At 40.1% G+C, this 57,671-nt stretch carries 55 protein-coding genes and 12 tRNA genes (1 of these 67 only partly in view); 28 read left to right on the top strand and 39 right to left on the bottom strand.

Going from position 1 to position 57,671, the window contains the following annotated elements; translation table 11 throughout:
• Positions 1-118: 118 nt before the first annotated feature.
• The 15 genes from nlpI to I6E78_RS02350 all read left to right on the top strand — a co-directional run bounded on the left by nlpI (position 119) and on the right by I6E78_RS02350 (position 13,181).
• Entirely contained in the window at positions 119-997 is an 879-nt protein-coding gene (nlpI, locus tag I6E78_RS02420; RefSeq protein ID WP_011327691.1) for a lipoprotein NlpI, read from the top strand.
• Positions 981-2,156: a hypothetical protein gene (locus I6E78_RS02415; RefSeq protein WP_086998332.1), complete on the top strand. Its 1,176-nt coding sequence runs from the start codon at positions 981-983 to the stop codon at positions 2,154-2,156. Before nlpI ends, I6E78_RS02415 begins: the two co-directional genes overlap by 17 nt.
• Positions 2,157-2,412: 256 nt before the next feature.
• A complete protein-coding gene (locus I6E78_RS02410; RefSeq protein ID WP_011327693.1) occupies positions 2,413-5,205 on the top strand; it encodes a monovalent cation/H+ antiporter subunit A in 2,793 nt (930 codons plus the stop codon).
• A complete protein-coding gene (locus I6E78_RS02405) occupies positions 5,205-5,552 on the top strand; it encodes a Na+/H+ antiporter subunit C (RefSeq protein ID WP_011327694.1) in 348 nt (115 codons plus the stop codon). The genes I6E78_RS02410 and I6E78_RS02405 overlap by 1 nt, the downstream gene beginning before the upstream one ends.
• The gene (locus tag I6E78_RS02400) at positions 5,549-7,066 is read left to right on the top strand and encodes a monovalent cation/H+ antiporter subunit D (protein ID WP_011327695.1); all 1,518 of its coding nucleotides are present in this window, start codon (positions 5,549-5,551) and stop codon (positions 7,064-7,066) included. Before I6E78_RS02405 ends, I6E78_RS02400 begins: the two co-directional genes overlap by 4 nt.
• Positions 7,066-7,602: a Na+/H+ antiporter subunit E gene (locus I6E78_RS02395; RefSeq protein WP_011327696.1), complete on the top strand. Its 537-nt coding sequence runs from the start codon at positions 7,066-7,068 to the stop codon at positions 7,600-7,602. Before I6E78_RS02400 ends, I6E78_RS02395 begins: the two co-directional genes overlap by 1 nt.
• Positions 7,596-7,865, top strand: coding sequence for a K+/H+ antiporter subunit F (locus I6E78_RS02390; RefSeq protein WP_011327697.1), 270 nt, complete (start codon positions 7,596-7,598; stop codon positions 7,863-7,865). The genes I6E78_RS02395 and I6E78_RS02390 overlap by 7 nt, the downstream gene beginning before the upstream one ends.
• Before the next feature lie 9 nt (positions 7,866-7,874).
• Positions 7,875-8,204: a Na+/H+ antiporter subunit G gene (locus tag I6E78_RS02385; RefSeq protein ID WP_011327698.1), complete on the top strand. Its 330-nt coding sequence runs from the start codon at positions 7,875-7,877 to the stop codon at positions 8,202-8,204.
• A gap of 184 nt (positions 8,205-8,388) precedes the next feature.
• Entirely contained in the window at positions 8,389-8,823 is a 435-nt protein-coding gene (locus I6E78_RS02380) for a MerR family transcriptional regulator (RefSeq protein ID WP_179808057.1), read from the top strand.
• On the top strand, positions 8,823-11,069 hold the full coding sequence (locus I6E78_RS02375) for a heavy metal translocating P-type ATPase (protein ID WP_086998339.1): 2,247 nt from the start codon (positions 8,823-8,825) through the stop codon (positions 11,067-11,069). Before I6E78_RS02380 ends, I6E78_RS02375 begins: the two co-directional genes overlap by 1 nt.
• A 30-nt stretch (positions 11,070-11,099) precedes the next feature.
• Entirely contained in the window at positions 11,100-11,453 is a 354-nt protein-coding gene (locus tag I6E78_RS02370) for a cupredoxin domain-containing protein (RefSeq protein ID WP_197181869.1), read from the top strand.
• Positions 11,454-11,525: 72 nt separating this feature from the next.
• Positions 11,526-11,741, top strand: a complete 216-nt coding sequence (locus tag I6E78_RS02365) for a TIGR02450 family Trp-rich protein (RefSeq protein ID WP_011327702.1) — start codon at positions 11,526-11,528, stop codon at positions 11,739-11,741.
• A gap of 554 nt (positions 11,742-12,295) precedes the next feature.
• Positions 12,296-12,508, top strand: coding sequence for an EF-hand domain-containing protein (locus tag I6E78_RS02360; protein ID WP_011327703.1), 213 nt, complete (start codon positions 12,296-12,298; stop codon positions 12,506-12,508).
• Between the two features lie 149 nt (positions 12,509-12,657).
• Positions 12,658-12,870 (top strand): calmodulin, encoded by a 213-nt coding sequence (locus tag I6E78_RS02355; RefSeq protein WP_011327704.1) that lies wholly within the window; start codon positions 12,658-12,660, stop codon positions 12,868-12,870.
• Between the two features lie 95 nt (positions 12,871-12,965).
• Complete coding sequence (locus I6E78_RS02350; RefSeq protein ID WP_011327705.1) at positions 12,966-13,181, top strand: EF-hand domain-containing protein; 216 nt, start codon at positions 12,966-12,968, stop codon at positions 13,179-13,181.
• Between the two features lie 87 nt (positions 13,182-13,268).
• Here I6E78_RS02350 and I6E78_RS02345 read toward each other — a convergent pair whose 3' ends face one another.
• Positions 13,269-14,882, bottom strand: a complete 1,614-nt coding sequence (locus I6E78_RS02345; RefSeq protein WP_197181868.1) for a M28 family metallopeptidase — start codon at positions 14,880-14,882, stop codon at positions 13,269-13,271.
• Positions 14,883-15,194: 312 nt separating this feature from the next.
• Complete coding sequence (locus tag I6E78_RS02340) at positions 15,195-15,434, bottom strand: RNA recognition motif domain-containing protein (RefSeq protein ID WP_011327707.1); 240 nt, start codon at positions 15,432-15,434, stop codon at positions 15,195-15,197.
• Positions 15,435-15,734: 300 nt separating this feature from the next.
• Here I6E78_RS02340 and I6E78_RS02335 point away from each other — a divergent pair, with 300 nt between their 5' ends.
• Together I6E78_RS02335 and I6E78_RS02330 are read left to right on the top strand one after the other, a co-directional pair.
• Positions 15,735-16,013, top strand: coding sequence for a YdcF family protein (locus I6E78_RS02335; protein ID WP_089367965.1), 279 nt, complete (start codon positions 15,735-15,737; stop codon positions 16,011-16,013).
• 134 nt (positions 16,014-16,147) lie between these two features.
• On the top strand, positions 16,148-16,867 hold the full coding sequence (locus tag I6E78_RS02330; RefSeq protein WP_086998357.1) for a hypothetical protein: 720 nt from the start codon (positions 16,148-16,150) through the stop codon (positions 16,865-16,867).
• A gap of 101 nt (positions 16,868-16,968) precedes the next feature.
• On the opposite strand, the gene lipA is transcribed toward I6E78_RS02330, so the two are convergent.
• From lipA to leuS, 13 genes are all read right to left on the bottom strand, one after another.
• A complete protein-coding gene (gene lipA / locus I6E78_RS02325) occupies positions 16,969-17,934 on the bottom strand; it encodes a lipoyl synthase (protein WP_011327708.1) in 966 nt (321 codons plus the stop codon).
• Positions 17,931-18,584 carry a lipoyl(octanoyl) transferase LipB gene (gene lipB / locus I6E78_RS02320; protein ID WP_011327709.1) on the bottom strand — a complete coding sequence of 218 codons (654 nt, stop codon included), beginning with the start codon at positions 18,582-18,584 and terminating at the stop codon, positions 17,931-17,933. The genes lipA and lipB overlap by 4 nt, the downstream gene beginning before the upstream one ends.
• 19 nt (positions 18,585-18,603) lie before the next feature.
• On the bottom strand, positions 18,604-18,882 hold the full coding sequence (ybeD, locus tag I6E78_RS02315; protein ID WP_011327710.1) for a DUF493 family protein YbeD: 279 nt from the start codon (positions 18,880-18,882) through the stop codon (positions 18,604-18,606).
• A gap of 218 nt (positions 18,883-19,100) precedes the next feature.
• Positions 19,101-20,264, bottom strand: a complete 1,164-nt coding sequence (locus I6E78_RS02310; RefSeq protein WP_011327711.1) for a serine hydrolase — start codon at positions 20,262-20,264, stop codon at positions 19,101-19,103.
• A 314-nt stretch (positions 20,265-20,578) separates the two neighbouring features.
• Positions 20,579-21,352: a septal ring lytic transglycosylase RlpA family protein gene (locus I6E78_RS02305; RefSeq protein ID WP_041454376.1), complete on the bottom strand. Its 774-nt coding sequence runs from the start codon at positions 21,350-21,352 to the stop codon at positions 20,579-20,581.
• Positions 21,352-22,458 (bottom strand): rod shape-determining protein RodA, encoded by a 1,107-nt coding sequence (gene rodA / locus I6E78_RS02300; RefSeq protein WP_089367968.1) that lies wholly within the window; start codon positions 22,456-22,458, stop codon positions 21,352-21,354. The genes I6E78_RS02305 and rodA overlap by 1 nt, the downstream gene beginning before the upstream one ends.
• Positions 22,455-24,323, bottom strand: coding sequence for a penicillin-binding protein 2 (gene mrdA, locus I6E78_RS02295; protein WP_011327714.1), 1,869 nt, complete (start codon positions 24,321-24,323; stop codon positions 22,455-22,457). The genes rodA and mrdA overlap by 4 nt, the downstream gene beginning before the upstream one ends.
• Positions 24,324-24,331: 8 nt before the next feature.
• On the bottom strand, positions 24,332-24,802 hold the full coding sequence (rlmH, locus tag I6E78_RS02290; RefSeq protein WP_058372938.1) for a 23S rRNA (pseudouridine(1915)-N(3))-methyltransferase RlmH: 471 nt from the start codon (positions 24,800-24,802) through the stop codon (positions 24,332-24,334).
• Positions 24,803-24,844: 42 nt separating this feature from the next.
• Positions 24,845-25,162, bottom strand: coding sequence for a ribosome silencing factor (gene rsfS, locus I6E78_RS02285; RefSeq protein ID WP_011327716.1), 318 nt, complete (start codon positions 25,160-25,162; stop codon positions 24,845-24,847).
• 92 nt (positions 25,163-25,254) lie between these two features.
• The gene (nadD, locus tag I6E78_RS02280; protein WP_041454377.1) at positions 25,255-25,899 is read right to left on the bottom strand and encodes a nicotinate-nucleotide adenylyltransferase; all 645 of its coding nucleotides are present in this window, start codon (positions 25,897-25,899) and stop codon (positions 25,255-25,257) included.
• Between the two features lie 15 nt (positions 25,900-25,914).
• Entirely contained in the window at positions 25,915-26,952 is a 1,038-nt protein-coding gene (gene holA, locus I6E78_RS02275; RefSeq protein WP_011327718.1) for a DNA polymerase III subunit delta, read from the bottom strand.
• Entirely contained in the window at positions 26,952-27,443 is a 492-nt protein-coding gene (locus tag I6E78_RS02270) for an LPS-assembly lipoprotein LptE (RefSeq protein WP_011327719.1), read from the bottom strand. Before I6E78_RS02270 ends, holA begins: the two co-directional genes overlap by 1 nt.
• Position 27,444: 1 nt before the next feature.
• On the bottom strand, positions 27,445-30,033 hold the full coding sequence (leuS, locus tag I6E78_RS02265) for a leucine--tRNA ligase (protein ID WP_011327720.1): 2,589 nt from the start codon (positions 30,031-30,033) through the stop codon (positions 27,445-27,447).
• A 232-nt stretch (positions 30,034-30,265) separates the two neighbouring features.
• Here leuS and I6E78_RS02260 point away from each other — a divergent pair, with 232 nt between their 5' ends.
• The 5 genes from I6E78_RS02260 (at position 30,266) to I6E78_RS02240 (ending at position 35,292) form a co-directional block, all read left to right on the top strand.
• A complete protein-coding gene (locus I6E78_RS02260; protein ID WP_197181867.1) occupies positions 30,266-30,724 on the top strand; it encodes a zinc ribbon-containing protein in 459 nt (152 codons plus the stop codon).
• Between the two features lie 76 nt (positions 30,725-30,800).
• On the top strand, positions 30,801-33,224 hold the full coding sequence (locus I6E78_RS02255; protein ID WP_011327722.1) for a Lon protease family protein: 2,424 nt from the start codon (positions 30,801-30,803) through the stop codon (positions 33,222-33,224).
• Between the two features lie 2 nt (positions 33,225-33,226).
• Positions 33,227-33,703 (top strand): FKBP-type peptidyl-prolyl cis-trans isomerase, encoded by a 477-nt coding sequence (locus tag I6E78_RS02250; RefSeq protein ID WP_011327723.1) that lies wholly within the window; start codon positions 33,227-33,229, stop codon positions 33,701-33,703.
• A 143-nt stretch (positions 33,704-33,846) separates the two neighbouring features.
• Positions 33,847-34,362, top strand: a complete 516-nt coding sequence (locus tag I6E78_RS02245; protein WP_197181866.1) for a hypothetical protein — start codon at positions 33,847-33,849, stop codon at positions 34,360-34,362.
• Positions 34,363-34,503: 141 nt separating this feature from the next.
• A complete protein-coding gene (locus I6E78_RS02240) occupies positions 34,504-35,292 on the top strand; it encodes a bestrophin-like domain (protein WP_011327725.1) in 789 nt (262 codons plus the stop codon).
• 113 nt (positions 35,293-35,405) lie between these two features.
• Here I6E78_RS02240 and I6E78_RS02235 read toward each other — a convergent pair whose 3' ends face one another.
• A complete protein-coding gene (locus tag I6E78_RS02235) occupies positions 35,406-36,002 on the bottom strand; it encodes a hypothetical protein (RefSeq protein WP_197181865.1) in 597 nt (198 codons plus the stop codon).
• Positions 36,003-36,400: 398 nt separating this feature from the next.
• Between I6E78_RS02235 and I6E78_RS02230 the strand changes: the two genes are divergently transcribed.
• The 3 genes from I6E78_RS02230 to I6E78_RS02220 all read left to right on the top strand — a co-directional run bounded on the left by I6E78_RS02230 (position 36,401) and on the right by I6E78_RS02220 (position 42,156).
• Complete coding sequence (locus tag I6E78_RS02230) at positions 36,401-39,583, top strand: S41 family peptidase (protein WP_427569106.1); 3,183 nt, start codon at positions 36,401-36,403, stop codon at positions 39,581-39,583.
• Between the two features lie 126 nt (positions 39,584-39,709).
• The gene (locus I6E78_RS02225) at positions 39,710-40,021 is read left to right on the top strand and encodes a monooxygenase (RefSeq protein WP_011327728.1); all 312 of its coding nucleotides are present in this window, start codon (positions 39,710-39,712) and stop codon (positions 40,019-40,021) included.
• Between the two features lie 269 nt (positions 40,022-40,290).
• Complete coding sequence (locus I6E78_RS02220) at positions 40,291-42,156, top strand: NACHT domain-containing protein (protein WP_197181863.1); 1,866 nt, start codon at positions 40,291-40,293, stop codon at positions 42,154-42,156.
• Positions 42,157-42,237: 81 nt separating this feature from the next.
• Here I6E78_RS02220 and lnt read toward each other — a convergent pair whose 3' ends face one another.
• The 5 genes from lnt to miaB are packed head-to-tail and all read right to left on the bottom strand — an operon-like array spanning position 42,238 to position 47,705.
• Positions 42,238-43,797, bottom strand: coding sequence for an apolipoprotein N-acyltransferase (gene lnt, locus I6E78_RS02215; RefSeq protein WP_197181862.1), 1,560 nt, complete (start codon positions 43,795-43,797; stop codon positions 42,238-42,240).
• A complete protein-coding gene (gene corC / locus I6E78_RS02210; RefSeq protein ID WP_011327732.1) occupies positions 43,778-44,662 on the bottom strand; it encodes a CNNM family magnesium/cobalt transport protein CorC in 885 nt (294 codons plus the stop codon). Before corC ends, lnt begins: the two co-directional genes overlap by 20 nt.
• A 22-nt stretch (positions 44,663-44,684) precedes the next feature.
• A complete protein-coding gene (gene ybeY / locus I6E78_RS02205; protein ID WP_011327733.1) occupies positions 44,685-45,143 on the bottom strand; it encodes an rRNA maturation RNase YbeY in 459 nt (152 codons plus the stop codon).
• Between the two features lie 4 nt (positions 45,144-45,147).
• Positions 45,148-46,206, bottom strand: a complete 1,059-nt coding sequence (locus tag I6E78_RS02200) for a PhoH family protein (protein WP_011327734.1) — start codon at positions 46,204-46,206, stop codon at positions 45,148-45,150.
• A 50-nt stretch (positions 46,207-46,256) separates the two neighbouring features.
• Positions 46,257-47,705 carry a tRNA (N6-isopentenyl adenosine(37)-C2)-methylthiotransferase MiaB gene (gene miaB, locus I6E78_RS02195; RefSeq protein WP_086994706.1) on the bottom strand — a complete coding sequence of 483 codons (1,449 nt, stop codon included), beginning with the start codon at positions 47,703-47,705 and terminating at the stop codon, positions 46,257-46,259.
• A gap of 264 nt (positions 47,706-47,969) precedes the next feature.
• On the opposite strand from miaB, the gene I6E78_RS02190 reads away from it, so the two are divergent.
• The gene (locus I6E78_RS02190) at positions 47,970-49,139 is read left to right on the top strand and encodes an FAD-dependent monooxygenase (RefSeq protein WP_197181861.1); all 1,170 of its coding nucleotides are present in this window, start codon (positions 47,970-47,972) and stop codon (positions 49,137-49,139) included.
• Between the two features lie 261 nt (positions 49,140-49,400).
• On the opposite strand, the gene I6E78_RS02185 is transcribed toward I6E78_RS02190, so the two are convergent.
• The 18 genes from I6E78_RS02185 to lolB all read right to left on the bottom strand — a co-directional run bounded on the left by I6E78_RS02185 (position 49,401) and on the right by lolB (position 56,280).
• Positions 49,401-49,475, bottom strand: a tRNA-Gln gene (locus tag I6E78_RS02185).
• A 39-nt stretch (positions 49,476-49,514) separates the two neighbouring features.
• A tRNA-Leu gene (locus tag I6E78_RS02180) sits at positions 49,515-49,599 on the bottom strand.
• Between the two features lie 70 nt (positions 49,600-49,669).
• Positions 49,670-49,744, bottom strand: a tRNA-Gln gene (locus I6E78_RS02175).
• Between the two features lie 38 nt (positions 49,745-49,782).
• Positions 49,783-49,867, bottom strand: a tRNA-Leu gene (locus I6E78_RS02170).
• 84 nt (positions 49,868-49,951) lie between these two features.
• A tRNA-Gln gene (locus I6E78_RS02165) sits at positions 49,952-50,026 on the bottom strand.
• Positions 50,027-50,064: 38 nt separating this feature from the next.
• Positions 50,065-50,149 (bottom strand) — tRNA-Leu (locus I6E78_RS02160).
• Positions 50,150-50,233: 84 nt separating this feature from the next.
• A tRNA-Gln gene (locus I6E78_RS02155) sits at positions 50,234-50,308 on the bottom strand.
• A gap of 38 nt (positions 50,309-50,346) precedes the next feature.
• Positions 50,347-50,431 (bottom strand) — tRNA-Leu (locus I6E78_RS02150).
• A gap of 92 nt (positions 50,432-50,523) precedes the next feature.
• Positions 50,524-50,600, bottom strand: a tRNA-Met gene (locus I6E78_RS02145).
• 5 nt (positions 50,601-50,605) lie between these two features.
• Positions 50,606-50,680: transfer RNA gene (locus I6E78_RS02140), tRNA-Gln, on the bottom strand.
• 36 nt (positions 50,681-50,716) lie between these two features.
• Positions 50,717-50,801: transfer RNA gene (locus I6E78_RS02135), tRNA-Leu, on the bottom strand.
• Between the two features lie 65 nt (positions 50,802-50,866).
• Positions 50,867-50,943 (bottom strand) — tRNA-Met (locus I6E78_RS02130).
• 319 nt (positions 50,944-51,262) lie between these two features.
• Positions 51,263-52,354, bottom strand: a complete 1,092-nt coding sequence (gene ychF / locus I6E78_RS02125; RefSeq protein WP_011327737.1) for a redox-regulated ATPase YchF — start codon at positions 52,352-52,354, stop codon at positions 51,263-51,265.
• A 52-nt stretch (positions 52,355-52,406) separates the two neighbouring features.
• Complete coding sequence (gene pth / locus I6E78_RS02120; protein ID WP_011327738.1) at positions 52,407-52,991, bottom strand: aminoacyl-tRNA hydrolase; 585 nt, start codon at positions 52,989-52,991, stop codon at positions 52,407-52,409.
• An 18-nt stretch (positions 52,992-53,009) separates the two neighbouring features.
• Entirely contained in the window at positions 53,010-53,624 is a 615-nt protein-coding gene (locus I6E78_RS02115; protein WP_011327739.1) for a 50S ribosomal protein L25/general stress protein Ctc, read from the bottom strand.
• Positions 53,625-53,794: 170 nt separating this feature from the next.
• The gene (locus I6E78_RS02110) at positions 53,795-54,742 is read right to left on the bottom strand and encodes a ribose-phosphate pyrophosphokinase (RefSeq protein ID WP_011327740.1); all 948 of its coding nucleotides are present in this window, start codon (positions 54,740-54,742) and stop codon (positions 53,795-53,797) included.
• Between the two features lie 87 nt (positions 54,743-54,829).
• Positions 54,830-55,684, bottom strand: coding sequence for a 4-(cytidine 5'-diphospho)-2-C-methyl-D-erythritol kinase (gene ispE / locus I6E78_RS02105; protein ID WP_011327741.1), 855 nt, complete (start codon positions 55,682-55,684; stop codon positions 54,830-54,832).
• A 2-nt stretch (positions 55,685-55,686) separates the two neighbouring features.
• A complete protein-coding gene (lolB, locus tag I6E78_RS02100; RefSeq protein WP_197181860.1) occupies positions 55,687-56,280 on the bottom strand; it encodes a lipoprotein insertase outer membrane protein LolB in 594 nt (197 codons plus the stop codon).
• A gap of 83 nt (positions 56,281-56,363) precedes the next feature.
• On the opposite strand from lolB, the gene hemA reads away from it, so the two are divergent.
• Together hemA and prfA are read left to right on the top strand one after the other, a co-directional pair.
• A complete protein-coding gene (hemA, locus tag I6E78_RS02095; protein ID WP_041454381.1) occupies positions 56,364-57,620 on the top strand; it encodes a glutamyl-tRNA reductase in 1,257 nt (418 codons plus the stop codon).
• Positions 57,621-57,626: 6 nt separating this feature from the next.
• Positions 57,627-57,671, top strand: partial view of a peptide chain release factor 1 gene (prfA, locus tag I6E78_RS02090; protein ID WP_011327744.1) — the start only. The gene runs 1,041 nt beyond the window's last position; the window shows 45 of its 1,086 coding nt (coding positions 1-45); its start codon is at positions 57,627-57,629; the stop codon falls past the right edge of the window.

The following is a 57,671-nucleotide window of genomic DNA, read 5'->3' as shown; positions in this document are numbered from 1 at the left end:
ATGGATATCATTATTTTAAAGCGTTAAATAATTTATTAGCTAAACGCAGTTAATATGAACCTTACTAGACATCGCATGTCTTATTTATTTGCTACTTACCTTGGTATTAAGGATTTTAATGACACTCAAACATTTAGCCTTGGCATCTTTTACTATTTTGTCTTTAAGCGCGTGCCAAAGCACTTCAAAAGCTGAGTCAATGCCGATTGTTAATGTGCCTTTTACTGCGCCTCTCGCCTCTGATTTTAGAAGTGAAATTGCAATTGCACGTTATTCAGAGCTACTAAATAGAGTAGATCTAAGCCCTGAGCAACAAGCAAAACTTTATTATGATCGGGGTGTATTATTTGACAGTTTAGGCATGACCACGTTGTCGCGAATTGACTTTAATCGTGCTGTTAAATTAAAACCAGATTTAGCCGAGGTGTATAATTTTTTAGGTATTCAACATACCTTAATGCAGCAGTATGAAAAAGCCTATGAACTTTTTGATTCAGCCCTTGAGCTTAACGAAGAACATGAATATGCGTATTTAAATCGTGGTATTGCACTGTACTATGGCGACAGAGCTGAGCTTGCACAAAACGATTTTAATGAGTTTTTAGCGCGCTCTCCAAACGATCCTTACCGTGTGTTATGGCTTTTTTTAGCGCAAGCACAGGATGATAAAGTTAAAGCACTTAGTGTGCTTAAAACCAATGCTAAAGCACTTGATGAATCGCAATGGGCGTATCAGTTAATTGCGCTTTACCTGGGCGATATTAGCGAACATGATTTTTTATCTGTTATTAGTGATGGGGTTAAATCAGAGCAAGAATACGCACAGCGATTATGCGAGGCTTACTTTTATTTGGCAAAATCGCATCAAGCAGCAGGTAATATTAATTTAGCCGCTGATTATTTTAAGCTGGCACTGGCTACTAACGTGCATGAGTTTATTGAATATAAATATGCGCGATTAGAACTTGAGCTGATGACAGGTGTTGACGAAAGCTAAGCGTTATAAACTAGCGGTAGTATTACTGTGTAGCCTATTAATTAGTGGCTCGAGTAATCATGCTAACAGTATTGGCTTTTGGCAAGTTTTAAATGCCAAGGCCAATATAATACAAAGTTATTGGCTATTTCCTGATTATTTTTCTCTGCATTTACAGCAACTCCCTGATATTGCGCTCGCTTCATTAGCGCGAAATAAAATACCTGCCGCGCAATATAGATATTCACTTAAATTATTAAAAAATAACCATACCGATACTGCAAAGTTATTTTGGCAAAAAAACACCCATACTATGAGTGAGTCAAAACGCCAAGCATTAGCGATGGAGTTATTAGCTCAATCTCAATGGGGCGATCTTAAATTATTGGCAAAGCAGGGGTTATTGCCTGAGGGAGATGCATTAAATCATCTTAAACTGCAAACAACTCAGCCTTATAGCAGCCTGCCCACAGCGTTTATGCAGCGCCTTGGTTTTTTATCATTGAGTTCAGAGGTTAAAGCGGATGAACAATGTTTGTTTAACGTGTTAATGATGAGCGATCACCGTAGCGGGTTATATAAGCTCGCTAAACTTATAAAGCAATACAATAAGCGCCCTGAGCCCAGTGCTGGGGTTTTTTGTTTATCGCAACCGATTTATGTTGGCGGTGCTATTAATTGTAGTAGTGCAGCAAATAAAATGGCGCAGTGCGATTGGCAAACCGCTAGGCTAAAAAAACAGCTTCCTACTGATTTTGACTTTATAGTAATGATGCCCAAGCAGGGAAGTGCAAATGTGCGCAGTGGCATTATGCAATTAAATTCAAAAGCAGGTTACCAAGTGTTTTTACATGAGTTAATGCACTTTAATGGTTTTGAGGATGAATACGCGCTACCAAAAACGAAGCAAGCTTGGCTGTGTGCACAAAGTGGTTTTGTGGCACCTAATTTGTTTTTAGCAAATAGCGAAGCTACCCCACCAGTAGGTTGGTATAAAAGCCAGAGCTGCCAGCAAGGGGCCGTGGCTTATAAGCCCAGTGAAGCTTGGTCTATTATGCAATATCAGCAGTTAGCTCTCTCAGCGCAATACAGAGCGTTGTGGCAAGCACACATAAATACCCATTTTACAGTGTTTCCTCGTTTTAACTCCTTCATGGAACGCTCAATAACGCCACGCTAAATTTTAAAGTCTTTACTCTAAGGCGTATGAAAAGCGAACATAGTTGATATTGTTGCATTAATTTATATATAAATTTGCTTGATAATTATGCAGCTAGAGGCGCTTTCTATAGACAAAAACGGCGTTTATCAGTATAACTATACGTATTAATGCTGTTAAAAAAGCAGACCACAAAAGCTAATGCCCAAGTCACTTTGGTAATTAACTATAACGAATAGCGTATTGATAAATTTATGATTTTAAAAGGTCCTTTACTATGACTTTGCTCTGGATACCCCTGCTATCCTTAATTGGCAGTGTTATTTCTGCATTTACAGGCAAACTAACGCGAAACCAAGCGACAAGCTTAACTATGCTTGCACCATTAATCGCACTTTGCATAACTCTATATCATGCGCCTGCGGTACTTGCCGGTGAAACTATTCGTTTTAGTGCTGCTTGGATCCCAAGTTTAGGGCTCGATTTCTCCCTGCGCTTAGACGGTCTAAGTTTACTGTTTATATTTATGATTTTGGGCATAGGCTTATTGGTTATTTTATATTCTCGTTATTATTTAAGTAATAACGACTCAATGGCAAAGCTATATAGCTACTTAATGTTATTTATGACCGCAATGCTTGGCATTGTTATGTCTAATAATGTTATTCAGCTATGGGTGTTTTGGGAATTAACCAGTATAAGTTCGTTTTTATTAATTAGTTATTGGTGGCATAAGTCAGAGGCGCGCAAGGGCGCACGTATGGCGCTTACAGTTACCGGAGCCGGTGGTTTAGCGCTGCTTGGTGGGTTACTGATAATTGGCGACATTGTTGGCAGTTATAACCTAGATATAATTTTAGCCAGCAGAGCAATTATTCAATCGCACGATCTATATGAGCTTGCACTGGTTTTAGTGTTATTAGGTGCATTTACTAAATCGGCCCAATTTCCGTTTCATTTTTGGCTACCTCATGCCATGGCAGCGCCAACACCTGTGAGCGCCTATTTACATTCGGCGACCATGGTTAAAGCGGGTATCTTTTTGTTAGCGCGTTTTTATCCGGCCTTAGCGGGCACCGAAATGTGGTTTATATTAGTTGCCTTAACAGGTTTAATTACTTTGTTATTTGGCGCATACGTGGCTTTATTTAAGCATGATTTAAAAGGTTTATTAGCGTATTCAACGATAAGTCATTTAGGTTTAATTACGCTATTGCTAGGCCTAGATACCGAACTTGCGACTGTTGCCGCTATTTTTCATATTATTAATCACGCCACCTTTAAAGCGTCACTGTTTATGGCCACTGGTATTATTGACCATGAAACAGGTACGCGCGATATGCGTAAACTCAATGGTATGTGGCGCTTTATGCCCTACACAGCAACGCTTGCTATGGTTGCCGCTGCAGCAATGGCGGGTGTCCCTTTGCTTAATGGCTTTATTTCAAAAGAAATGTTTTTTGCCGAAACACTGCATCAGCAAGTACTTGGCTCTATGTCGTGGTTAATCCCGGTTTTAGCAACCATTGCGGGGGCATTTGCCGTGGCTTATTCGGCGCGCTTTATCCACGATGTATTTTTTAATGGCGACCCAATAGATTTACCGCGTACGCCACACGAGCCGCCTCGTTATATGCGCGTACCCATCGAAATATTAGTGGTGTTGTGTTTACTTGTTGGCATGTTTCCGCACTTTGTAGTTGATGGTATTTTATCGGCAGCCTCATTAGCAGTACTGGGCAAAGCAATGCCAGAGTATCAGCTGAGCATTTGGCATGGCTTTAATTTACCGTTATTAATGAGTGCCATGGCAGTTGCTGGCGGCTTATTTATTTATGTTAACCGTAAACACCTGTTTCAATTTCAAGCGTCTTTACCGCCGCTAAACGCTAAAAAAATGTTTGATCATTTAGTACAATGCGTTATTGATTGGAGCCAAGATAAAATAAACAAAACAGAAAATGGCTCACTGCAACGCTATGTATTTATTATGTTGGGCGTTATTTTATTAGCTGCTGGTTGGCCGTTATTCGAAATGCAAAAATTAGCGGGAAGTGTGCCAAATACACCGGTTGATTTACACAACGGCATAGGTGCTAGCTTGTTAATTGTAGGCGCCATTGCCACAGTGATAAGCCATAGATCGCGTATGGTCGCTTTGTTAATGGTATCTATTGTGGGATTAATGGTAGCTGTGGTGTTTACCCGCTTTTCGGCACCAGACTTAGCCTTAACGCAATTAACGGTAGAAGTGGCAACAATAATACTACTTATGTTGGCATTGTTTTTCTTACCGCAAAGCACCCCAAGAGAATCAAGCTCATTGCGTATATTACGTGATTTAAGTATTGCCTCGACAGTGGGCGTGGTTATAGCCAGTATTTGTTACGCTTTGCTTACTCGTCCGCTTGATTCTATTTCTGACTTTTTTATTGCCAATGCCAAAACCGGTGGTGGCGGTACCAATGTAGTTAACGTTATTTTAGTTGATTTTAGGGGCTTTGATACGCTTGGCGAAATTACTGTATTAGGTATTGCAGCACTAGGGATTTTTAAGCTTTTATCGCGAATTCCATTGTTTATGCCTGCAACCGACAGTGATGGCCGTTCATGGGCACGCGAGCGCCACCCTATTTTATTAGCCAGTATTTCGCAAAGCTTACTCCCGCTTGCACTGTTAGTGTCGGCTTATATTTTCTTACGTGGTCATAATTTACCGGGCGGCGGCTTCATTGCCGGGCTTGTTACTTCTATTGCCTTTATTTTGCAGTATATGGCACATGGCTCTACTTGGATCAGTGAGCGCTTTGATGTTAATTACCGAAAAATTATTGCCTCGGGTATCGCTATTGCTATGTTCACGGGTGTGGGTAGCTGGTTTTTTGATAAGCCATTTTTAACCACGTGGTTTGACTATTTTGACATTCCATTTATTGGTAAAACAGAGTTAGCAAGTGCCATTGTATTTGACCTTGGTGTGTACTTAACCGTAGTGGGTGCCACATTGATGATATTAGCAAGCTTAGGTGATATGACCACAAGTGCAGAGCAAAAAGAAGGTGATGTTTAATGGAGTTATTATACGCGTCGTGCGTGGGTGTGTTAATTAGTTGCGGTGTATTTTTACTGCTAAGAGCACGTACTTTTCCAGTTGTGCTTGGTCTAACTATGATTTCTTACGCAGTTAACTTGTTTTTATTTTCATCGGGTCGACTAACCACAAATAAAGCTGTTGTATTAGGTACAGGTGCAGATTACGCCGATCCACTGCCGCAAGCTTTAGTGTTAACAGCCATTGTAATTGGTTTTGCAATGACCGCCTTTGTGGTTATATTAGCAATACGTGGCCGTGCAGATTTAGGTAATGACCATGTTGATGGTCACCTTGTTAAAAGTAAGTACAAGGTGAAAAAATGATTCAGCATTTAACATCGCTTCCTGTATTGCTGCCTATGCTAGCAGCTATTATTTTACTATTACCACCGTGTGGTAAAAACTTATTTGCCCGTCGTTTGGCTTCAGGCGTAATGGCAATTATTACATTTGTAGTGAGTGTTTTATTACTGATAACCGTACACAACGAAGGTATTAACGTATACGCAATAGGTAACTGGTCAGCACCATTTGGTATTGTACTTGTTGCAGATATGCTCTCTAGCTTGTTGGTAACACTTACTTCATTTTTAGGCGTAATGGTTGTGCTGTACGGATGTGCAGGCGATGATGAACACGGCAGTTTTTTTCATCCACTAATTCACTTTTTAATTTTAGGTGTAAATGGTGCATTTTTAACTGGCGATTTATTTAACGTATTTGTATTTTTTGAAGTGCTGCTTATTGCCTCTTATGCCTTGCTTATGCACGGTGGTGGCAAGCAAAAAACTAAAGCTGCATTGCACTATGTTATTTTAAACTTAGTAGGTTCGAGTGCGTTTTTAATTGGTTTAGGTATTTTATACGGTGTACTAGGCACGCTAAATATTGCCGATATGGCGCAAAAAATATCTTTACTTACTGGCGACGATGTTTATTTAGCTAAAGCCGGTGGACTATTGTTATTAGTAGTATTTGCTTTAAAAAGTGCATTATTGCCACTGCATTTATGGTTACCAAATACCTATTCAAGTGCGGCCCCAGTTGTTGCTGCGCTATTTGCGATTATGACTAAAGTAGGTGTGTACGCCATGCTACGCGTTTATACCGTTATGTTTGGTGAGCAAGCTGGCGAACTTGAACACATGGCGCAAACTTGGTTATGGGGCTTAGCAATTGCAACGATAGTTGTAGGGGCCATAGGGGTATTAGCCGCTCAGGATTTACGTAAGATCACTGCCAATTTAGTACTGGTGTCGGTGGGTACTTTGGTGGCTTTAGTGTCGTTACAAAACATAAACGCTACGGCGGCCTTGCTATATTATTTAGTACACTCAACTTTGGTATGTGCTGCTTTATTTTTACTCGCCGATATAATTTCTATTCAACGCGGTAAAGTTGGCGACAGATTGGTAGCAGGTAGAGTGGTAAAACAGCCGTTTTTATTAGGTACGTTATTTATTATTGCAGCATTAACTGTAATAGGCATGCCGCCATTTTCAGGCTTTGTAGGCAAAATTTGGATTTTAAAAACAACACTCAATAGTGAAAATGCACTTGTATTTTGGCCTGCTTACTTAATTACCAGTTTAGTGTTAATTATTGCACTAGCACGCGCCGGAACTAGTTTGTTTTGGGAAGGTAAGTACACAGGTAGTGAGCCAAATGACGCACCAAACGCGCATCCATTGCAAGTAATTGCTATTGTGGGGTTACTTATTTGCTCAGTAATGCTAGTTGTTTTTGGTGGTGCTATTAGTGAGTACACCATAAAGGCCGCAACCCAATTACACGACATAAGTGGTGGTATTAATGCCGTGCTTAAAGGAGGTGTTTAATGCGACTAAAAGCACGTTTTAGATTGTTACCTACGCCATTTCGTAGTGTATTTTTGTTTATAGTATGGCTGTTATTAAATAATAGTGTGTCTGCAGGGCACTTGGTATTAGCGGCTATATTTGCGATTGTTATTCCGTTATTTACTATATCGTTTCGCGATCCTCAGCCATTAATTTTAAGGCCCGGATTAGCCTTTAAACAGGTTTTTATTGTACTGTACGATATAATAGTGGCTAACTTACAAGTGGCTGTATTAATACTTGGGCCAAGTAAAAACATGCGCCCAGCATTTGTTAAAGTACCCGTAGATTTAACCCATGAAATGCCGATTACTATTTTGGCAAGCTGCGTGTCACTCACACCTGGCACTGTGAGCGCTGAGGTATATCCTATTTTAGAATCACTTAATAAAGGTGAGCAACCAAAACAGCGTTATTTGCTTATTCATGTACTTGATCTTAAAGACGAGCAAGCACTTATTAAACAAATAAAAGAGCGTTATGAGGCTCCCTTAAAGGAGATATTTCAATGTTAGAAACCGTATTATTAATTGTATTTAGCATGATTGGATTAGCGCTACTATTAAATTTATGGCGTTTGGTAATTGGTCCATCGGTTCCCGATCGTATTTTAGCGCTCGATACTATGTATATAAACGTGATTGCGCTGATTATTTTATACAGTATAAGTATGAGCACGGGGTTGTACTTTGAAGCGGCTTTATTAATTGCAATGCTTGGCTTTATAAGCACAGTAGCATTATGTAAGTATTTACTTCGCGGCGATATAATCGAATAAGGTATAGCAATGATCAGTGAATGGATAGTATCAATATTATTATTACTAGGTGGCGTGTTTATTTTAATTGGCTCAATAGGCTTAGTTAAACTGCCTGATTTTTTTATGCGCTTACATGGCCCAACTAAAGCAACTACCCTAGGTATGGCGAACATTTTAACTGCCGCTATGGTGTACTTTGCAAATACCGAACATGGCGTGAGTGTTAAAGAAGTACTTATTACTATATTTTTATTAATTACCGCACCGATTAGTGGGTATATGTTAATTAAAGCAGCCATTCATCATAAGCTCAAACCAAAAGATGGCACCAAAGGGCTTGATAATATTGAAGATTAATATTATTTATAAATGCATTTAGCGTGTAACTACCCTAGATATATTTAACTACAATAAAGCCGGATAAAGTTAATTTATTCGGCTTTGTTGTTTTTAAAGTATTTAAGTTGACCTATGTGTGACACATAGGTTTACACTACAGGTATGAATTTAGCTTTAAACTATGAATTATCACGGAGGAGCTATGTACGTTAAACAACTTGCCAATAAAATGAGCGTTACACCCGACACTATTCGCCATTACACGCGAATGCAGTTGCTCAAACCAGTCCGTAGTGTAAGTAACGGTTATCAAGAATATACAAAAACTGATCAACAGCGTTTAAAGTTTATAATCAATGCTCGTCAGTTGGGCTTTTCTGTTAAAGATATTCAGCACATTATTACTGAGTCGGAGCAAGGAAACTGCCCATGCCCATTAACACGAAAACTAATAGTTAAACGCTTAGCCGAAACCGAAGCTCTTTTTCAAGAAACACTTAAGCTGCGCACACGAATGCAAGCGGCAGTTAAGCAGTGGCAAAGTTCTCCCGATGGCGCAACTAGCGCTGATATATGTAGTTTAATAGAGTCATTTGTTGACCCCATTAGCACTGAAGAAAATAACCCGGAGGCGTAATGAGTAATAATATTAACAGCAGCTCACAAAACTTTATTATTGAAGGGGCTAATTGTGGCAGCTGCGTAGCAAAAATAGAAAAAGCGCTAAAAACAGTATCGGGTGCACAGCGAGTAGAAATGAACTTTGCACAACGCACCGTACAAGTGGAAGGGCAAGCGGATGAAGCGGCGCTTATTGCAGCGGTAGAAAACATTGGCTATAAAGCAAAGCCCATGAGTAATGACTCAGAGCAAGATGCGCTCGATGAAAAAGCCAAAGCCGATGACGCGCATTATAAAAAATTAATGCGCAATATGATATTAGCGTTAGGCGTAGGTGCACCATTAATGCTTTATGGGCTTATTTTCGATATGAACGTAATAACCACGACTCAACGTATAGCTTGGTTTATTGTGGGTTTAGCCACGTTGGCAGTGATGGCCGTAGCCGGTAAGCAATTTTACAATGGCGCATGGCAAGCATTTAAAAACCATGCCGCCAATATGGATACGCTTATAGCGCTGGGAACCGGTACTGCTTGGTTATATTCTATGGTAGTCGTTATTACCCCTAACCTACTACCAGAGGTGGCAAGGCATGTGTACTTTGAAGCCTCAGCAATGATCATTGGTTTAATAAGCTTAGGCCTAGCATTAGAAGTAAAAGCACGCGGGCGCACCTCTGAGGCTATAAAGCGTTTAATAGGGCTGCAACCAAAAACAGCACGTGTTATTCGCGACGGGCAAGAGCGCGATATTGATATTAGCGACGTAGTAAAAAGTGATCAGGTACGAGTGCGCCCGGGCGAAAAAATATCAGTAGATGGCGAAGTGCTTGAAGGCAGTAGTAGTGTTGACGAATCAATGCTAACGGGTGAACCTATGCCGGTTACTAAACAAATAGGCGATACGGTAGTCGCTGGTAGTATTAATAAAACCGGAACATTATTATTCAAAGCGACCCATATAGGCAGCGAAACAACACTCGCCAATATTATTAATATGGTAAAGCGGGCACAAAACTCAAAGCCGTCAATTGGTCGTTTAGCGGATGTTATTTCGGGTATTTTTGTTCCCACGGTAATGATAATAGCAATACTTGCTGGGCTTGCCTGGTTAAACTTTGGCCCTGAGCCCGCAATTGCTTATGCGGTAGTTGCTGTCACTACAGTGCTTATTATTGCTTGTCCGTGTGCGCTTGGTTTAGCAACGCCAATGTCGGTAATGGTGGGCATAGGTAAAGCTGCTGAGTCGGGAATACTGATCCGCAACGGTGAGGCACTACAAGTAACTTCTAAAATTACCACCATGATTTTAGATAAAACTGGCACCATTACCCAAGGATCGCCAACGGTAACCGATGTTATTACCTTTAATAACAGCGATGAAAACACAGTAATGCAGCACGTTGCTAGCCTAGAGAGTAGTTCAGAGCATCCATTAGCCGAGGCCATAATAAGTTATGCTAAAGCGCTAAACTTAACGCTGAGTAAAGTAACTGACTTTGATGCACTTACGGGTAAAGGAGTAATAGGGACACTTGATGGACAAACGCTGTTGTTTGGTAATAAGGCCTTAATGGATAAATACCATGTTGCAATTGACGATGCGTACGAGCAGGCACAAACATTGGCAAGTGAAGCAAAAACCCCAATGTATTTTGCAGTTAATCAACAGCTACAGGCTATTATTGCTGTAGCAGATCCTATTAAAGCAGACTCAGCTGCAGCAATTAAGCGGTTGCAAAATAAAGGCATTCACTTAGTCATGCTCACAGGTGATAACCAAGCAACAGCGCAAGCAGTTGCTAAAAAAGTAGGAATAAAGGACTTTATTGCAGAAGTACTCCCTGACGACAAAGTAAATGAAGTTATAAAACGCCAAGCAAAGGGCGAAATAGTGGGTATGACGGGCGATGGCATTAACGATGCACCGGCACTAGCACAAGCCGATGTTGGCTTTGCGATTGGCACAGGCACTGATATAGCCATAGAAAGTGGCGACATAACCCTAATGCGCGGATCGTTACACGGCCTTGCAGATGCAATTGCAGTAAGTAGCGCGACCATTTTAAATATTAAGCAAAATCTATTTGGTGCCTTTATTTATAATGTGGCGGGTATTCCAATTGCTGCTGGGTTGTTATATCCATTTTTTGGATTATTGCTTAACCCAGTAGTAGCAGGGGCTGCTATGGCACTATCATCGCTAACGGTTGTTAGTAACGCCAATAGATTACGCTTTTTTAAACCAGCAAAATCATAAGCCAAAGCCTTTAATTTAGGAGTAATAATTATGTTGATGATTAATATATTAGGCGCATTACTCATAATTGCGATTGTGTACTGGTTTTGGCTTTTTAAGCCAAAGCAAGTGCAAAGTAACGACAATAAGGTAGTTATAGTGGTTGATAACGGTATATACCAGCCGGCGCAAATTAAAGTTGTTGCAGGTAAAGAGTTAACACTTAACTTCGATCGCCAAGATAGTGCACCATGTAGCGAAACAGTCATATTTCCACAGCTTGATATAAGTAAAACCCTCGTAATGGGCGATGCTAATACCTTAAAAATACCCCAGCTTAAAGTAGGTGAGTACGACTTTCACTGCCAAATGCAAATGTATAAAGGTAAGCTAATAGTGCAGTAATAGTTGAGCTAAACGTATTGTTAGCGCGTATTGGCTTATCATATTTACAGCTTGGTTGGACTTTGCAATTTTATGAATAAACTAAACCCTAAAAAGCTACTTAATAGTAAGTGGACTGCAGTACCTGCAATCAATAAAGAAAAACACTTTATTATTATAGAGGTTGAGTACGATGAGGATAGCAACGTGATTGCGTGCGTTACTGAGGCAATAATTTCAAAAAGCCAATACCCAATTAGTTGGCGAGATTTAAAAAACGCACAAAATTGGTTACAAGGCTGGAAATAACAACTAATTCCACTTCTCGTAAAAATAATAAAGCCGCTGCATTAAGATTATGTAGCGGTTTTTTGTTTCAATTCACTGTTAATCACATCCTAATGTGCACTGCATTCGCCAAATGGCGACAAAAAGTATCATTTACTTTAAAACACTTCATAAATGCTGAATTAATAAAATCAATTATAAAAAGCTATTAAATTTCAATGCCTTATTGTTTGTTTTTTATTTAATAATTTATAAAAAGTAAATTGTTCATGGTGGGTTTATTACAAAATCAACTTAAAGCAGCCAGTAGTGGCTTATTTGCGCTGTGTTGTGTCTTTTTTATTAAAGTTAACCTTATGATTTTTAAGCTTTAATTATTTAACATCAAACAGCTGTTGCTAAAAAGCAACAAAAAATCATTATAAAACACCCTCAAACGGCTTAAATAAGTATAAGTAACTGTTTTTATTGTGATTTAAAAACATGGCACCGAAGTTGTAATACCTAAGCTGTATTGAGCAAAACAAGATTAAAGTTAAACAGCTTAAATCATAACCCAATGAAGGAATTACATTATGAAAACATTTAAATCAACACTGGTACTAATGGCTTTAGCTTCTTCATCAGCGGCTTTTGCAGCAACAGATTTTGACACACTCGATGTAGATGGTAATGGTGCAATTAGCCAAGCAGAAGCGTCGGTAGATGCAGAGCTTATGAGTAAATTTACTGAGCTTGATACTGACCAAAATGGTGAGTTATCTAAAGAAGAATTTTCTAAGGCATAAGCCTCAAGCCCTACAACACAATTAATATTCTGAGTTGCCAAAGACAACCTAAATAGGCAAGGGAGCCTTTGATAAAGAATAATAAGGAAATTCAAGTGTTCACGGGAAAGTTAATACATTTATATTACATAGACTTGAAGGATTAAATTATGAAAAAGTTACAATCAACACTGGTTTTAATGGCATTAGCGTCTTCATCTGCAGTATTTGCAGGCACCGACTTTGAAACACTTGATGTAGATAGCAGTGGCACAATTAGCCAAGCCGAAGCGTCGGTTGCTGCTGAGTTAATGGAGCAATTTGCAGAGCTTGACGTTGATGGCAACGGTGAGCTTTCTAAAGAAGAATTTGCTGAGTATTAATTTTCAGCACATTAATTTACAGAATATGGATTTTTGAAAAGGATTTTCACTTTATTATTTTTTATTAAACAGGCTTTAAGCTTAAGGATAACACATTGAAAACATTACATAAGACATTAGCACTAATCGCACTAGCATCATCTTCAGCGGCATTTGCAGCAGTAGACTTCGACTCATTTGATACAGATGGCGACGGCGTTATTAGCCAAACAGAAGCGCAGGCAAACCCGCAGCTTGCACAAATATTTGATGAATTAGATGCAGATGGTAATGGTGAACTTTCTAAAGAAGAGTTTGCAGCAGTTCAATAATGCTACCCATTTCTAACTAAATAATGATAATACGTACTAAAAAGCAGCCAATTGGCTGCTTTTTTATGTGTGTTTAAAACGCAATTGCTAGCGCTTATCTTGCTCACGTTTTGTTTTAAAGTCAGACTCTGCTTTCCACTTTGGCCAATCGTTGCTGTTAGCCAGCTGTGTGGCTATATTAATGATCAGTTGGCTATCTTGCTCTACACCACCAAGCGACCAGTCGGTAGAGTAATCATCGGCTTCTTTGTGGTACTTATGAGTAATGTAATCAGGGTCGGTATCACCAAGGCTCATAAATAATAAACTGGGCACACCTTGCTTAGAAAGCGAAAAGTGATCAGAGCGAAAAAATAAACCATTTTGCGGGCGAGGATCCATTTTTACCGTTCGACCTTGTGCCTTAGCGGCCTTGGCTAAGTAATCTTCCATTTCAGAAAGCCCTTTACCATACTGTAAAACATAGTCAGTAGCGTCAAGTACGTTCATGCCATCAATATTTAATAAGCCAACCATTTGTTTAGTTGGGATCACCGCACCAGATGCAAATTCTTCTGAGCCAATTAGGCCAGTTTCTTCTGCGGTAAAATTGGCAAAAATGATCGAGCGTTTAAATGGCGTTTGTTGATGCATTTTACTCATTACTCTGGCAATTTCGAGCGTGGCGGCTGTACCTGATGCGTTATCTACCGCACCATTATAAATTTTAGGCCCGCTATCTGTTTGTTTAGTGCCAAAGTGATCCCAATGCGCACTAATTACAACGTATTCGTCTGGCAGTTCGCTACCGGTAAGTTGTGCTACTACGTTATGCGATTTTGCATGCGATACTTCATTTTTAAAAGCCAGGTTGGCTTTTACATTAAGCGGCAGCGCTTTAAAGTCAGCATTTAAAGCCTGTTGTTTTAATTGCTGATAGTTAAGGTTTGCAGCATTAAATAAGCGCTCGGTAGCCTCAAGGTGTAACCATCCCATAACGGGAAGTTTTGAGGTGTTGTTGGTGTCATCAATTAGCGTATATTTAGTACCCGTATTTGAGCTCTCTACCACGCTCCACGGGTAAGCTGCTGGTGCAGTTTCGTGCACTATAAGAACGGCAGCAGCACCTTGACGAGCCGCTTCTTCGTACTTGTAAGTCCAACGACCGTAGTAGGTCATAGCATTACCGGTAAACAGGCTGTCGTCTTGAGTTGCAAAGCCAGGATCGTTAACTAACACCACCACGGTTTTGCCTGTTACATCAAGATTTTTATAATCGTTCCAGTTATATTCTGGTGCATTAATACCATAGCCTACATATACCACGTCAGAATTACGCACATCAATAACGCTTTGTAGCTGCTCGGTACGGGCAGTAAAGTCTTTACCTGCACTAAAAGTGAGCTCACCAATAGTTAATTGCATATTTTGATCAGCAGTTACTTTTGCCATTTTCACCGGTTGTAAGTACTTATCGTTATAAGCACCGCTTAAACCAAACGCTTGGTATTGCTTAGTTAAATAACCAATCGTTTTTACTTCACCGGCTGTAAGGGGGCCACGACCTTCAAATTCGTCTGAGGCGAGTGTTTTAATGTGCTGCTTAATATTATTAATACTAAGTGCTTGGGAATTCTCAAGTTTAGTTGTGTCTGCAGCTTGCTCTGAGCAACCTATGAGCGTTAGAAATAAAAAAAGGCTGGTTGTTTTTATAATTGTCATAATAACTGAGGGTAGGTAATACATAGCTCGACTATATACAGCGAACTTTAAAGTGTCTATACAGGATATAATTTTATAGACTTAAGTTTTAGCTGTTGCACAATATTGAACTTAGAACTTAGAACTTAGAACTTAGAACTTAGAACTTAGAACTTAGAACTTAGAACTTAGAACTTAGAACTTAGGAGGGGGAGCAAGGAGCAAAAATTAGTTGTGGCAGTGTTATAAATGTAGGCTAAATTAATACTGCCCTAATAATAAAACACATCTGTGTTTATAATATTAAGGGCAATAATAGCCGCGGCTAACTAATTAAGCATCTGCCAATTTAACGCGGATTTTGCTTTTATCAACAGTTGCTTGGTTAAGGGCTTTAATTGCACCTTTAACTTCTATGTCGTTTGGCATTTCAACAAAGGCAAAACCTTTAGATTGGCCAGTTTCTTTATCAAGTACTAAGTTACAGGTAGTCACTTTACCGTGCTCTGCAAATAAAGTACGAAGGTCGTGCTCAGAAGTAGCACGAGATAAGTTGCGAACTAATAGTTTCATAATGAACCATGTTTTAAAAATAACTACCGCGATTGTCTCAAGTAAAAGCCGATTGACCTAACGATAAATTGCGATCAGTAAAAATAGTTTAAACTTAATAGCTTCGTTTTGTGGTGAAGGACGACTAAATGAATGCGGTAATTATAGTTTTAGGTGCGCCCAACAGTAGTGACAGCCGTTTATCAGTAATAGCGAAAATCCGATGCGCTCAGTCATATCAAGCATATTTGCATAATCCCAAGGCTAAAATATTATGCACAGGAGGTTTTGGCGTGCATTTTAATACCACTGATTGCGCGCATGAACGATACACTAAATAATTATTTTATTGAGCTTGGAATACCTACAGTTGTATTTTTAGATATTCCATTAAGCCGCTTTACCTTTGAGAATGCTCTACTGGCTAAACCTATTTTAGCGAGTGCTAATATCAGCCATGCAATTTTGTTCAGCTCGGAGTTTCATATGCAGCGTGCGCATTATATATTTAACCATGTTCTACCAACATTAAATCTAACTTTAGTCAGTACTAAGGCACCATTACCAGGTATTAAATTATCGCAGTTGTATGGCCATTAATATGTAGTAATGATTAGAGAGGAGGAAAATATTCGGCAGTTTATTTTACCTAAGTTACCAACACTGGCCATACAAGCAACTAAAGTAAGATAGTAACCTGCCGATAGCTAGTAATAACGAACAAGGAAAATGATATGAAAGTTAATTCAAATGATACTAATTTAGCATCGCAGTTTATATCGAACGGTTCAGAAGTAAAAGTTAATAAACCTGCAAATGGTAAAGAGCAATTAAATAGTGAAATGGAGCGACTAGCTAAGGATATATATCATAAAGATCAGCCTAAAGAGCCAGAGCCGACTTATAATAAGTCAATGAAAATAATAACAAATAATGTTGTATCAACAAGGGAAGCAGAAGAAAAAGCGTTAAATAATATTCGAATAGCTACTGTTAATCTTTATATGCCGGGTGGTGAAGTTTCTAACTCGGTTGAAAAAATGTTTACTCAGTATGACAATATTATGACTGAAATAGCGGCTGGACAACCATCATTAGCGAATAAAGATTGGGGTATATCAATCAGTCAATTAGGTGAGCTAGAAGTTACAGGTTCAATTAGTGATAAAGAGAAAAGTCTTATATCTGAAAAATTAAATGGCAACGGGGATTTTGTGGCCGCAGCTAACGAGTTTAAATCGAGCTTTCTAGGGCATATTGACTTGGGAGTTAGGGGGTGGTCAAGTTACGACGTAAACGAAGATAATTTCTCCAAAATATTTGACTTAAAAGAAATCCTGGATAATTCGCAAGGCGGAGAAAGCTTTAAGCAGGCTTGGAATAAGGACTTTAGTTGGCTCGAGTTAAACGATAATATTTCATTTCAGCTTAGAAGAAAAGCAATTAAAAATTAAAATAATTCAATTATCCTTATTACTTATGGGTAATAAACTGCAACAAAAAAGCCGTTAATGACTATTGATCACTAACGGCTTGCTTAATTTATAAAAACGACTTATTTTACTTCTTTACCTGCCGCTTGTTGGTCAGCATGGTAGCTAGAGCGCACAAATGGGCCAGAGGCTGCATGAGTAAAGCCAATTTCATCAGCGTAGGCTTTTAGTGCATCAAACTCAGCAGGTGGCACGTAACGTTTTACTGGTAAGTGGTGCTTAGAAGGCTGTAAGTATTGGCCTACTGTAAGCATATCAACGTTATGGGCACGTAAGTCGCGAAGTACTTCTTCTATTTCGCTAATTTCTTCACCTAAACCAACCATTAAACCAGACTTAGTTTTAATCTCTGGGTGCGCTTCTTTAAAGCGACGCAGTAGCTCAAGTGACCATTTGTAATCAGCCCCTGGACGCGCAAGCTTATATAAACGCGGCGCAGTTTCTAGGTTATGGTTAAACACATCTGGTGGGGTTTCGATTAGTATTTCGAGTGCGCGGTCCATACGGCCACGAAAATCGGGTACTAAAATCTCAATAGTAATATTTGGGCTGTGCTTGCGAATTTCGCGAATACAATCGGCAAAATGCTGCGCGCCGCCATCACGTAAATCATCACGATCTACCGAGGTAATAACCACATAGCTTAGCTTCATGTCTTTAATTGTAAGCGCTAGTTTTTCAGGCTCAGTTGCATCAGGTGTTAATGGACGACCATGGGCAACATCACAAAATGGGCAACGACGAGTACAAATTGCACCTAAAATCATAAAGGTAGCTGTACCGTGGTTAAAGCATTCAGATAGGTTAGGGCACGAAGCCTCTTCGCATACCGAGTGCAGCCCATGCTTACGCATCGCCTGTTTAATGCCCTCAATACGCTCTGTTGATTTAGGTAAGCGAATTTTTAGCCACTCTGGCTTGCGTAACATTTCGTTTTTTTCTGTTGGTAAAACTTTTACGGGGATCAACGCCATTTTTGCTGCGTCGCGTAGTTTTACACCTGGTTCCATCTTGACTGGTTTATTCATTCGTTTTCAAACCCTTCAGTATGCTTAACCTGTGTTGCATTAAGCTTTTTAATCATGTGTTTTACCAGTCCTGCACCTGCTGTTTCTAGGTTTTGAGGACCCTTTAATTCTTTAGTTTGCACCATATTCATGCCTGCATAACCACATGGGTTAATGCGTAAAAATGGACTTAGGTCCATGTTAACATTTAATGCTAAGCCATGAAACGAGCAACCACGACGAACGCGTAAACCCAAAGAGGCTATTTTACTGTCGTTAACGTAAACACCGGGCGCATCGGCTTTGGCGTATGCTTGAATGTCGTACTCGGCGAGGGATTCAATAATACACTCCTCTAGCCAAGTAACTAATTCGCGTACACCAATTTTTAAACGACGTAAGTTAAATAGTACATACATCATTTGCTGGCCGGGGCCGTGGTAGGTTACTTGCCCACCGCGATCAACTTTAATCACTTCTATATCGCCGGGTGCGAGTAAGTGCTCGTCTTTACCTGCTTGGCCTTGAGTAAATACACTTTCGTGCTCTACTAACCAAATTTCATCCGCGCTATCGTCGTCGCGGGTATCGGTGAAGTCTTGCATTTTCTGCCAAATTGGCAAGTAACGCTGGCGGCCAAGTTGGCGCACGATTAAGGTGTTTTCTTTCACAACAAATCTCAATTATGGCTTAAAGCATGTGGCGTACGTCATCTAGATTACTGATCACGTTATAAATTTCTTCAATATGAGCGCCACTAGTAACGGTTGCAACAAGCGAAACTGATTCGTAATTACCTTTGCTACTTGGTTTTACTTTTGGGGCATAGTCGCCAGGTGCAATAACTTGTAACTTAGCTAAAATTTGATCCGTTAAGTTTACATTGGCTAAACCCATTATTTTAAATGTAAACGGGCAAGGGAACTCTAAATACTCATCAAATTTAGTATCTTTAACTGGTTGAACCACGACAGTGACTCCTCATACAAAAAAGTGTTGGCTTAATTTTGCTAAGTGGCAAACCCTAAGCTTAATACTATTGGGCTAATGGCAATCTGAGTTAAGCTTGTTTGGCTGTGCCAAAAAAGTTACAACTCAACATAATTGACTTATATGGGGCGCATTCTAGCATTTTTCAAGCAAAAAAAAACGCCTCATAGCAGAGGCGTTAATATTGTTTTATGCGGCTATTGCATAATCTGTAAACGTAAGTAGTCATAAATTTTACTAAAGAAGCTACCTTCTTCCACTTCTTCAAGTGTAACTAGCGGATATTGTGCAATATCTTCGCCTTCTAGTTGTAAAAATAAAGTACCTACTTTAGTGCCTTTAGCTAATGGCGCTTCAAGCGTGTTATCTAATTTAAAGTTCGCTTTTAAATTTTTATGCTGACCACGTGGAATAGTAATAGGGGTATCTTCTAAAATACCTAAAGAAACATTTTCTTTATTACCCATCCAAATACGTTGCTCTGCAAAGCTATCGCCTGCTTTGTACGGTGTAATTGTTTCATAAAAGCGAAAGCCATAGTTAAGTAACTTTTTGCTTTCTTCTTTACGTGCGCGCTCGCTTGAAGTACCCATAACAACGGCAATTAAACGCATATCGTTTTTAGTTGCAGAGGTTACTAAGCTGTAGCCTGCATCTGATGTATGGCCGGTTTTAATACCGTCTACGTCTAGGCTTTCATCCCATAATAATGAGTTGCGGTTGTATTGTTTAATGCCGTTATAAGTAAATGACTTTTTCTTATAAAGTGCGTACTCATCGGGTACATCGCGAATAAGTGCGCCGCCAAGTGTTGCCATATCACGCGGTGTTGTATAGTGCGCGTCGGTATCAAGGCCGTGGCTATTAATAAAGTGAGTGTTGCTCATGCCTAATTTTGCAGCGTGGGCGTTCATTAAATCAGCAAAAGCGCTTTCGCTACCGGCAATGTGCTCTGCCATAGCAACGCAGGCATCGTTACCTGATTGAATAATTATTCCGTGGTTTAGGTCATCAACGCTAATTTGTTTACCTACTTCAATAAACATTTTAGATGATTCTGGAAAGTTTTTAGCCCATGCTTTTTCGCTAACCGTAACCATGTCGGTAGGTGCAATATTACCGGCTTTAACTTCTGTGCCTATAACATAACTGGTCATCATTTTAGTTAAACTAGCAGGTGCTAACTTTGTATCAGCTTCACCTTGGGCAATAACTTTACCAGTTGTAAAGTCTACTAAAAAATAACCTTTAGCATTAACTTGAGGAGGTGCTGGAATAATTTGTGCGGTGGCTGAAAATACGGCGGCAGAACAAACTAGGCCGCATACCCCGTTGAGAATTTTATGTTTAATAGATTTCATCATACTCATTAATGGTTAAAGTTAAAGATTTGCGTTAGCCCATTCACATACCCAAACTACCCCTAGATGCGGGCGTCGTTGGAATTAAAAACGATTTAGGCAAGGCATTGATTACAAATAATAGTCACTCTATTGTTCAAATCAATAACGCAGTATAAATCGTTTTTAAACCAACCTCCAGGGCGTTTCACTGGAGCTTACTCTCTGTGTTGTTACTTTTTAAAAGGGATTACCATTTCAGCAAAGTAACGCCTAGATATTAAGTCCCAGTACAACGCTGAATTCTGCATCTTAGGGTAGTTTGGGTATTAGTCTTACTGAGTGTAAAGCAAGAACGCGTTTTTAAATTGGTTTTGTTTTAATTGTGTTAATACTTGCTGTGCATGCTGGGCGTCTTTAATTGGCCCTAAATGCAACCTGAAAATATCGTCTTTTTGCACGATATTAGTGGGTAATTTATAATCGAGGCGTAAACGACTAGCCAGTGCTTCAATATTTGCTAGTGTACTACCTGCTGCTACCTGAATATAGGTTAAATGCGCAGTCGAATTGTCAAGCGTAACTGCTTCAAGCTTAACCTTGGCTGTACCATGGGTGTAATAACCTAGTTTGTATGCGGCTGCGTAGGATAAATCAATCACTCTATCTTCATGAAATGGGCCACGGTCATTTACGCGCACAATGACAGATTTATTATTACTGGTATTTGTTACTTTTACAAAGCTAGGTAAGGGCAGTGTTTTATGAGCGGCGGTCATGGCAAACATATCGTATATTTCGCCATTTGAAGTATGATAACCATGAAATTTACGGCCGTACCACGATGCAATGCCTTCCTCTGCATAACCAGTCTCGTCAAGCATAGGCGTATAACTTTTACCTAATACGGTATAAGGCCGGCTTGCGCTGGCACTTTTAGTAACTTTAACCACTACAGCGTCTTGCATTTCTAATGTGGTAGGCGCACGTAATGGTGCAGCATCATGGCGCATGCTGTAGCGACTGCTTGGGGTGTTATTTGAGCTACTACAAGCACTTAAAAGTATTAGGACAAAGCTGATAGTAAAAAATCGAGTATAAAATTGCATTATTTTAAAAGCATCCTTTTATCAGTTGCAATAGACATAATAATGCCAAAACTGGCCATCAGCGTCACCATAGACGTACCACCATAACTTATTAGTGGAAGCGGTACACCTACAACGGGTAATAAACCCGATACCATGCCTATATTTACAAACACATAAACAAAAAATGTCAGTGTAAGTGAGCCAGCTAATAACTTGCCAAAGGCATCTTGTGCATTAACGGCAATGTATAAACCGCGGCCAATAATAAATAAATATAAACTGAGTAAAATACACACCCCAAATAAGCCAAATTCCTCACTTAACACCGAAAATATAAAGTCAGTATGGCGCTCTGGTAAAAACTCAAGTTGCGATTGCGTACCCTGTAACCAACCTTTACCTTCAATGCCACCAGAGCCAATCGCAATTTTAGACTGAATAATATGATAGCCAGAGCCAAGCGGGTCGCTTTCAGGATCTAAAAAAGTAAGTACTCGTTGCTTTTGATAATCGTGCATACCATAGTGCCAAAAAGGCCATGCAGCGAGTGCTACTATAGAGCTTAAAAAACCAATTAAACGCCAGCTCAAACCCGATAAAAACAATACAAAAACACCTGAGCTGGCAATTAATATAGAAGTGCCTAAGTCGGGCTGCTCTTTAATTAGTAGCGTCGGTAGCATCATAATTACAAAACCAATAATTAAATGCAGTGGGCGAGGGGGTAAGTGATTACGTCCTATATACCAAGCAACCATCATGGGGACTGCAAGCTTCATTAATTCAGATGGTTGAAAGCGAGTGATACCTAAGTCTAGCCAGCGCTGAGCACCTTTAGAACTCACTCCAAATAATAACACTCCAACCAGCATTAATAGCCCTAAGCAATAAAGCGGTATAACTAAGCGCTTTAAAGTAGCAGGAGATAGCTGCGCTAATACGAACATAGCTACAATTGCACCGGCCATACGCGTAATATGGCGGATCATCATGGCGTTATCTTGGCCACTGGCGCTGTACACAATAGTGATACTACCGACCATCATTATTAGCAGCGCAATAAATAAGGGTAAGTCTATATGTAGGCGCATCCAAATTGAGCGTTTATCGTGCAAAGCGGTCATGGGATGTTATTCCTTGCAAGATTAACGGGGTTGGCTGCAAAGTAGTAATCCATAAGTTGCCGAGCAATTTGCACACCACCATGGTTATTTTCTAATATTACAGACACTACAATTTTGGGATCGTTATACGGTGCAAAACCAATATAAATAGTGTTGTCGCGTTGTCGCTCTTTTAACGCATCAGCATCGTAGCGTTCGCCTTGAGCAATACTTACTATTTGTGCTGTGCCCGTTTTACCAGCAGAGTCATAATTAGTCCCTTTAAATGCTTTATGCGCAGTACCCGATACTTTTTTTACTGTGTTGTGCATTGCATCTAAAGCAATTTGCCAATGATGAGGGTTTTTTAATATTACAGGGGGCTTTTCTTCATTATTGATTTGTATAATGTCGTTATCTTTTTTAACGACTTGCACTAAATGTGGCGGATGGTTAATACCACGGTTTACTAAAATGTTTGTCGCATTTGCAATCTGAATTGGAGTGGCGGTCCAATAGCCTTGGCCTATGCCTACAGAAATAGTGTCACCACGCCACCACGACTCTTTAAAGCGATTTTCTTTCCACTCTTTTGAGGGCAGTATTGCCGTAGTTTCTTCATGAATATCAATACCAGAGAGTTCACCAAAGCCAAAACGCGACATAAAGTTACTTATTTTAGTAATACCTAAGCGATAAGCTGCATCGTAAAAATAGGTATCGCACGACTCTTCAATTGCTTTGTATACATCAACATGACCATGACCCCAACGTTTCCAGTCGCGCCATTTATGCTCTACATTTGGAATTTGAAAAAAACCAGGGTCCCACATAGAAGTACTTTCGCTGACTATATTCTCTTCTAGGGCTAAAATAGCCATATGTGGTTTTACAGTAGAGGCAGGTGCATAACGACCTTGAGTTGCACGATTAATTAACGGGCGGTCTGGGTTTAGTAAGGCTTTATAGTTTTTGCTGCTTATGCCGTGCACAAATAAATTAGGGTCGTAACTAGGGTTAGAATAAAGCGCAAGTACACCGCCATCTTTAGCGTCCATAACGACAATAGCACCACGCATATCTTTAAGCGCATGTTGGGCAATTTGCTGTAAACCAATATCGAGTGTGAGTACTAAGTCGCTCCCTGGTTGCGGGGGGAGCATGCTTAAAGTGCGAATTATTCTACCGCGATTATTAACTTCAACATGCTGCGAGCCCACTTGGCCATGCAAGAGTTCTTCGTAATACTTTTCGATGCCGAGTTTGCCAATGTCGTGAGTGGCGCGATAATTTGTAGCTTGATCTTCTTGAGTTAATTTATTTAGCTCTTTTCTGTTTAATTTAGCCACATAGCCCAGTGCATGGGTAAGGGTATCGCCAAACGGATAATAGCGGGCGAGGCGAGCTTCAATACTAAAGCCCGGAAATTTATGTTGGTTTACTGAAAATTTAGCAACTTCTGTTTCATCTAAACGTGCTTTTAGTACTTGGCTTTTAAAACGCCGCGTATGTTTTATATCGTCTAAAAAGTCGGTTTTTTCTTGCTCGCTTATGGTTATTATTTTACTTACTTGTTCAAGCGATAGCGGCAGGTCTGCAACATCTTCAGGAATAACCTCAAGATTATAAACGGGTTTGTTTTCGGCAAGTAATACGCCATTGCGGTCGTAAATTAAACCTCGGTTAGGCGCAATTGGAATAACTTTAATACGGTTGTCGTTGGAGCGAGTTTGGTAGTTTTGATGATCATCTACCTGAATTTTATATAAATTCGAGAGTAAAATAGCAATTAGAGCTAATATAAAAATAAAACCCACAAACGCACGCCGTGCAAATAAGTTTGCCTCTGCTGAATGGTCGCGAATAGTGGGTCTTTGTTTTAACATGGCAAGGATTACTCGCGATGATAAGGATGGTTGTTATTTAAGCTCCAGCCTCTGTATAGGCTTTCAGCAACAATAATACGCACCAAAGGGTGCGGTAAAGTTAAGTTAGATAACGACCATTTTTGCTCAGAGGCAGCAATACACTCTGGTGCAAGTCCTTCAGGACCGCCAATAAGTAAACTTACATCGCGGCCATCGAGTTGCCATTTTTCCATGTTTTTAGCAAGTTCGTGGGTATCAAGTGGTTTACCTGTTACTTCTAGAGTAACAATACGGTTGCCTTTAGGAATAGCTGCTAAGGTTTTTTCACCTTCAATATGTAAAATGCGTTTTATATCTGCATTTTTACCACGTTTTCCGGCTGGGATTTCAATCAGTTCAAGTGCCATATCTTTAGCAAAACGACGTTGATACTCTGTAAATCCGGTTTCTACCCAAGCTGGCATTTTTGTACCAACGGCAATCATTTGTATTTTCACGTGTTACTTCCAAGCCTGTCTAAAATAAGTGGGTGTTTATTACTAGCCCCACAGTTTTTCTAGATCGTAATAGCTACGTGCTTCGTTTTGCATCACGTGTACAACCACATCACCTAAATCAACCAATGCCCATTCACCGTCGCTTTGACCTTCATAACCTAAAGGTTCTTCACCTGCGTGGCGAGCCTCTTTTGCTAAATTATCAGCAATTGACAGAACATGACGTTTAGATGTGCCAGAGCATACAACCATGTAGTCTGTAATGTCTGATGTTGCTGTTACGTCAATATGAATCACATCGCGTGCTTTCATATCTTCAATTTTATCTATTGCAAAAGCGAGTAGTTGTTTCGAATCCAAGGTTTTGTCTCAATTTTAAATTTAATAGCGTGCATTTTAACATGCTAGGGGTTTTATACCAATGACTCTTGCAGAGTATTCACTTGTCAAGGTTAATTAGTATTATCATCATTTTGGTAAAGCGCATGGCGCTCTATATACAGACTCACTGCATCGGGTAATAGTTCATTCTTTTTATTAGTATTTTTAAGTTGTTGGCGAATATTACTCGATGCTGCATCGAGCATTTCACCGGGTAAAAAATAAAGTTTACCGGCAACCGTATGTGAAAGGGTTTTTGCATTATTAACTTGCGCTTGTTGCATATAATGCTGTAAATGGCCACTAACAGCACATTGCTGCCCAGGGCGTTGATACACCACAATATGGCAAAGTTGCGTGATTGCTTGCCACTGATACCATTTATCGAGGTTATTAAACGAGTCCATGCCAATTAAAAACACAATTGGCGTGTTTGGATGCTGTGCTCTTAATTCTTGTAAACTCAATAAAGAATAAGAAGGCCCAGTGCGGTGCAACTCTCTTAAATCGAGTTGAAAAAAAGGGTAAGGCGCAATTGCTGCATTGAGCATAGCTACTCGGTGCTCGGTGCTAATGCCAGGAGCCATTTTGTGGGCGGGCAGTGCGCAAGGCATAAAGTACAACGTATTTAAGTTAAGTGCATTTACGCATTGCTTTGCCATATTAATGTGCCCCAAATGAACGGGGTCGAAAGTGCCACCAAAAATTGCGATCATGTTAAATTCTGCATTTTAATTAACAGGATGACATGGCAGCGAAATATTCAGCGGTTGGCAAAACTTAATACAAATATGCGCGAGTGCTTGATAGGGCGCAATTAAGTTACCTTGTTTGTAGCTGGCGTCAAATATTGCAAGCTCAGAGCTAATTTGCTCAAGGGTATGAATACTTAACCTGTTTATAGCACTTTGTACTGGCGCTTGTTGGTTTTTCCATATTGCTTTTTGCTTAAATAAATTAGCAATGGGCTCGCCATTAAGTAAACCAATTTGCACATCAATTAAGGTGTTAAGCTCCTTGGTTATTGCCCATAAAATACTCACCACTTCGGTGTTATCGCTGGCCAGTTTATTCAGCACTTTTATTGCTTGTTTAGCTTGGCCGTTTAATAGTGCGTCGCTTAAATCAAAAATATCAAACTTGGCTTGATTTAATAGCCCTTGCATTACTAATTGTTGTGTAATGAGCGCATTGGCGTGTAGTAATGAGAGTTTTTCGAGTTCTTGAAAACACGCCAGTAAATTACCTTCAGTGGCGCTAATTAAACTCAGCTTTGCCTCATTTTGCATATTAAGAGATAAACGCTGGCATTGCTCATCTAACCAACGCTTTACATGCGTACCGGTAAGCGGATAGCAAGGTACAAATAAACCGTGTTTATCAAGCGCTTTAAACCAAGCACTGCGTTGTACGTCTTGGCTGGCTTTAGCGCCTTTAATAATTAAAATGGTATCGGGGTTTATTAGCTCAATAATTTTTTTAAACGTGTTGCTGCCAATAATTCCTGGCTTTTGCTGGTTTAAATCAAGCTCAATAATAGTGCGGGCGCTAAACAGCGACATACTTTGATATTGAGCTATAATTTCTTGCCAATCAAAACCTTGCATTAAAGTAAATTTAATTACTTCATCAAAGCCTTGCTCTTTAGCAATTGCGCGAATTTGTTGTACACATTGCGCTTCTTGAAAAGGCTCTTCACCAAACACTAAGTAAAAGGGTTTTAAGCCTTTTTTTAGTTCACTCGGTAATTGATTAGCGTAACAGCGCATTATAGTTGCGACAACTCTCTAAGAATACGACGACTAGCTTGTTGGCGTATTTCGCTAATAAGGAGTGCAAGCTCTTTTGCTTTGGCTAATGCATTGTCAGGATCGTCTTGATAATTACGATATAATTCAAAGCGCTTTTCTATTGGCTCAGCATTAGGACGATTGATCACAAACGCAACACTGTAAGTAAGTTCGTATTCTGCTACTTGGCCATTTTGAAACAACGACAAGGTTTGACGTTCAAGCTGATCTTTAAATAAATAAAGCTGTGCCGACTTTTTACTAGCCGCAACTAGTTTAACGTCACTGGCAATAAGCTCACTTTTTAAGGCGCTAAATAACGCTGACTTTTCATCGTCGCCAATGAGGGTTATTTGTTTTAGATCGTCTGGCAAGCTAGAGGCTTTTTTTAAATGAAAGCCACAGCTAGTTAATAAAAAACAGACTAGCACTAAGGCTAGTCCGTTTTTAATGGCGTTAAAAGCGGCCATATTAATTAGCTACCACATTAAGCAGTTTACCCGGTACGTAAATAACTTTACGAACGGTAACGCCGTCAGTGTATTTAGTTACGCTTGCTTGTTCAAAAGCGAGTGCTTCTACTTGCTCTTTTGTGGCATCGGCTGCAACGGTTAGTTTAGCGCGTAGTTTTCCGTTAACTTGAATAATAATTAACTTTTCATCTTCAACCAAAGCCGACTGATCAACCTCTGGCCATGAAGCGTTAACTATATCGCCTTCTTTACCTAGCTCTTGCCATAATTGGTGCGACAAATGCGGCGTAATAGGTGCAAGCATAATAAGCATTGCTTCAAGCGCTTCGTTAGCTATCGCTACATCTTGCTTACTATTTAACGGTGCTTTTAATAGTTTATTAGACAGCTCCATAATTGCCGCAATAGCAGTATTAAAGGTTTGACGACGTTCAACATCATCACTCACTTTAGCAATTGCTTTGTGTAAATCGCGACGCAGTACTTTTTGCTCGTTATTTAATGCTGTTTTATTGAGTGGTTGAAAACCAACTGTTTTAACATCAACCGCGTATTTCCACACACGTTTTAAGAAGCGATGTGCACCTTCAACACCCGCGTCAGACCATTCTAGCGTTTGCTCTGGTGGTGCTGTAAACATCATAAATAAACGTACAGTGTCGGCGCCGTATTGTGCAATAACATGCTGTGGGTCAATACCGTTATTTTTCGATTTTGACATTTTGCTCATGCCAGATGAAAACACCGGGTTACCATCAACTTTATGCCATGCTTTAGTTACGCGGCCTTTGTCGTCTGTTTCGGTATTTACGTCGCTTGGCGAAATCCAAATATCAGCCCCTTTTTCATCTTTACGATAAAACGTTTCGGCTAATACCATACCTTGACAAAGTAAGCGGTCAAATGGCTCGTCTGAATCAACTAAACCAAAGTCGCGTAATAGTTTATGGAAAAAACGCGAATACAATAAATGTAAAATAGCGTGCTCAATACCGCCTATGTATTGGTTTACTGGTAACCAATAGTTAGCCGCTGCTGGGTCTAGCATGCCTTCGTCATGACGTGGGCTACAGTAACGAGCGTAATACCAAGACGATTCCATAAAGGTGTCAAAGGTATCGGTTTCATGAAACGCTGGTGCGCCATTCATGGTGGTTTTTGCCCAGTTAGGATCAGCTTTGATTGGCGATGTAACGCCATTCATTACTACGTCCTCTGGTAAGCGTACTGGCAGCATATCGTCGGTTGCTGCAAGTTCGTTACCGTCTTCGTCGCTAAGCATTGGAATTGGTGAACCCCAATAACGTTGGCGGCTTACGCCCCAATCACGCAGGCGGAAGTTTACTTTACGCTCGCCCACACCCAAGGCTTCTAACTTATCGGCAATGGCATTAAATGCCGCGTCAAAATCAAGGCCGTCAAATTCACCCGAGTTAACCAATACACCTTTATCGGTAAACGCTTCTTTGTTTAGGTTTACTTCAAGGTCAGAGCCCGTAACTGGCGCAATCACTTGTTTAATATCAAGGCCGTAGGCTGTTGCAAATTCAAAGTCACGTTGGTCGTGTGCAGGCACTGCCATTACCGCGCCTGAGCCGTAATGCATTAATACAAAGTTAGCGATCCAAATTGGTACTTGCTCACCAGTAAGTGGGTGAGTAGCAAAAAAGCCAGTTGCTATGCCTTTTTTCTCCATGGTTGCCATGTCGGCTTCACTTACTTTGTTGTTTTTACATTCTTCAACAAACAGTGCCACAGAATCGCTATTTTTAGCCGCTTCTTTAGCAATTGGGTGGCCTGCAGCAACCGCTACATAAGTCACACCCATAAAGGTATCTGGACGCGTGGTATAAACGCTAAATGTTTCGTTGTTATCAGTGCGTTTAAATTCAATATCACACCCTTCAGAGCGACCAATCCAGTTGCGCTGCATGGTTTTAACTTGTTCAGGCCAATCTTCTAACTTGTCTAAATCGTCAAGTAGTTCTTGTGCGTAGTCGGTAATTTTAATAAACCACTGTGGAATTTCTTTTTGCTCAACCACAGCGCCCGAACGCCAACCGCGACCGTCAATAACTTGCTCGTTAGCTAATACAGTTTGATCTACCGGATCCCAGTTAACCGTCGACATTTTTTTGTACACTAAGCCTTTTTCGTACAACTTAGTGAAAAACCATTGTTCCCATTTATAGTATTCTGGATGACAGGTGGCAATTTCGCGATCCCAGTCATAACCAAAACCTAACTGCTTAAGTTGGGTACGCATGTAGTCAATATTCTCGTAGGTCCATTTTGCAGGGGCTGTTTTGTTTTTAATAGCCGCGTTTTCTGCAGGTAAACCAAACGCATCCCAACCCATAGGTTGCATTACGTTTTTGCCTTTTAAGCGCTGAAAGCGAGATACAACGTCACCAATAGTGTAGTTACGCACGTGACCCATATGGAGTCGACCGCTCGGGTAGGGGAACATAGAAAGGCAGTAATACTTTTCTTTGCTCTCATCTTCCGTAACTTTAAATACTTTGTTTTCTTCCCAGTAACGTTGGATTTTTGACTCTATTTTTTGAGGGTTATATTGCTCTTGCATCTACGGTTCCAGACTTCTTACGACTAATAAAAAATTAGCTCTAGGATAACCCAAATAAACCGCTATTTATAGCGCCATAAACACGCTTTTATTAAATTATAACTTTCAGTGCAGGTTAACCTATACTTTTGTAAGCTAGTTGCTGAAAAGCATAGGTTAAAGGTTGATTTAACAGCCCTAATAGGTTCAACCTACAAATCTAAATATGCCCTAAATTTGCAGGAGTAAGAAAATGGCTGACTACAAAACATGGCTAAGCGATTTAACGCTTTGGTTAAAAGATGTAAAAGATCATGAATTAAAAGAGGCGGTAAAACGATTTGTTGAATCTGAGCAGGCACTTAAAAATTTAGGAGAAGAAAAATATCAACTTTATCGTAACTACTTAATGCGCGATTTAGAACACTTGCAAGAGCACGAAACCCACTATAATTCGCTTGCATGGCAAGAGCTTAAAGAATCATTATGGTATGAGCTTTCGCACATAGAAGACAAAACACAGCTAGAGTGGCACTCACTTAGCCAAGATTTTAAGCACAATGGCATATATCACGTAGGCGAATGGATAGCCATGGGCACATTAGTATGTAAGAATTGTAACCATAGTTACGATGTTTATCATGCTACGCAAATAACACCTTGTTTAGAGTGTGATGGAATCTATTTTAGCCGTAAGGCTTTGCAACCCTAAATATAAGTATTAAGTGGCTGCAGGCCACTTAATACGCCAAAAGCCAGTGAATACGCTGGTAAACAAAGAAGTTAGAATGACGAAAAAATTACTGCCACTACCTGTATCAAAGCTTGCGCCGAGCATTTCTACTAGCCACGTGCATACTTGCATGAGCAACCCATACCCAGAGCATTTTACTTTTATAGGCCAACAACGGGCGCAAAGTGCATTAGACTTTTCACTCGGTATGGATTTACCTGGCTATAACGTATACGTAATGGGCGAAGCTGCACATGGACGTTTTACCCTAGTAAAAGACAAACTAAAAGAGCATGCCAAAGGCAGAGTAACGCCTAATGAGTGGTTGTATGTAAATAATTACGACGACCACCGCGAGCCTATCGCACTGTTTATGCAAGCTGGGCAAAGTAAAAAGCTTGCCGATGACATTGATGCTTTTATTGACGAAGTGCTCGACACCTTTCCTGCCGCATTTGACAACCCTGCGTACCAGCGCAAAAAGAAATCCATAGACCGTGAATTTAACGACGCCTATGACGGTGCTATTACCGCGGTAGAAATTGCGGCGCTTGAACAAAGTGTGGCGCTTATTGAAGAAAAAGGCGTAGTAGGTTTTGCTCCATTAATAGGTGGCAAGCAGCTAAGCGATAATGAATTTTCGCACCTTGAAGATGAGCTACGTGAAACCTTTTTTGAAAGAATTGAAAAACTCGAAGACACATTAATAGAAGCACTTATTGAGCTGCCGCGCTGGAAACGTGAATCTACCGAAAAGCTACGTAACCTTAAAAAGTCGACTGCCGAGCAAGCAACTAAGCCCTTATTAAAAGACTTAGAGCATAAATATGCCAGCCATATTGGCGTGCTGCGTTATTTAAAAGACATTCGCGTAGAAATTATTGACGCTGTGCTTGAGTGGTTAGACGATGAAGGCGAAAGCGAAGAAAACAAAGAAGACTTTGATCGCAAAGGCATGCTTACTGACTTTTTTGCGCCCAATATTTTAGTTGAGTTTAAAGAAGGCGACGCCGCTCCTGTGGTTTACGAACCTAACCCAACGTTTGGCAACATATTTGGCAAGGTTGAGTACGCTACCTCACAAGGCTCGCTTATAACTAGCTATCGCTCAATTCAGGCCGGCGCATTGCATCGTGCTAACGGTGGCTATTTAATGATGGACGCCGAAAAAGTAATGGCTAACCCACAAGTGTGGGATGGTTTAAAACTATCGCTTAAAACCCATCAAATTAAAAATGACTTACCGTATCAAGATAGCGTTGTAGGCAGCAGTTTTACGTTGCGCCCGCAGTTAATTCCGCTAGATGTAAAAATAATATTATTAGGCTCGCGCGAGCTGTACTACACCATAGGTGAGTACGACGAAGAATTTGCTGAGCTGTTTAGAATACTAGCCGACTTTGACTACTACTTACCGAGTAGCGATAAATTACAGTACCAATTTATTACCAAAGTAACTGACTATTGCGAGCACGTTTTAAAATGCACCACTACAGAAGCCGCAATGGTGCGCTTGCTCAAATTTAGTTATCGCCAAGCCGAGCATCATAATAAACTCTCTGCCCGCTTTGCCGATGTGTTAGAGCTGGTAGCCGAAGCAAGTTATTATGCCAAACAAGACAAGCTAACGGTTATAGACGCTCATCATATTGACGAAGCCATTGAAGGTAAACAGTATCGTACTGGGCAAATTAGCGAAAACATGCTCAGTGATATTAAAGAAGGGCACACCCTTATTGCCACGCAAGGCCAAGCCATAGGCAAAGTAAATGGTTTAACTGTACTGCATATTGGCGATACCTCATTTGGTACACCTGCGCGTATTACGGCAACAGTTTATGCCGGTGCCGATGGCGTTTTAGATGTAGAGCGCGAAGCCGAGCTAGGTAAAGCAATTCACTCTAAAGGGGTAATGCTACTTACCGGCTATTTAGGCAATAAATACGCGCAGCACTTTAGCTTAACGCTCAGTGCAAATATTGCAATTGAACAAAGTTATGGCTACATAGATGGCGATAGCGCGTCACTTGCCGAGTTATGCGCGTTAATTTCGGCTATTACTAGTTTACCACTGAGTCAATCAATTGCGCTTACAGGCTCAATTAACCAACATGGCGATGTACAAGCTATTGGTGGCGTAAACGAAAAAATAGAAGGCTTTTTTAAACTGTGTAAAATGCGCGGTTTAACTGGCGAAGAGGGCGTGATCATTCCTAAATCTAACCAAGTTAACTTAGTGTTAGATGAGGAAATACTTAATGCAGTTGAACTTGGTAAATTTAATATTTACGCAGTAGAGACGGTAGATCAGGCACTTAACTTACTGATGGATTTAGAAGCTGGCGATTTAGTTGACGGGCACTATCCTGAAAACTCAGTAAACGGCCTAGCCTTAGCACGACTTAAAGATATTGCAGACATTGTAAACGGCGATAGCGAAGATGAAAAAGACGCAGAACCAGAAGAGGAAAAAAATTAACTATGCTTAATATAATATTAGCGGTAATTATCGCCATATTTTGCTTTTTAATATTTAAAAACAGCAAAAAAGCCAAACAACAAGTGGGTATTAACGCGCAAATAGAAGCTGATTTTTTGGCAGCTAATGCAAAAGTAGATGGCGTACAAGAGACCGCTTCAGGCTTGCAGTACAAAGTATTGCACCAAGGGCAAAGCGATGACAAGCCTAACCCCAAAAGCATGGTTAATGTGCATTACCACGGTACGTTAATAGACGGCACAGTATTTGACAGCTCAGTTGAGCGTAAAGCCCCTATTAGCTTTGGTTTACATCAAGTTATTAAAGGGTGGACCGAAGGTCTGCAACTTATGAGCCCCGGCGATAAATACCTACTTTATGTACCGCATCAACTGGCCTACGGTGAAAAACGTGTGGGCAGCATTCCACCGGCATCACTGCTTATATTTGAAGTTGAGTTATTGGCTATTGAGTCGTAATATTATTTTAAGTAATAATTACTTAAGCCCTGCTTTCATAAAGTGGGGCTTTTTGCTTTTAGCCAGCCTGTAAACGTTACTCAAGAATTTTAATGTTAGGTCGATACCTATAATAGTGACAAAGCTATTTTAGGGATAAAGTAATGAAGATTTCACCAGCGCCCCCTTTACACCATGCATACAGCCTTAATACTCAGCCTTTAACACAACCAGGTAAGCAACTTGCTGAAGGTGAGACAGAGGATGAGCCAAAATATGTTTTATCAAAGTTCTTAGACACTAAAGCACAAAAGTACAGTGAAGATAACGCAATGTTTGGCGATCAATATAAAAACCTAGAAAAAGTGTATGAACACTTTTTAGGGCGGGTTATTGCATTGCAAGAGCAAATTAACAAACTCAAACAAAGTCCAATTCAAAGCAGTTTAACCATAAATAGCACCGCAAATGAGCCAAATAAAAGTGATGCTAGTTTAGCTATTGGTGTTGAGCATTTAGGGTCTAAAAAATATAAAAACTCACAACAACAAGAGCAAATAGATATACTAGAGCGGCAATTAGGGGAGTTAAAATCAGAGCAAGCAGCAATAAAACAACAAATGGTTGAGCTGGTTATGAGTGAAATGAAAAGACGAGGCGATCACGACTATAATGTTTAGCGTTAAGGCAGGTTGGTGAATCAGCCCTTAACTTAATTTTACTTACTTCCAGTTTAAATTTACCGTATCTTTAAAGTATAACTTTGTTGAGTACGCTTTAAAAAGTACACCCAAATAATGGCCAGTGGAATTTACTAAATTATGTTCGAAGATGAATTACTTTATGGATACAGCAGTGTATTAATTGCAGTTACATTGTTTATTGCGATCGTTATTTTTAACGAAATAGGCTTTAGAGCAGGGCGGTTTATTCAAGGCAGAACCGACAGTGAAGTTAAGACGCTAACGGGTTCTATTCAGGGCAGTATATTAGGTTTGTTAGCATTACTACTGGGTTTTACATTTAGCATGTCGATGCAACGGTATGATAACCGCAGCATGGCGTTAATAGATGAAGCAAACACAATCGGCACAGCCATATTACGGGTTGAATTACTGCCACAAGAATACAAAAAACAAGCCAATGAATTATTTAAAGAGTATGTAGACTTACGAGTTGCTATAGGCCAATTAGATTTAACCAAACACGCGCAGCGTAACGACTACAATAATAAAATAGCCAACTTACAGCGTCAGTTATGGTCATTGGCTATCGCAGCCACAAATGTTGACCCAAGGCCTGTAACTACAGGAGCGTTTGTAAAATCGCTTAATGATGTAATAGACAGCCAAGGAAAGCGAAATGCTTTATTGCAAATGCATGTACCTGAGGTGGTATTAATACTGCTCTTTATTGTTTTTATTTCGTCTGGCGGCATTATGGGTTATTCCGCAGGGCTAAGTGGTAAGCGAATGATTGTGCCCATAGTATTGGTTTCTTTGTTAATTACTTTAATCGTATTTATTATTATAGATTTAGACCGGCCAAAGCGCGGGCTTATACAAGTAGATCAAACGGTAATGATTGAGGTTTCAGAAAATATTAAATAGTAATAAAGAAGGGGTTTTAATTTAAGCGCGTAAATAACAGTTATATTGTTTGCTGCTTTGGCGAACTAAATACTTATTTAGTTCGCCAATAAAAATGTTCGCGTAGTTTAAAATTACAGTAACGCTTTAACCTCAGGATCTGCAAACGCTAATTCAAAGCGCTCTTTATAAAGCATTTGTAAGTCGTTGGTATGCATACTTGGAATGTCTTGCTCGCCAGTAAAGTTTTTATTTATAAGCGCAGCACCAGTGCGATCCTTAATTATTAGATCAAAGTTATACCATGAGTTATCAGTAAAAGCGTGGTGATCATACTTCCATTCGTTAAGTACGATTATAATAGTCGCAGTATCGCTATCTGCTTTAATGTCATTAATATCGACCTGTGGTGTGGTAGCTATTAGCTTAGCGTTAATACCAGAGCGAATAAAACCAGCAGCAAGGCGTTTACCTAAGTGTTGTGGCATAGTTTCGCCAGTAATGATGTTTTGTGTATAAGGTATACCAAAGCCAGAGCGACTTAATCCTTCAAAACCAGAGAGTTTGTCACCATTTACAACATATGGGCGATGATCTACCACTGCAATTTGTATTTCATCAACTTGGGGCTTATTTAACGTAGGAGCTGCTTGTTCTGCAGTCATAATGGCCGTACAGCCGGTAGTTAAAAGTAGGGTAACAGCGATAAAGATTGAAGCTATTTTGTTCACATTATATTCCTTTTATGTGTATTTATGATTAAATAAAACCAAATTACAGATCGTTAGGTAATACCATGAAAGTAATGGATTTTATTGGGCAAGATAGTATTAACAAAAGCTGAATAAATCAAGGCAGTATTAACTTTTATTTTTTTAATGGGCTTAAAGTACTGCTTTTAGCTAGAGTAGGTGTTTAAAATATTAAAATGTGAGTGAAATATATTACCAATTATTAAGCTTTTACAATGACTGTATTTACACCTTGTTACAGTAATTTGTCGCACAAAGCTGCAAACTGTCTTTTTATTGTTATTATGAAATGAAATAACATTGTAAGGACGATAACCTTGAAACTACGCACTTTATTAACAGCAATAGCAGTAGCGGTTGCACCGGCAATATCGCCGATGGTTGCGGCTTATCAAACACAAGATACCCGCTTATTACGCTTTCCCGATATTCATAAAGAATCAGTAACCTTTGTTTATGCGGGCGATATTTATATAGCAAACACTAAAACAGGTAAAAGCACGCGCTTAACTGATCATATTGGTTTTGAAACCTTTCCTAAATTTTCGCCAGATGGCAGCCAAATCGCTTTTTCTGCCCAATATAATGGCAGCCGCCAAGTGTATGTAATGAACCGCGATGGCTCCGACTTAAAACAACTGACTTATTATAACGACGTAGGTGTAATGCCGCCGCGCGGAGGTTTTGATTATCGTGTACTTGATTGGACCCCAGACGGTAAGCATATTGTGTTTAGAGCTAACCGTACCCCTTATGGTCAGCGTGTTGGCCGACCTTATATAGTGCCTGCTGCGGGTGGCCTAGAGCAACCATTAGCCATACCAGAAACTGGCGGTGGCATGTTATCGCCCGATGGCAAACAGTATGTGTATACACCCATTGATCGCGAATTTCGTACTTGGAAACGCACCCGTGGCGGGCGCGCACAAGATGTATGGGTTTACGATTTAGAAAATAACAAATCAAAGCAATTAACAACCGACAGAGCAACCGACCAACAGCCTACTTGGGTTAACAATAACATTTACTACGTGTCGGACAGAGAATACACGCTAAATTTATACAAACATCAAGATGGCAAAAATCCGATAAAAGTAACTAACCACAGCGACTTTGATGTGCTTTGGCCCTCGGCTGGGCCCAACGCCATAGTGTATGAAAATGGTGGTTATTTGTATCGCTTTGATGACGCCACGCAGCAATCTGAAAAGCTGAGCATAAATGTTCAAGGTAACCGTGAACATACAATGGCCTACAGTAAAAATGTTAGTGACTTTATTGATTCAATGGACGTATCGCACGATGGAAAAAGAGTACTATTTACCGCCCGCGGCGAACTGTTTTCTGTGCCGGTTAAAAATGGCCCAACCCGAAACTTAAGCCATACGCCAAAAGGGCGTGAAATATCGGCTACATGGTCGCCCAATGGACGCTATATTGCTTACATGAGTGATGAAACAGGCGAGTACGAAATTTACCTAAAAGACAGAGCTAACAATAACCAAGTTAAGCAACTGACCAGTAATGGCAGTATTTGGCGTTTTGAGCCAGTTTGGTCACCAGATAATAAAAAGTTATTGTTTAGCGATCAGAATCACACCCTGTGGTGGCTCGATATTAAAACCGGTAAGCAGCGTAAAATTGATACCGCAAAATATAATGAAGATGGTTTAACTAGCTATATTTGGTCGCCTAATAGCGAGGATATAGTGTTTGTTAAAAATAACGAAAATCGCTACGCCTCATTATGGCATTACAATTTAAAAGACAAACGCGTTACTCGCTTAACTGATGACATGAGCAGTGAGACAACCCCAGCGTTTTCTCCCGACGGGCAGCAATTGTATTTCACATCAGAGCGCGACTTTAATTTAACTTTTAGTAGCTACGAGTTTGACTACATGTTTAACAATGCAACCCGACTGTATTCGGTTGCAGTAAACAGTAAAATCAAGCCACTTAATACACCGCTGAGTGACGAAATAAGCATTGTTGACTCAAAAGCAGATAAAGACGATAAAAAGTCAGCTAAAGCACCCAGCAATTATATAGAAAGTAACGGCTTTATGAGCCGTGTTGTGGCGCTAAATGTACCTGCAGGAAACTACGGCGCACTAAGCGGCGTAAAAGACGGCGTATTAACACTATCGGCAGGAGAGCTTAAGTTAGTGCCTAATGCCGTTGATGGTGAAGTTGCCACAATAGCAGCAGGAGTGAGTAATTATAAAGTGTCGGCTAATGCTGAGCATATTATTGCTCGTGCAGGAAAAAACATTAGCGTAATAAAGCCAGAAGCTAAACAAGACTTAAAAGCTACGCAACTTAACTTGCAAGACATGGTATTAAAAATTGACCCACAAACCGAATGGGCACAAATGTATCGTGAAGGCTGGCGGACTCTGCGCGACTGGTTTTATGACGAAAACCATCATGGCCAAGACTGGAATGCTATTTTAGCGCGTTACCAACCTATGGCAGACGCTATTGCACATCGAGCCGACCTAGATTATGTATTAAGTGAAATAGCAGGCGAAATAAACTCAGGGCATATTTATGTTAACTCGGGCGATATGCCAACATCTCCTCGTTTACAGCATGGCTTATTGGGCGCAGAAATTAGCGCGCATAAATCAGGCTTTGTAAAAATAGAGACTATTTTTAAAGGCGAAAACTGGCACGAAAACTTTCGCTCACCGCTAAACGAAACCGGTATTAACGCCAATGTAGGCGATTACATAATTGCAGTAAATGGCCGCTCAGTAAAAAGCGTAGTCAACTTTTACGAACTACTAGAAAACACCCAAGGTAAATCGGTTGAATTACTACTCAGTAAATCACCAAGCCTAAAAAACAGCTGGAAAGTAATGGTAACGCCTATTGCCAGCGAAACTGGATTGCGTTACTTACAGTGGGCACAATCGCGCGCTGAGTATGTTAATAAGCTTTCAGATGGGCGTATTGGCTACGTGCATTTACCTAACACCCATTACGAAGGTAACCGTTCGTTATTTAAAAACTTTTTACCGCAAACTAATAAAGAAGCAATGATCATAGACGATCGTTACAATGGCGGCGGTTTTATACCTGAACATATGATCACCTGGTTAGCGCGTAAACCGCTTAACTACTGGAAACGCCGTGGTGTAGAGCCAACTAAAACCCCGCAGTTTGCACACGATGGCCCTAAAGCTATGCTGATCAATGGCTACTCTAGTTCAGGCGGCGACGCACTACCGTATTACTTTCGCCAAGCAGGTTTAGGCAAATTAATTGGTACGCGTACCTGGGGCGGTTTAATTGGTATTTCGGGCAACCCTGGGCTTGTAGATGGTGGCTCAGTTATTGCCGCTACTTTTAGAATTTTAGATAACGAAGGTAACTGGATCATTGAAAATGAAGGCGTAAGCCCAGACATAGAAGTGATTGATCGCCCAGAGCTTATTCAAGCCGGACAAGATCCGTCGATTGAACGCGCTGTAAAAGAGTTATTAAAAGAGCTTAAAGCAAATCCGAAAAAACCATTGGTAGTGCCAGCACCACCGAGTGAATTTGGTCGCTAATTGCAATAAATTAAGCTGCTAAGTCACGCAGCCTGTTAGCTACTTTGCGTGTGCTTGGTAGCTAACTAATTTATTAGAGTATTATTAAAAGCGTGATACCGCGCTTTAGTTAAAAGAGAGCTTATAGTGAAAAAATTATTACAGGTAGACTTTGATTTTGCAGGCCCGTTTGGGGAGCAAATGTCAGCAGCATTAAAAGATTTAGCCGAATCAATTAACCATGAACCCGGTATTATTTGGAAAATTTGGACCGAAAACCAACAAGGTCAACTTGCTGGTGGTATTTACCTATTTGAAGATGAAGCATCAGCTAATGCGTATTTAACTATGCACACAGCACGCTTAAAGGCTATGGGGGTTGCCCAAGTTCGTGGCCAATTATTCGATGTAAACCTGCCATTATCAGCGATTAATAACGCACCGCTTACCGTTAAATAGATAATATTTTTGCCGGGCTGCTGTTTACTTTCGTTACATTAGCGCGGCCAAAAGTCGGGTTAAAAAGCATAATATCAATGTTGTAGTACTAAGCAGCGAGCTATTAGGCTTCCTGCAAATATATTGGGATCCAAATAGGCAAGCTATTCAAGGTAAAATATCAGGACTGTGGTTATTAAAGGAAACTAGAATCAACCTGTGAATGTTGAAACAGTTGTAGGTACGTCTCAAGGTTAACTTAAAATTCAAATGAGGGAAGGCGATAAAGAGTGGAACCATTAACAGTATTAACTTCAGCGGCTTTGAAGCAAGCCATAACTCATCTAACGAAGAAACTAATTGATAAAGCTTGGGACATTGGTGAAAATCAAGGTAAAAATATTCTAGGGCAACTATCTGAAGACTATCCAGCGACTATTTATACTGAAAGGTATGTTAATCGTTTTTTAAAAATGCGGACGCTACATAGCGCAGAATCTGACGTTTATTTAAACGAAATATACTCACCTTTACGAATAGTTAAACAAGGAGGCAGTGAAGAATTTATCGTTGGCGATACTTTTACTTTAAATTTTAATCGAACAGTGAATATCATTGGTATTGCTGGGCAGGGAAAAAGTACAATACTTCGAAAGTTATTTCTTGAAGAGATCTATAAGGCAGAAAGATTTCCTTTCTTTATAGAGTTAAGAAAAATCGAAGAAAGCAGTATCTTGGATTATTTAAAGCAACAGCTTGAAGATATAAGTTTATCTTTAATTGAAGGTGACGTTGAAATATTACTACAATCTAGGAAAGTTGTTTTGATGCTAGATGGGTTTGATGAGGTAATTTCTAGCCGACGTCACCGGTTATTGAATGAAATTAACCAATTGAAGACAAGGTATAATTGTAGTGTCATTGTAACCAGCCGCCCCGGTACAGAAATATGTACCGAGATAGATATTATAAACTTCAAAGTTAAAACACTGAACTGTAATGAAATCATATCAATTATTTTAAAACTTGAAAAAAATGCAGTAAATGAAGAGCTAAAAGATCTAATAATTCATAATTTACAATTACAGGGAACATTAGTCAGTCCAATTCTTGTCAACTTGTTATACGTATGCTACCCGTACCTTGATATTGTACCTAAGAATGTAATTGATTTTTATGATAAATTATTTATAACGCTGTTCAGTCGCCACGATAAAATTAAAAATTTCAATAGAGAGAGAAGTTCTCAAGTATCTTCAATTGAAGCAGGAAATATTTTTAATGCTTTTTGTTTCGATAGCTTAAATAAGAATGTAATGGAGTTTACTGAGGAGTCACTTTATAAGTTTCTAAATTCAGCATTAAAGCTTAATGGTACTTCGCTTGAACTCACAGAAAAAGTACAAAACGACCTTATAGATATCACCTGTTTAATACAAAAAGACGGATTTGATAAGTATCTTTTTCTCCATAAATCAATTCAGGAATTCCATGCAGCTAAGTTTATTGCGTCTTTACCTCATGTGCATAAAGAGAAGTTTTACCTAAAACTATTAGAGGTAATAGATGAAGAGGATAAATTTGATAATGTTCTTCAATTTCTAAAAGAAATAGATACAAATGATTATAATGCTCTATTAGTTTTAAAGTATTTTCAAAACAAGAAATTAAATCGCTTAAATACTGAAAGCAAAGATACAATTCTTGGAAATATAGTATCTGAAATTTTAAAAACTAGGGTCATTGAGTTTGAAATTAAAGATGGGGAGTATGAAGTCGCCTCATTGGAATCAATAACAAGTAATAATTTATTATCTACAATAAATCTATTTAATAATGGTGTAAGAGGTGCAGTTTTGGCTTCTGAACATTTACTCGATAACCATTTTTTCAAGCGTCAAAAAACCACATTTAATATCAACTTACTTACAGCTGCAGAGCTTGAGAAAATATCTAGAAAAAGTAAAAAGCAGGGAAAAAGTTCCGGTATTGCAAAGCTAAGCATTTTCGATTATTTAAAATTTTCAAAAGGGTATGATTCATTTGAAACAGCTTTAAAAAGTGAAATTATTACTTTTGTTACTGATATCTACTCTCCAATTGAAGAGAAAAATAGAATGGTGGCTAGAGTTTTAGATATTGATTTTAATATTTAAAACTGAATAGTCTTAATTATTTAATTGTGGTTTACTCTAAGTTCTTTAGACATTTAGAGTAAACATTTAGTGGGAGAAATATTAAAAAACAGTTCTTTTTATACGCCCCAAAAACCCGCCAATACCCAGCAACAACACAAATCCCCATACAAACATGTTGCCGTATTGGCTGTACACGCTGTCGCCTTGTATTAACTTAACGTCGGCTTTCATGGTGGTTGCTTCAAACTGTGGCATGCTTTGTTGCGTGTGGCTTATTGGGTCGTATACGCCGCTTACGCCGTTGTTAGTAACACGTATTAGTGGCCGCTGTAGCTCTAGAGCGCGCATGCGAGCGATTTGCATATGCTGGTGAGGGCCAATGGAGTCGCCAAACCAAGCATCGTTACTTACGGTAAAGAGTAAATCTGAGCTGTGCTGATAATTACCACGCACTAGGTCGGCAAATACTATTTCGTAGCATATAGCGGGTAGTATATTAAAGCCGTTAGCACGTAGGTTGTTTTGTACTTTGTCGCCACGGGTAAACGACGACATAGGTAAATCAAACAACGGTGCAATAGGGCGCAGTAAATCTTCAAATGGTACAAATTCGCCAATAGGGAGTAATTGGTGTTTTTGATAGCGGTTTTTATCTAGGTAGCGGTAGTGGCCGTGTTCATCATCTTTATTTTTATTACCTACTACTATAAGGGTATTAAAAATAGTTTTAGTGTCGAGTTGGTAGTCAACAACACCGGTAATTAGCGCGGTTTTATTAAATGAAGCGGCGCTGTCTAAGCCTGCTAGGTATGAGTCGGCAAGCGCTTCTATTTCGGGTACTGCGGCTTCGGGCCATACTATTAAGTCGGCGTCCCAGTGTGTGCGGGTTAGGTCTTGGTATTTACTCATGGTGGTCCAAAACTGGCTGGGATCAAAGCGCAGATTTTGTTTTATATTACCTTGTACAAGTAATGTCGACATGCTTTTGCCAGAGTACTGTGCTGTACCTGTGGTGTATGCACCAGCAAAAAGTAGTGCTAAAGCACTGCTGGTTATGGCCAGTGTTTTAAAATCTTTTTGGCTTAGGCGATACAATGCAAAACCAATGGCAATACATACTAAGGTTAAACCAAATTCGCCAATATAAGGGGCAAGCAGTCTAAGTGGGCTGTCGGTTTGCGTATAACCAAAACTTAACCATGGAAAGCCTGTTAGTAAGTGTGCGCGTAAGTATTCGCTTATGGCAAAACTTACAATTAATAATGCGCCATAACTTTTAGGGCCGCTGGCAAAGCGAGTTGTTGCCCAAAAGGCAAGTGCAGGAAATAACGCTAAGTATGAACACAATAAGGCCATAAGCGCTAAAGAAGCGATTAATGGCATGCCGCCAAAAGTGGCTATAGATACATGTACCCAGCTAATACCAGCACCAAACCAACCTAAACCAAATATAAAGCCATATTTAGCGGCTGTTTTTGCGTGTGTTTTACCGGTGTTTTTTGGATTAATACAAAAAATGATGGCAGCAAGGCTAAAAAATGCAATGGGCCAAATTTCAAAGGGGGCATAGGCAAAAGTTAAAATAAGGCCCGCAATTAATGCGAGCCATGCTTTTTTATCTTTTGCTAATAAGGTGAACTTAGTTAGCAGAATCTTCACTGTAGTTATCATCAACCTTAGGAACGGTGACTTGCAGTTGCAAGATGCGGCGATTGTCAGAGTTGGTTACTTTAAATTGGTAACCTTCTATATCAATGGTTTCGCCACGGCTTGGCATGTGGCCAAAGGCATGTAATACAGTGCCACCAATAGTATCGGCGTCATCTGTGCTGTAACCTGTTTTAAAATGCTCGTTAAAGTCATCAACAGGGGTTAGCGCTTGTACTACGTAAACATGCTTAGCAAGTTGGCGAATATCTTGTTGCTCTTCTTCTTCGTCGTGTTCGTCTTCTATTTCGCCCACGATTATTTCAAGAATATCTTCAATAGTGACTAAGCCCGATACACCGCCGTATTCATCAATAACAATAGCCATATGGTAGCGTTGCTGACGAAATTCGTTAAGCAGGGTATCGACACGTTTACTTTCGGGTACTACCATTGCTGGGCGTAAATAATCGCGCAGTGAGGGCAGTAAGTCGTCTTTGTTTAAGATTAGGGGTAATAAATCTTTAGCGAGTAAAATCCCTTCTACATGGTCTTTGTCCTCACACACCACCGGAAAGCGTGAGTGCGTAGAGTGAACCATCATAGGTATGAGCTCTTCAAGCGGGCTGTCGATCTCAAGGGTGATCATTTGTGAGCGCGGCACCATAATGTCTCGCACTTTAAGCTTAGACACGCCAAGCACACCTTCAATCATCTCTTTGGTTTCTGGATCGATTACATCCCGCTCTTGCGCATCGGCAATTACTTCAACCAGCTCTTCTCTGTTCTGGGGTTCCCCTTGAAACTTTTGGGCTATTCGGCCCAGCCAGCTTTTTCCAGAAGAACCCTGGCTAGAATGCGAGTTACCGTCGCTCATTATATCTGATTACTCCGTTTATTTAAATTTCGTCCCGATATGGGTCTGCTATGTTTAGCTCAGCAAGTAATTGCTTTTCTATACTTTCCATCTCAAAAGCATCTTCACTCTTTATATGGTCAAATCCAAGCAAATGCAAGCATCCATGAATAACCATATGAGCAAAGTGGTCATGAAATGACTTTTCTTGCTCAATTGCTTCAGCCAATACAATAGCTGGGCAAATAACTAAATCACCTACTAAAGGAATATCTATTCCCGGTGGTGCTTCAAACTCAAACGACAGTACATTGGTAGGCTTGTTTTTACCACGGTAGTCGTTGTTGAGTTGTTGCGACTGCGCTTCGTCACTAATTACAATAGTGAGTTCAGATTCGTCGCGGTATTGGCTAAGGGCTTTGTCGGCCCAAAGCGCAAATTGTGCCTCGCTTGGTAAGTTGTCAAACTCACAGGCTATTTGTAAATCAAGTTCAGTGTTCACGGTATTACTCTTTAGTAGCAGGCGGTTGTTGAGCGGCAAGTTGCTCTCGGGCTTTTTGCTTTTCTAGGCGCATAAGTCGCTCGCTTTCATCGTTGCGCTCGTAGGCTTCAACAATACGCGCAACCACAGGGTGGCGAACTATGTCTTGGGCTTTAAAGTGGTTAAAGCTTATTTCGTCTACGCCATCGAGTACTTCCATTGCATGGCGTAAGCCTGAGCGCACACCACGTGGTAAATCTACTTGCGTTATGTCGCCAGTAATAACCGCTTTTGAGTTAAACCCAATACGGGTTAAAAACATTTTCATTTGCTCTGCGGTGGTATTTTGGCTTTCATCTAAAATAATAAAGGCATCATTAAGCGTACGCCCACGCATATAAGCAAGTGGGGCAATTTCAATAACGTTTTTTTCGATTAGTTTTTCTACTTTTTCAAAGCCAAGCATTTCAAATAGCGCATCGTAAAGCGGGCGCAAGTATGGGTCGACCTTTTGGCTTAAATCGCCCGGTAAAAAACCGAGCTTTTCACCTGCTTCTACCGCTGGGCGGGTAAGCAATATACGGCGAATTTCTTGGCGCTCTAGGGCATCAACTGCAGTTGCCACAGCTAAGTATGTTTTGCCTGTACCAGCAGGGCCAATGCCAAAGGTAATATCGTGATGCAAAATATTAGAAACGTATATACCTTGGTTTTCGTTACGCGGCTTTATAACACCACGGCGCGTTTTAATCACCATTTCTTTGGTGTAAGTGCTGGTTGTGGCGTCTTGTTCAAGGGCGTTTGATTCGGTAATGGCTAAGTGCACGTTGTCGGGTTCTATTTCGCCAATTTCGCCGCGCACAGGTTGAGTATCAATATAAAGGTTTTTTAAAATTTCTACAGCGCTGGCGCTACTGTAAGTTTTGCCTGTGACTTTAAAAAAGTTATCGCGGTGGATAATTTCAACACCGAGTCGGCGTTCAATTTGTTTGATGTTTTCGTCAAACGGGCCACATAAAGAAGAAAGGCGTTTGTTATCGGCAGGTTCTAAATAAATCTCTAATGTTTTTAACTGATTACTCAAAATTACTTCCTATAGCATGGCGCCAGTGTTAACTGGCGCTAAAATTTCCACTAAGGGACGAAAGTAGCAACGCCAATTTCGTTTATAGTGTCAGGTTTAGGCTCAAGGCTTGCAGCTTTGGTTAAAATAGCTGAAGGAGCGATTTCACGACGTAAGTTCATTTCTGATTCTGTACGAATTAAGTCACCACGTAAAGAATTTGGTAGTGCCTCGGTAATACGTACGTCAACAAACTGACCGATCACTGTATGTGGGCCAACAAAGTTAACTACACGGTTGTTTTCGGTACGGCCACGTAATTCCATTGGGTTCTTTTTAGAAGGACCTTCAACGAGTATACGCTGCTCTGTATCGAACATTTGACGGCTAATTTGTTGCGCCATTTGTGTAATACGATTTTGCAGTAAGTATAAACGCTCTTTTTTCTCTTGCTCGGTTACGTCATCTGGCAAGTCGGCCGCTGGTGTACCTGGGCGTGCACTGTAAATAAAGCTAAAGCTCATATCAAAACCAACGTCGCTAATTAGCTTCATGGTTGCTTCAAAGTCATCTTGGGTTTCACCCGGAAAACCAATAATAAAATCTGACGACATGCTTAAGTTAGGACGAATTTTGCGTAACTTACGAATTGTCGACTTATATTCAATTGCCGTATGGCCGCGTTTCATTAGGTTTAAAATACGGTCTGAACCACTTTGTACTGGTAGATGTAAATGATCTACAAGCTCTGGTACATCGGCGTATACGTCAACTATATCTTGGGTAAACTCTACTGGATGCGATGTGGTGTAACGAATACGGTCAATACCATCAATGGCAGCAATAAGACGAATTAAATCCGAAAAATAACAAATTTCGCCATCGTGTGTGTCGCCGCGGTACGCGTTTACGTTTTGGCCAAGTAGGTTTACTTCACGTACGTTTTGCTCAGCAAGCTGGGCAATTTCTAATAGTACGTCATCTACTGGGCGGCTAACTTCTTCGCCGCGAGTGTATGGTACAACACAAAAAGTACAGTACTTAGAGCAGCCTTCCATAATAGATACAAACGCAGATGGGCCATCGGCTTTTGGCTCTGGTAAACGGTCAAATTTTTCAATCTCTGGGAATGAAATATCAACAACCGATGAGCCTTTATCGCCTTGCACTTGTTTAATCATTTCTGGTAAACGGTGCAGCGTTTGTGGGCCAAAAATAACGTCTACAAATGGCGCACGCTGGCGAATAGAGTCACCTTCTTGTGAGGCAACACAACCACCTACGCCAATAATTAAGTCTGGCTTGTCGTCTTTTAACAACTTCCAACGACCTAACTGATGGAACACTTTTTCTTGTGCTTTTTCACGAATTGAACAGGTGTTAAGTAAAATTACGTCGGCATCTGTTGCATCATCAGTTAGCTGGTAGCCATTGGTGGCATCTAAAAGTTCAGCCATTTTCTGAGAGTCGTATTCGTTCATCTGACAACCCCAGGTTTTAATATGCAGCTTTTTGCTCATTGAAATATTGCCTCGTGTTCAATTCGATAGTGGCACAAAAATGTGCTAGAAACAGGATTAAGTGAAATGCATTACTGCGCTATACCCACTTAAAGGACGCGTATTTTAGCTGGATACACACGTAAATCCAAGTATAGTTTTCATGTTTGTGATTTCAAATCAATGCAGCTTTAGTTTTATCCACAGTTGAGCGTATCCTTTGGCACATAACAAGCTAATTACGATACAATTAAAATAGTTTTAAGAAATTAAAAAGATGAGAACATGACAAAAAATAAAGTAATTGTTGTGGGTGCTGGCATGGTGGGTGCTGCTATGGCAATTAAACTTGCCCAGCAAGGCAAAGCAGTGCGCATAATAGAAAAAAAACTAATAAATCCGCAGCAAGTTTTAAGCAGTGATCAGGTTGATATTCGCGTATCGGCAATAAATCGTTTTTCAGAAAAGCTGCTAGACGAATTGGGCGCAATGCCACTTTTACAACAAAGTAGGTTAGCGCCGTATCAACAATTAGAAGCATTTGAGCGCGGTGGCGATAATTTATTATTTGATTGCGCCGATATAAACACCACGCATTTAGGCCACTTAATTGAAAATAACCTAATTCAAGCCAGTTTATGGCAGCAATTTGAGCAATACAACATTGAAGTTATTGAGCAAGCAGCGCCTATTACGAGTATTGAGCAAACCTCAGATGCAATTACGCTAGTGTATGGTGAGCAAACGTATACCGCTGATTTAGTTATTGCAGCCGACGGCGGGCAATCGCAATTACGCGCTAAAGCCAACATAGGTATAACCGGTTGGCAGTATCAGCAGCACTGCATGGGCGTACTTATAAAACTTGATGCGCCGCAACAAGTAAAAACGTGGCAGCAATTTACTCCCACCGGCCCTTTGGCCTTTTTACCTATGCAGGCTCCTTACGCTAATTTAATTTGGTATGACGATGCCAATACACTGCAAAGCTTTAAAGGTTTAAACCCGCTGCAACTTAAAACACATATTGTTAAAAAGTTTCCTGAGCTTGCCGGTGATTTTACCGTGTTAAAGCACGCGGTGTTTCCACTGGCTCGCCAGCACGCAAATAAATATTCGCAAGGGCGACTAGTGCTTGTAGGTGACGCTGCACATACTATTAACCCATTAGCCGGGCAGGGCGTAAATTTAGGCTTTCAAGACGTTGTAGCGCTTGCACAGGTGCTATTAAGTGCTGATGACATAGGTTGCCCATTAAAATTAAATGAGTATGAAAAATCGCGCCGCAAAGCAAACTTATTAATGATGAGTATGATGGATGCCTGCTACTTTGGCTTTTCTAATCAAATTGCGCCATTAAAATGGGCGCGTAGCCAATTTTTAAAAATAGCTAACAATACCGGACCGGTAAAAAACTGGGTTTTAAAATACGCTATTAGCGGCGAGTTAAATTAATACTAATTGCTATAACATTTGTGAACTATTGAAAAGGCTCATTTATGGGTCTTTTTTTATGCTTATTTATTGATTAAAAGTGCGGTAGCAGAGGGGTTGCTAATAAAATACAGCTATTTAAATACAGTTATTAAAATAAGATTTTATAGATAGATTAAAAATACAGAAGTTTAAAATAAATAGATTTAGAGTGAGTAGTTATGAGTACTTATGAGTAATACAAAAAAGGAAGAGTAATTTAAGCAGGAAGTATAAACAAATTGGCTGGGATACCAGGATTTGAACCTGGGAATGCCAGGATCAAAACCTGGTGCCTTACCGCTTGGCGATATCCCAACTATAAATTTGTACAAGTTTTCGTTCTAGTTAAGAACATGGTGCGGAAGGAGAGACTTGAACTCTCACATCCTAAGATACTGGAACCTAAATCCAGCGCGTCTACCAATTCCGCCACTCCCGCATCACTAATTTGCTAATTTAAACTCTAAGCTAGAGCTATTCTTTAAGCAACTTTCCTTGGTAGAAAAAGTTGGCTGGGATACCAGGATTTGAACCTGGGAATGCCAGGATCAAAACCTGGTGCCTTACCGCTTGGCGATATCCCAACAAAGAATAATTGATAGTTTTATTTCTTATCAAGAAATGGTGCGGAAAGAGAGACTTGAACTCTCACAACCGAAGTTACTGGAACCTAAATCCAGCGCGTCTACCAATTCCGCCACTCCCGCATCGTTTGTGTAATAAAACACAGTTTGCAATTTTAAGCTCTTAGCTGAGCTATTCTTTAAGCAACTTTCCTTGGTAGAAAAAGTTGGCTGGGATACCAGGATTTGAACCTGGGAATGCCAGGATCAAAACCTGGTGCCTTACCGCTTGGCGATATCCCAACAAAGAATAATTGATAATTTTATTTCTTATCAAGAAATGGTGCGGAAAGAGAGACTTGAACTCTCACAACCGAAGTTACTGGAACCTAAATCCAGCGCGTCTACCAATTCCGCCACTCCCGCATCGTTTGTGTAATAAAACACAGTTTGCAATTTTAAGCTCTTAGCTGAGCTATTCTTTAAACAACTTTCCTTGGTAGAAGAAGTTGGCTGGGATACCAGGATTTGAACCTGGGAATGCCAGGATCAAAACCTGGTGCCTTACCGCTTGGCGATATCCCAACAAAGAATAATTGATAGTTTTATTTCTTATCAAGAAATGGTGCGGAAAGAGAGACTTGAACTCTCACAACCGAAGTTACTGGAACCTAAATCCAGCGCGTCTACCAATTCCGCCACTCCCGCATTACTTTGTGTAATAAAACACTAGGTAGTTATTTTAAACTCTTCATTGAGCTGCAATTTAACTCTTGCAGAGCCATTTCTAAAAGAAGAAATGGTGGCTAAGACGGGATTTGAACCTGTGACCCCATCATTATGAGTGATGTGCTCTAACCAGCTGAGCTACTTAGCCATTGTTGGCTGGGATACCAGGATTTGAACCTGGGAATGCCAGGATCAAAACCTGGTGCCTTACCGCTTGGCGATATCCCAACAAAAACAATTGATAGTTTTAATTCTTATCAAGAATGGTGCGGAAGGAGAGACTTGAACTCTCACATCCTAAGATACTGGAACCTAAATCCAGCGCGTCTACCAATTCCGCCACTCCCGCATTACTTTGTGTAATTAAACACTAGGTAGTTATTTTAAACTCTTCATTGAGTAACAAAAAAATAATGGTGGCTAAGACGGGATTTGAACCTGTGACCCCATCATTATGAGTGATGTGCTCTAACCAGCTGAGCTACTTAGCCATATTTTTTCGTTAGCACTTCATCGCTGAGTGCGGGGCGTATTATGCTGATATGGCCCAAATTCGTCAACACCTTTTTTGCAAAAAAACACTTAACTTGGTTTGTTTGCAGGAAAAGTAAGCTAAGCGGCTAAAATTTAGCATAAATGCTGTTTTTTTAGCTGCATTAAAAACACTAAACTTAAACTTATTCGCAGTTCTTCAATTTTGCTAAACAAATACAGACGTTAAAAAACCACAGCAGGTATTAAAGAAATAAAAAAGGCTCGTAAAAACGAGCCTTTAAAATCATCACCACACTAAATTTGGGTAATGTATATTTATACGTTGAACAAGAAGTTCATTACATCGCCGTCTTTTACAATGTACTCTTTACCTTCTTGGCGCATTTTACCTGCTTCTTTTGCGCCGCTCTCACCCTTAAAGGCAATAAAGTCGTCAAAAGCAATCGTTTGTGCGCGAATAAAGCCACGCTCAAAGTCGGTATGAATTTTACCTGCTGCTTGTGGCGCAGTTGCACCTACAGGAATAGTCCATGCGCGTACTTCTTTTACGCCTGCTGTAAAGTAGGTTTGTAATTGCAGTAATTCATAGCCACCACGAATAACAAGGTTAAGGCCTGGCTCTTCTAAACCAAGATCAGCCATAAACTCAAGCTTGTCTTCTTCATCTAGCTCAGAAAGCTCAGATTCAATAGCAGCACATACAGGAACAACAATCGCATCTTCTGCTGCGGCAATAGCGCGTACAACATCAAGGTATGGGTTGTTTTCAAAACCATCTTCAGCAACGTTAGCAATATACATTGTTGGTTTGATAGTTAAAAAGTTAATAGAGCTGATAGCTGCTTTTTCTTCTTTAGTTAACTCTAAAGAACGTAATGTTAAGCCTTCATCAAGGTGTACTTTTACTTTTTCAAGTACTGCATTTTGCTCTTTTGCGTCTTTATCGCCACCTTTAGCTTTTTTAGCATTACGGAACGATGCTTTTTCAGCGCTGTCCATATCGGCAAGCACTAATTCAGTGTTTATAACGTCAATATCATCAGCAGGGTCAATAGTGCCAGCTACGTGAATAATATTATCATCATTAAAACAGCGAACTACGTGGCCAATGGCGTCAGTTTCACGAATATTAGCTAAAAACTGGTTACCAAGACCTTCACCTTTAGATGCGCCTTTTACTAAACCGGCAATATCTACAAACTCCATACTTGTTGTAAGAATGCGCTGTGGGTTTACAATTTTAGCAAGTGCGTCTAGGCGAGGATCAGGCACTGGTACCACACCTGTATTAGGCTCAATGGTACAAAAAGGAAAGTTAGCGGCTTCAATACCCGCTTTTGTTAATGCATTAAAAAGTGTCGATTTACCCACATTAGGCAAGCCAACAATGCCACATTTAAAACCCATAGTAAGATACCTTGTTTAGATTCGTTTAAACGGCGAACTTGTACCCAAGTTACTAGGGTTTAAACGAATGTAGTCTGTTTTGTGCTTTTAACACACCATCTTTTGCAAGTATTTCCATGCAGCGTACCGCTTCATCAATGGCAGCATCCATTTTTTCTTGGTCTGCTTTGGCCGCTTTTCCTAGCACCCAACCAGTTACCATTTCACGATGCCCCGGATGACCTACACCAATGCGCAAGCGCATAAAGTCTTTTTGATTTGCCATTTTTGCAATAATGTCTTTTAAGCCATTATGACCGCCGTGTCCGCCGCCTTTCTTTAATTTGGCAACGCCAGGTTCTAAGTCTAATTCATCGTGGGCAACTAAAATGCTTTCCACAGGAATTTTGAAAAAATTAGCTAAACTACCGACCGCTTTACCACTTAAGTTCATATAAGTAGTGGGGATCAATAATTTGAATTCTTGATCTTGAATAATCACTTTACCTGTAAGGCCGTGATATTTAGGATCGTGTTTTAGAGTGCAGTTATAGCGTGCAGCGAGTTGCTCAATGAACCAAGCACCTGCATTGTGGCGTGTGTTTGCGTATTCGGGGCCTGGATTAGCCAGGCCCACAAGCATTTGAATAGAATTCAAGGTGTTAAGCCTTAAATATTATTCTGCAGCGTCTTCAGCTTCATCTTCAGTTGGAGCTGATTTGTTAGCTTTAACAATTAGGATAGACTGATCGTGACCAGGACCTTTTGCTAAATCTATTGATGAAACGCCAGCTGGTAATGCAACATCAGAAATATGTAGAGAATCGCCTGCAACTAATTTTGAAACATCTACTGTTACGAAATCAGGGATTGCTTTAGGGAAACAAGAAATTTCGATTTCAGTTAACTGACGAACAACAGTTGTACCAAGTTTTTCTACAACGTCTTCACCAACAAAGTGGATTGGAACAATAGTATGTAGCTTTTGGTTTGCATCGATACGTTGGAAATCAAGGTGTGTAACTTTAGGCTTGAAAGGGTGACGTTGAATATCTTTTAGGATAGTTTCAACAGACTCGCCGCCAATGTTAAGTGTAAGAATTTGCGTGTAAAAACCTTCGCTTTCTTGAGCTTTAATCACATCTTTATGATCTAAAGTGATTGAAGTAGCTTCTTTGTTTGCGCCGTAAACGATAGCAGGCACTTTGTCTTCGCGACGTAGGCGGCGGCTCGCACCAGTACCAGTTTGCTCGCGAAGTTCTGCGTTATATACATAAGTTTTGTTTGACATAATAGTTTCCAATAATTAAAAGTATAGGGCCTTTGCGACCAAGGTCCCTAGCCAAAAGGCGCGCTATCATAACATCGCCCCCCAGCAAAATATATAACAGTTACGAAAAAAGCGCCAAAAGGCGCTTTTTAAAATTAAAGTTACTTAGCTTCGCTAAAGTAGATCTTTAATTAATGCTCAAACATTGCTGAGATAGACTCTTCGTTACTAATACGACGAATAGTTTCTGCAAGCATGTCGGCAAGTGTAAGTACTTTAACAATATTAAGTGCTTTAAGCTCTGCAGACAGTGGAATAGAGTCAGTTACAATAACTTCGTCAATCACTGAATTGCGCAAGTTTTCAGCCGCTTTTCCCGAAAGAATAGGGTGAGTAGCATATGCAAATACGCGCTTAGCACCGTGTTCTTTAAGTGCTTCAGCTGCTTTACATAATGTACCGCCGGTATCAATCATATCATCAACGATAATACAATCACGACCTTCAACATCACCAATAATATGCATCACTTGAGAAACGTTTGCCTGTGGGCGACGTTTATCAATAATAGCTAAATCGGTATCGTTTAGTAGTTTTGCAATAGCACGCGCACGTACAACGCCACCAATATCTGGAGATACAACAACAACGTCGTCAAAATGACGTGCTTTCATATCTTCAAGTAAAACAGGGCTACCAAATACGTTATCTACAGGTACATCAAAGAAGCCTTGGATTTGCTCAGCGTGTAAATCAACCGTAAGAACGCGGTCAACACCTACACTAGATAAGAAATCGGCAACGACTTTAGCGGTAATGGGTACACGGGCAGAACGTACACGACGATCTTGACGAGCATAACCAAAATAAGGAATAACGGCAGTAATACGACCGGCAGATGCACGACGTAGAGCATCAACCATAACGATAAGTTCCATAAGGTTATCGTTTGTAGGGGCACAGGTTGATTGTAAGATGAAAACATCCGATCCACGAACATTTTCATTAATTTGAACACTGATCTCACCGTCGCTAAAACGGCCAACAACAGCATCGCCTAATTCAATATATAAACGTTTTGCAACTTTTTGAGCTAACTCAGGTGTTGCGTTACCAGCGAAGAGCTTCATGTCAGGCACGGTAGGGTTCCTCAGGCACTGAATTTTTGGACTAACAGGCAATAATTAAACCACTGCGTGTTAACTTATGACTACTTGTACGTTACTTCAATCAAATATGGCGGCTAACTCCGTATGAGCGGGAGAAGTATTAACGCTTGATGCGATAAACCCCTGCCAAGTATGGGGGAGATTAGCAAGTACATCTTGTGCTTGAACTTGCGTAGCAAATTCTACAAAACAACATGAACCTGTTCCGGTCATCTTTGATGGAGCGTATTTTAGCAACCACTGCAGGGTTTTTTCAACCTCGGGACACAGCTTTTTCACTAAAGATTCGCAATCGTTAGTTAAAATATGCTGTTGCCAGTCTCCTGAAATTTTTGGCGTGTCGCGTTTTAGTTCAGGATGAGTAAATATTTTAGCAGTACTTACATGTTGATTAGGGAAGACCACACAATACCACTTTTGCTCAAGCATTACTTGTTCTAATTGCTCACCAATCCCATGCGCTATGGCGCTTTTACCATGTATGAATACGGGTACATCGGCACCTAGTTGTAAGCCTAAATGAGCTAATTCATCTAAACTGAGGGCTGTTTTCCACAACTTATTTAAGGCTAATAATGTGCTGGCAGCGTCTGATGATCCACCGCCAACACCGCCGCCCATTGGCAAACGTTTAATTAAATTTATTTTCACGCCTTGCTTTATTTTGCACTGTGTTTGCAATAATAAAGCCGCTTTATAGATAAGGTTGTCGGTTGTGGCTATGCCATTTGTGTCGCCGGTAACAATAATTGCAGGTAAATCGCTTAACTCAAAACTAAGTTCGTCGCCATAATTTAAAAACGTAAACAGGGTTTCTAGTTCATGGTAACCGTCATCTCGGCGGCCATTAATATGTAAAAAAAGATTGAGCTTTGCCGGCGCAATAAGTGAAAATGAAGTGATATTATTCATGGTTAATTAAACTGCCAATCGTAGAGTTGAATTTTAATTTTAATTTTAATTTTTTGATGGGTTAAGGTCAGTCTGCTGGGAAGCCAGTAGCCGCTTTTTTGCACAAAGCTAGCGTACTCAATTTGCCATTGTTTACCTGTACTATCAAACCATAATACGCTTTTAGCGCGGCCTAATTGATCAACCTTTAAAGTTTGGTCATCAATGGTGCCTTTTAACCAACTGTCGGCGTTATTTACCGGTAAAGCAAAACCGGTTAAACGTTTTAGTAATGCCGTTGCATTGGTGTCAAAATACTGCTCGCCATCATAGTTTAGTTCTGCCGTATTTGCAGTTTGTTTGAGTGACAATATACGTGTACCAATAAAAGTGGTGAGCACTAAATTATTGTTATTTTGGCTCTGTTGCCAGTTTAAGTTTGCAGATTGGCGCTCATCGGGGCTAATAAAAGCAAGTTTACCTTCTACTTGCCAAATACTTTGCTCGGCAAGATGTGTTTTCCAGTTTTCGTAAGTGGTTGTTTCTAAGTTTCTTTTTTGAGCGCAGCCGGCTAAAAACAAAAAAAACATAGCTAAAATAAAATATTGTCGAATCAAATGTTGCTCCTTACTTTCCATATTCCTGAGATTTTTGATAAAATTGCGGCCTTTAAAGTAGGGCTCATCAATATTTGGCAAATATGACCATAATCGCACTTGGTATTAATCACAAAACCGCTCCCGTAGAATTACGTGAAAAAGTGGCTTTTTCCCCTGAGCAAATTTCAGAGGCGCTACAGCAATTAAGTGGCCACGCCCATTTTAATGAGGCAGTGATTGTTTCCACCTGTAATCGAACTGAAGTGTATTGTAGCCTTGCACAGCAAAATTCCCAAACACTGTTGCAGTGGTTATCTAGTTTCCATGGTTTGGATGAACATGAACTGAGTAAAAACATTTACTGCCATGAAGGTAGTGATGCTATAAATCACTTAATGCGCGTAGCCTGTGGCCTAGATTCACTCGTACTGGGCGAGCCGCAAATTTTGGGGCAAATAAAGCAAGCGTATAACAGTGCTAAAACTCATAATGCTGTGGGCGTGACGTTTGATAGATTATTTCAAAAAACGTTTTCAGTTGCTAAGCAAGTACGTACTGAAACCAACATTGGTGCCAGTGCAGTGTCGGTTGCTTATGCGGCGGTTAATTTAGCTAAACATATTTATGGCAAGCTCGATAAAACCAATGTACTTCTCATTGGTGCCGGTGAAACAATTGAGCTAGTAGCCAAACATTTGTACCAAAATGAGCCGCAAAACATTACGGTTGCGAACAGAACCCTTGAGCGTGCACGTAGTTTAGCGGATCAAGTATCGGGTGATGTAATTGCACTTGCTCAGCTACCTGAGCGTTTACATAAAGCCGATATTGTTATTAGTTCTACCGCCAGCACACTGCCTATTATTGGTAAGGGTGTGGTGGAGCAAGCACTTAAACAGCGTCGTTATAAGCCTATGTTGTTTATTGATATTGCGGTTCCTCGCGATATTGAAAGCCAAGTGGGTGAACTTGACGATGCTTATTTATATTCTGTTGATGACTTACAAACCATTGTTAGCGAGAATATGAGTGCCCGAGAAGAAGCCGCTGAGCAGGCTGAAGTTATTATTACCGAGCGCACTAAAGAGTTTTTAATGTGGATACGCTCACTCGATTCGGTGGATTTAATTCGCCACTATCGAAACGATGTACAAACAATAAAGTCCGAACTTGTAGAGCGAGCAGTGAGTCAGCTCAATACAGGTAAAGATGCCGAAAAAGTTATTTTAGAGCTGGCCAATAAGTTAACCAATCGCTTAATGCACGCGCCTACCCGTGCTATTCAAGATGCAGCGAAAAAAGGTGAAGTGGCTCAGTTAAACCAATTGAAAAAAATGTTAGGTATTGATCAGGAATAGCAGTTAATGAAAGAATCCGTTTATCATAAGTTAGAAATCTTAGTTGAGCGT

The organism is Pseudoalteromonas sp. NZS127 (genome assembly GCF_015864805.1).
GTDB classification, from domain to species: domain Bacteria; phylum Pseudomonadota; class Gammaproteobacteria; order Enterobacterales; family Alteromonadaceae; genus Pseudoalteromonas; species Pseudoalteromonas nigrifaciens.
Note: the sequence above shows the minus strand (reverse complement) of the source record. Positions and strands in the feature narration are given on the sequence as shown.

Coding starts and splice junctions, on each gene's coding strand:
- nlpI (WP_011327691.1), top strand. CDS start 119: ATGACACTCAAACATTTAGCCTTGGCATCTTTTACTATTTTGTCTTTA.
- I6E78_RS02355 (WP_011327704.1), top strand. CDS start 12,658: ATGAAAAAGTTACAATCAACACTGGTTTTAATGGCATTAGCGTCTTCA.
- rodA (WP_089367968.1), bottom strand. CDS start 22,458: ATGACCGCTTTGCACGATAAACGCTCAATTTGGATGCGCCTACATATA.
- I6E78_RS02360 (WP_011327703.1), top strand. CDS start 12,296: ATGAAAACATTTAAATCAACACTGGTACTAATGGCTTTAGCTTCTTCA.
- I6E78_RS02395 (WP_011327696.1), top strand. CDS start 7,066: ATGCGACTAAAAGCACGTTTTAGATTGTTACCTACGCCATTTCGTAGT.
- I6E78_RS02340 (WP_011327707.1), bottom strand. CDS start 15,434: ATGAAACTATTAGTTCGCAACTTATCTCGTGCTACTTCTGAGCACGAC.
- I6E78_RS02390 (WP_011327697.1), top strand. CDS start 7,596: ATGTTAGAAACCGTATTATTAATTGTATTTAGCATGATTGGATTAGCG.
- lipA (WP_011327708.1), bottom strand. CDS start 17,934: ATGAATAAACCAGTCAAGATGGAACCAGGTGTAAAACTACGCGACGCA.
- corC (WP_011327732.1), bottom strand. CDS start 44,662: ATGAGCGACGGTAACTCGCATTCTAGCCAGGGTTCTTCTGGAAAAAGC.
- I6E78_RS02115 (WP_011327739.1), bottom strand. CDS start 53,624: ATGTCAAACAAAACTTATGTATATAACGCAGAACTTCGCGAGCAAACT.
- I6E78_RS02305 (WP_041454376.1), bottom strand. CDS start 21,352: ATGCAATTTTATACTCGATTTTTTACTATCAGCTTTGTCCTAATACTT.
- hemA (WP_041454381.1), top strand. CDS start 56,364: ATGACCATAATCGCACTTGGTATTAATCACAAAACCGCTCCCGTAGAA.
- I6E78_RS02245 (WP_197181866.1), top strand. CDS start 33,847: ATGAAGATTTCACCAGCGCCCCCTTTACACCATGCATACAGCCTTAAT.
- I6E78_RS02255 (WP_011327722.1), top strand. CDS start 30,801: ATGACGAAAAAATTACTGCCACTACCTGTATCAAAGCTTGCGCCGAGC.
- I6E78_RS02310 (WP_011327711.1), bottom strand. CDS start 20,264: ATGAAATCTATTAAACATAAAATTCTCAACGGGGTATGCGGCCTAGTT.
- nadD (WP_041454377.1), bottom strand. CDS start 25,899: ATGATCGCAATTTTTGGTGGCACTTTCGACCCCGTTCATTTGGGGCAC.
- I6E78_RS02260 (WP_197181867.1), top strand. CDS start 30,266: ATGGCTGACTACAAAACATGGCTAAGCGATTTAACGCTTTGGTTAAAA.
- I6E78_RS02335 (WP_089367965.1), top strand. CDS start 15,735: ATGAACGATACACTAAATAATTATTTTATTGAGCTTGGAATACCTACA.
- I6E78_RS02370 (WP_197181869.1), top strand. CDS start 11,100: ATGTTGATGATTAATATATTAGGCGCATTACTCATAATTGCGATTGTG.
- I6E78_RS02365 (WP_011327702.1), top strand. CDS start 11,526: ATGAATAAACTAAACCCTAAAAAGCTACTTAATAGTAAGTGGACTGCA.
- I6E78_RS02410 (WP_011327693.1), top strand. CDS start 2,413: ATGACTTTGCTCTGGATACCCCTGCTATCCTTAATTGGCAGTGTTATT.
- mrdA (WP_011327714.1), bottom strand. CDS start 24,323: ATGTTAAAACAAAGACCCACTATTCGCGACCATTCAGCAGAGGCAAAC.
- miaB (WP_086994706.1), bottom strand. CDS start 47,705: ATGAGCAAAAAGCTGCATATTAAAACCTGGGGTTGTCAGATGAACGAA.
- I6E78_RS02190 (WP_197181861.1), top strand. CDS start 47,970: ATGACAAAAAATAAAGTAATTGTTGTGGGTGCTGGCATGGTGGGTGCT.
- I6E78_RS02240 (WP_011327725.1), top strand. CDS start 34,504: ATGTTCGAAGATGAATTACTTTATGGATACAGCAGTGTATTAATTGCA.
- I6E78_RS02375 (WP_086998339.1), top strand. CDS start 8,823: ATGAGTAATAATATTAACAGCAGCTCACAAAACTTTATTATTGAAGGG.
- I6E78_RS02250 (WP_011327723.1), top strand. CDS start 33,227: ATGCTTAATATAATATTAGCGGTAATTATCGCCATATTTTGCTTTTTA.
- I6E78_RS02230 (WP_427569106.1), top strand. CDS start 36,401: ATGGTTGCGGCTTATCAAACACAAGATACCCGCTTATTACGCTTTCCC.
- I6E78_RS02405 (WP_011327694.1), top strand. CDS start 5,205: ATGGAGTTATTATACGCGTCGTGCGTGGGTGTGTTAATTAGTTGCGGT.
- I6E78_RS02270 (WP_011327719.1), bottom strand. CDS start 27,443: ATGGCCGCTTTTAACGCCATTAAAAACGGACTAGCCTTAGTGCTAGTC.
- I6E78_RS02345 (WP_197181868.1), bottom strand. CDS start 14,882: ATGACAATTATAAAAACAACCAGCCTTTTTTTATTTCTAACGCTCATA.
- I6E78_RS02330 (WP_086998357.1), top strand. CDS start 16,148: ATGAAAGTTAATTCAAATGATACTAATTTAGCATCGCAGTTTATATCG.
- ispE (WP_011327741.1), bottom strand. CDS start 55,684: ATGAATAATATCACTTCATTTTCACTTATTGCGCCGGCAAAGCTCAAT.
- leuS (WP_011327720.1), bottom strand. CDS start 30,033: ATGCAAGAGCAATATAACCCTCAAAAAATAGAGTCAAAAATCCAACGT.
- I6E78_RS02385 (WP_011327698.1), top strand. CDS start 7,875: ATGATCAGTGAATGGATAGTATCAATATTATTATTACTAGGTGGCGTG.
- I6E78_RS02400 (WP_011327695.1), top strand. CDS start 5,549: ATGATTCAGCATTTAACATCGCTTCCTGTATTGCTGCCTATGCTAGCA.
- ychF (WP_011327737.1), bottom strand. CDS start 52,354: ATGGGTTTTAAATGTGGCATTGTTGGCTTGCCTAATGTGGGTAAATCG.
- I6E78_RS02380 (WP_179808057.1), top strand. CDS start 8,389: ATGTACGTTAAACAACTTGCCAATAAAATGAGCGTTACACCCGACACT.
- holA (WP_011327718.1), bottom strand. CDS start 26,952: ATGCGCTGTTACGCTAATCAATTACCGAGTGAACTAAAAAAAGGCTTA.